The 57,363-nt window shown below is 66.2% G+C and carries 52 protein-coding genes (2 of these 52 running past the window's edge); 20 read left to right on the forward strand and 32 right to left on the reverse strand.

What is annotated here, in order from left to right:
- Both AB4Y63_RS12445 and AB4Y63_RS12450 read left to right on the forward strand, forming a co-directional pair.
- A protein-coding gene (locus AB4Y63_RS12445; RefSeq protein WP_441791362.1) for a dihydrolipoyl dehydrogenase family protein crosses the window boundary here: on the forward strand, positions 1-668 show its 3' portion. The gene continues 781 nt to the left of window position 1, outside the view; the window shows 668 of its 1,449 coding nt (coding positions 782-1,449); the start codon falls outside the window, past its left edge; the stop codon is at positions 666-668.
- 179 nt (positions 669-847) lie between these two features.
- The gene (locus AB4Y63_RS12450; RefSeq protein ID WP_441791363.1) at positions 848-1,207 is read left to right on the forward strand and encodes a Fe-S oxidoreductase; all 360 of its coding nucleotides are present in this window, start codon (positions 848-850) and stop codon (positions 1,205-1,207) included.
- A gap of 125 nt (positions 1,208-1,332) precedes the next feature.
- On the opposite strand, the gene AB4Y63_RS12455 is transcribed toward AB4Y63_RS12450, so the two are convergent.
- The 8 genes from AB4Y63_RS12455 to AB4Y63_RS12490 form a co-directional block, all read right to left on the reverse strand.
- Positions 1,333-2,292 carry a siderophore-interacting protein gene (locus AB4Y63_RS12455; protein WP_441791364.1) on the reverse strand — a complete coding sequence of 320 codons (960 nt, stop codon included), beginning with the start codon at positions 2,290-2,292 and terminating at the stop codon, positions 1,333-1,335.
- 54 nt (positions 2,293-2,346) lie between these two features.
- On the reverse strand, positions 2,347-4,443 hold the full coding sequence (locus tag AB4Y63_RS12460) for an iron ABC transporter permease (RefSeq protein WP_441791365.1): 2,097 nt from the start codon (positions 4,441-4,443) through the stop codon (positions 2,347-2,349).
- Position 4,444: 1 nt separating this feature from the next.
- Positions 4,445-5,431: an ABC transporter substrate-binding protein gene (locus tag AB4Y63_RS12465; RefSeq protein WP_441791366.1), complete on the reverse strand. Its 987-nt coding sequence runs from the start codon at positions 5,429-5,431 to the stop codon at positions 4,445-4,447.
- 115 nt (positions 5,432-5,546) lie between these two features.
- Positions 5,547-6,479, reverse strand: a complete 933-nt coding sequence (locus AB4Y63_RS12470; protein WP_441791367.1) for an ABC transporter ATP-binding protein — start codon at positions 6,477-6,479, stop codon at positions 5,547-5,549.
- Between the two features lie 226 nt (positions 6,480-6,705).
- Positions 6,706-8,172, reverse strand: a complete 1,467-nt coding sequence (locus AB4Y63_RS12475) for a catalase (protein WP_441791368.1) — start codon at positions 8,170-8,172, stop codon at positions 6,706-6,708.
- Positions 8,173-8,222: 50 nt separating this feature from the next.
- Entirely contained in the window at positions 8,223-8,759 is a 537-nt protein-coding gene (locus tag AB4Y63_RS12480) for a Fur family transcriptional regulator (protein WP_441791369.1), read from the reverse strand.
- Positions 8,760-8,849: 90 nt separating this feature from the next.
- On the reverse strand, positions 8,850-10,286 hold the full coding sequence (locus tag AB4Y63_RS12485) for an amidase (RefSeq protein ID WP_441791370.1): 1,437 nt from the start codon (positions 10,284-10,286) through the stop codon (positions 8,850-8,852).
- A 43-nt stretch (positions 10,287-10,329) separates the two neighbouring features.
- A complete protein-coding gene (locus AB4Y63_RS12490) occupies positions 10,330-10,719 on the reverse strand; it encodes a hypothetical protein (RefSeq protein WP_441791371.1) in 390 nt (129 codons plus the stop codon).
- Between the two features lie 69 nt (positions 10,720-10,788).
- Between AB4Y63_RS12490 and AB4Y63_RS12495 the strand changes: the two genes are divergently transcribed.
- Positions 10,789-11,613, forward strand: coding sequence for an SDR family NAD(P)-dependent oxidoreductase (locus AB4Y63_RS12495; protein WP_441791372.1), 825 nt, complete (start codon positions 10,789-10,791; stop codon positions 11,611-11,613).
- Positions 11,614-11,729: 116 nt separating this feature from the next.
- Here AB4Y63_RS12495 and AB4Y63_RS12500 read toward each other — a convergent pair whose 3' ends face one another.
- From AB4Y63_RS12500 to AB4Y63_RS12520, 5 genes are all read right to left on the reverse strand, one after another.
- A complete protein-coding gene (locus AB4Y63_RS12500; protein ID WP_441791373.1) occupies positions 11,730-12,308 on the reverse strand; it encodes a GNAT family N-acetyltransferase in 579 nt (192 codons plus the stop codon).
- A gap of 30 nt (positions 12,309-12,338) precedes the next feature.
- Entirely contained in the window at positions 12,339-13,061 is a 723-nt protein-coding gene (locus AB4Y63_RS12505; protein ID WP_441791457.1) for a uracil-DNA glycosylase, read from the reverse strand.
- A 14-nt stretch (positions 13,062-13,075) separates the two neighbouring features.
- A complete protein-coding gene (locus AB4Y63_RS12510; protein ID WP_441791374.1) occupies positions 13,076-13,795 on the reverse strand; it encodes a Type 1 glutamine amidotransferase-like domain-containing protein in 720 nt (239 codons plus the stop codon).
- 142 nt (positions 13,796-13,937) lie between these two features.
- Positions 13,938-14,753: a nuclease-related domain-containing protein gene (locus AB4Y63_RS12515; RefSeq protein ID WP_441791375.1), complete on the reverse strand. Its 816-nt coding sequence runs from the start codon at positions 14,751-14,753 to the stop codon at positions 13,938-13,940.
- Positions 14,754-14,845: 92 nt separating this feature from the next.
- The gene (locus AB4Y63_RS12520; protein WP_441791376.1) at positions 14,846-15,499 is read right to left on the reverse strand and encodes a hypothetical protein; all 654 of its coding nucleotides are present in this window, start codon (positions 15,497-15,499) and stop codon (positions 14,846-14,848) included.
- Positions 15,500-15,742: 243 nt separating this feature from the next.
- Here AB4Y63_RS12520 and AB4Y63_RS12525 point away from each other — a divergent pair, with 243 nt between their 5' ends.
- Positions 15,743-16,573, forward strand: a complete 831-nt coding sequence (locus AB4Y63_RS12525; RefSeq protein ID WP_441791377.1) for a MerR family transcriptional regulator — start codon at positions 15,743-15,745, stop codon at positions 16,571-16,573.
- A gap of 133 nt (positions 16,574-16,706) precedes the next feature.
- Positions 16,707-17,546: an EamA family transporter gene (locus tag AB4Y63_RS12530; protein WP_441791378.1), complete on the forward strand. Its 840-nt coding sequence runs from the start codon at positions 16,707-16,709 to the stop codon at positions 17,544-17,546.
- A 69-nt stretch (positions 17,547-17,615) separates the two neighbouring features.
- Here the strand turns inward: AB4Y63_RS12530 and AB4Y63_RS12535 are convergent, their stop codons facing one another.
- On the reverse strand, positions 17,616-19,940 hold the full coding sequence (locus AB4Y63_RS12535) for an arylsulfatase (RefSeq protein WP_441791379.1): 2,325 nt from the start codon (positions 19,938-19,940) through the stop codon (positions 17,616-17,618).
- 142 nt (positions 19,941-20,082) lie between these two features.
- The gene (locus tag AB4Y63_RS12540; RefSeq protein ID WP_441791380.1) at positions 20,083-20,595 is read right to left on the reverse strand and encodes a phosphoribosyltransferase; all 513 of its coding nucleotides are present in this window, start codon (positions 20,593-20,595) and stop codon (positions 20,083-20,085) included.
- An 86-nt stretch (positions 20,596-20,681) separates the two neighbouring features.
- Here AB4Y63_RS12540 and AB4Y63_RS12545 point away from each other — a divergent pair, with 86 nt between their 5' ends.
- Complete coding sequence (locus AB4Y63_RS12545) at positions 20,682-22,211, forward strand: MFS transporter (RefSeq protein ID WP_441791381.1); 1,530 nt, start codon at positions 20,682-20,684, stop codon at positions 22,209-22,211.
- Positions 22,212-22,213: 2 nt separating this feature from the next.
- Here AB4Y63_RS12545 and AB4Y63_RS12550 read toward each other — a convergent pair whose 3' ends face one another.
- On the reverse strand, positions 22,214-22,999 hold the full coding sequence (locus tag AB4Y63_RS12550; protein WP_441791382.1) for an SDR family oxidoreductase: 786 nt from the start codon (positions 22,997-22,999) through the stop codon (positions 22,214-22,216).
- A gap of 30 nt (positions 23,000-23,029) precedes the next feature.
- On the opposite strand from AB4Y63_RS12550, the gene AB4Y63_RS12555 reads away from it, so the two are divergent.
- The 7 genes from AB4Y63_RS12555 (at position 23,030) to AB4Y63_RS12585 (ending at position 31,187) form a co-directional block, all read left to right on the forward strand.
- Positions 23,030-24,148 (forward strand): acyltransferase family protein, encoded by a 1,119-nt coding sequence (locus AB4Y63_RS12555; RefSeq protein WP_441791383.1) that lies wholly within the window; start codon positions 23,030-23,032, stop codon positions 24,146-24,148.
- 108 nt (positions 24,149-24,256) lie between these two features.
- Entirely contained in the window at positions 24,257-25,588 is a 1,332-nt protein-coding gene (locus AB4Y63_RS12560; protein WP_441791384.1) for a bifunctional o-acetylhomoserine/o-acetylserine sulfhydrylase, read from the forward strand.
- Between the two features lie 86 nt (positions 25,589-25,674).
- On the forward strand, positions 25,675-26,880 hold the full coding sequence (gene metX / locus AB4Y63_RS12565) for a homoserine O-acetyltransferase MetX (RefSeq protein ID WP_441791385.1): 1,206 nt from the start codon (positions 25,675-25,677) through the stop codon (positions 26,878-26,880).
- A gap of 54 nt (positions 26,881-26,934) precedes the next feature.
- Positions 26,935-28,110: a sensor histidine kinase gene (locus AB4Y63_RS12570; protein WP_441791386.1), complete on the forward strand. Its 1,176-nt coding sequence runs from the start codon at positions 26,935-26,937 to the stop codon at positions 28,108-28,110.
- Entirely contained in the window at positions 28,107-29,375 is a 1,269-nt protein-coding gene (locus AB4Y63_RS12575) for a hypothetical protein (protein WP_441791387.1), read from the forward strand. The genes AB4Y63_RS12570 and AB4Y63_RS12575 overlap by 4 nt, the downstream gene beginning before the upstream one ends.
- Before the next feature lie 42 nt (positions 29,376-29,417).
- Positions 29,418-30,068, forward strand: coding sequence for a response regulator (locus AB4Y63_RS12580; protein WP_441791388.1), 651 nt, complete (start codon positions 29,418-29,420; stop codon positions 30,066-30,068).
- A gap of 150 nt (positions 30,069-30,218) precedes the next feature.
- On the forward strand, positions 30,219-31,187 hold the full coding sequence (locus AB4Y63_RS12585; protein WP_441791389.1) for an endonuclease/exonuclease/phosphatase family protein: 969 nt from the start codon (positions 30,219-30,221) through the stop codon (positions 31,185-31,187).
- A gap of 16 nt (positions 31,188-31,203) precedes the next feature.
- Here AB4Y63_RS12585 and AB4Y63_RS12590 read toward each other — a convergent pair whose 3' ends face one another.
- Positions 31,204-32,490 (reverse strand): MFS transporter, encoded by a 1,287-nt coding sequence (locus AB4Y63_RS12590; RefSeq protein WP_441791390.1) that lies wholly within the window; start codon positions 32,488-32,490, stop codon positions 31,204-31,206.
- Positions 32,491-32,570: 80 nt separating this feature from the next.
- Between AB4Y63_RS12590 and AB4Y63_RS12595 the strand changes: the two genes are divergently transcribed.
- The gene (locus AB4Y63_RS12595; protein ID WP_441791391.1) at positions 32,571-32,975 is read left to right on the forward strand and encodes a hypothetical protein; all 405 of its coding nucleotides are present in this window, start codon (positions 32,571-32,573) and stop codon (positions 32,973-32,975) included.
- A gap of 13 nt (positions 32,976-32,988) precedes the next feature.
- Here the strand turns inward: AB4Y63_RS12595 and AB4Y63_RS12600 are convergent, their stop codons facing one another.
- Both AB4Y63_RS12600 and AB4Y63_RS12605 read right to left on the reverse strand, forming a co-directional pair.
- A complete protein-coding gene (locus AB4Y63_RS12600; RefSeq protein WP_441791392.1) occupies positions 32,989-33,297 on the reverse strand; it encodes a thiamine-binding protein in 309 nt (102 codons plus the stop codon).
- Between the two features lie 3 nt (positions 33,298-33,300).
- A complete protein-coding gene (locus AB4Y63_RS12605) occupies positions 33,301-34,596 on the reverse strand; it encodes a glycosyltransferase 87 family protein (RefSeq protein ID WP_441791393.1) in 1,296 nt (431 codons plus the stop codon).
- A 176-nt stretch (positions 34,597-34,772) separates the two neighbouring features.
- Between AB4Y63_RS12605 and AB4Y63_RS12610 the strand changes: the two genes are divergently transcribed.
- The 3 genes from AB4Y63_RS12610 to AB4Y63_RS12620 are packed head-to-tail and all read left to right on the forward strand — an operon-like array spanning position 34,773 to position 37,294.
- Positions 34,773-35,630 (forward strand): ABC transporter substrate-binding protein, encoded by an 858-nt coding sequence (locus tag AB4Y63_RS12610; RefSeq protein ID WP_441791394.1) that lies wholly within the window; start codon positions 34,773-34,775, stop codon positions 35,628-35,630.
- 9 nt (positions 35,631-35,639) lie between these two features.
- Positions 35,640-36,530, forward strand: a complete 891-nt coding sequence (locus AB4Y63_RS12615) for an amino acid ABC transporter permease (protein WP_441791395.1) — start codon at positions 35,640-35,642, stop codon at positions 36,528-36,530.
- Positions 36,527-37,294 (forward strand): amino acid ABC transporter ATP-binding protein, encoded by a 768-nt coding sequence (locus tag AB4Y63_RS12620; RefSeq protein ID WP_441791396.1) that lies wholly within the window; start codon positions 36,527-36,529, stop codon positions 37,292-37,294. Before AB4Y63_RS12615 ends, AB4Y63_RS12620 begins: the two co-directional genes overlap by 4 nt.
- Here the strand turns inward: AB4Y63_RS12620 and AB4Y63_RS12625 are convergent.
- Positions 37,291-38,139 carry an ADP-dependent NAD(P)H-hydrate dehydratase gene (locus AB4Y63_RS12625; RefSeq protein ID WP_441791397.1) on the reverse strand — a complete coding sequence of 283 codons (849 nt, stop codon included), beginning with the start codon at positions 38,137-38,139 and terminating at the stop codon, positions 37,291-37,293. The two genes, AB4Y63_RS12620 and AB4Y63_RS12625, sit on opposite strands and share 4 nt — an antisense overlap.
- A gap of 39 nt (positions 38,140-38,178) precedes the next feature.
- Between AB4Y63_RS12625 and AB4Y63_RS12630 the strand changes: the two genes are divergently transcribed.
- A complete protein-coding gene (locus AB4Y63_RS12630) occupies positions 38,179-39,306 on the forward strand; it encodes an NADH:flavin oxidoreductase/NADH oxidase (RefSeq protein ID WP_441791398.1) in 1,128 nt (375 codons plus the stop codon).
- Between the two features lie 15 nt (positions 39,307-39,321).
- On the opposite strand, the gene AB4Y63_RS12635 is transcribed toward AB4Y63_RS12630, so the two are convergent.
- From AB4Y63_RS12635 to AB4Y63_RS12655, 5 genes are all read right to left on the reverse strand, one after another.
- Positions 39,322-39,702, reverse strand: a complete 381-nt coding sequence (locus tag AB4Y63_RS12635; protein ID WP_441791399.1) for a VOC family protein — start codon at positions 39,700-39,702, stop codon at positions 39,322-39,324.
- A gap of 146 nt (positions 39,703-39,848) precedes the next feature.
- Positions 39,849-40,226 (reverse strand): VOC family protein, encoded by a 378-nt coding sequence (locus tag AB4Y63_RS12640; protein ID WP_441791400.1) that lies wholly within the window; start codon positions 40,224-40,226, stop codon positions 39,849-39,851.
- Between the two features lie 125 nt (positions 40,227-40,351).
- On the reverse strand, positions 40,352-41,413 hold the full coding sequence (locus AB4Y63_RS12645) for a hemolysin family protein (protein WP_441791401.1): 1,062 nt from the start codon (positions 41,411-41,413) through the stop codon (positions 40,352-40,354).
- Positions 41,410-42,825, reverse strand: coding sequence for a hemolysin family protein (locus AB4Y63_RS12650; protein WP_441791458.1), 1,416 nt, complete (start codon positions 42,823-42,825; stop codon positions 41,410-41,412). The genes AB4Y63_RS12645 and AB4Y63_RS12650 overlap by 4 nt, the downstream gene beginning before the upstream one ends.
- Before the next feature lie 140 nt (positions 42,826-42,965).
- On the reverse strand, positions 42,966-44,405 hold the full coding sequence (locus AB4Y63_RS12655; protein WP_441791402.1) for a GuaB1 family IMP dehydrogenase-related protein: 1,440 nt from the start codon (positions 44,403-44,405) through the stop codon (positions 42,966-42,968).
- Positions 44,406-44,539: 134 nt separating this feature from the next.
- Here AB4Y63_RS12655 and AB4Y63_RS12660 point away from each other — a divergent pair, with 134 nt between their 5' ends.
- Positions 44,540-48,310, forward strand: a complete 3,771-nt coding sequence (locus AB4Y63_RS12660) for a multifunctional oxoglutarate decarboxylase/oxoglutarate dehydrogenase thiamine pyrophosphate-binding subunit/dihydrolipoyllysine-residue succinyltransferase subunit (protein ID WP_441791403.1) — start codon at positions 44,540-44,542, stop codon at positions 48,308-48,310.
- 161 nt (positions 48,311-48,471) lie between these two features.
- Positions 48,472-50,196 carry a cation:proton antiporter gene (locus tag AB4Y63_RS12665; protein ID WP_441791404.1) on the forward strand — a complete coding sequence of 575 codons (1,725 nt, stop codon included), beginning with the start codon at positions 48,472-48,474 and terminating at the stop codon, positions 50,194-50,196.
- A 30-nt stretch (positions 50,197-50,226) separates the two neighbouring features.
- Here AB4Y63_RS12665 and AB4Y63_RS12670 read toward each other — a convergent pair whose 3' ends face one another.
- From AB4Y63_RS12670 to AB4Y63_RS12700, 7 genes are all read right to left on the reverse strand, one after another.
- Positions 50,227-52,392 (reverse strand): MMPL family transporter, encoded by a 2,166-nt coding sequence (locus tag AB4Y63_RS12670; RefSeq protein ID WP_441791459.1) that lies wholly within the window; start codon positions 52,390-52,392, stop codon positions 50,227-50,229.
- A gap of 87 nt (positions 52,393-52,479) precedes the next feature.
- Complete coding sequence (gene pucL, locus AB4Y63_RS12675; RefSeq protein ID WP_441791405.1) at positions 52,480-53,379, reverse strand: factor-independent urate hydroxylase; 900 nt, start codon at positions 53,377-53,379, stop codon at positions 52,480-52,482.
- 2 nt (positions 53,380-53,381) lie between these two features.
- Positions 53,382-53,747 carry a hydroxyisourate hydrolase gene (uraH, locus tag AB4Y63_RS12680; RefSeq protein WP_441791406.1) on the reverse strand — a complete coding sequence of 122 codons (366 nt, stop codon included), beginning with the start codon at positions 53,745-53,747 and terminating at the stop codon, positions 53,382-53,384.
- Positions 53,744-54,241, reverse strand: a complete 498-nt coding sequence (gene uraD, locus AB4Y63_RS12685) for a 2-oxo-4-hydroxy-4-carboxy-5-ureidoimidazoline decarboxylase (protein WP_441791460.1) — start codon at positions 54,239-54,241, stop codon at positions 53,744-53,746. Before uraD ends, uraH begins: the two co-directional genes overlap by 4 nt.
- 73 nt (positions 54,242-54,314) lie before the next feature.
- Positions 54,315-55,715, reverse strand: coding sequence for an allantoinase AllB (gene allB, locus AB4Y63_RS12690; RefSeq protein WP_441791407.1), 1,401 nt, complete (start codon positions 55,713-55,715; stop codon positions 54,315-54,317).
- Positions 55,716-55,723: 8 nt separating this feature from the next.
- Positions 55,724-56,536: a bifunctional allantoicase/(S)-ureidoglycine aminohydrolase gene (locus tag AB4Y63_RS12695; protein WP_441791408.1), complete on the reverse strand. Its 813-nt coding sequence runs from the start codon at positions 56,534-56,536 to the stop codon at positions 55,724-55,726.
- 21 nt (positions 56,537-56,557) lie between these two features.
- On the reverse strand, positions 56,558-57,363 hold the 3' portion of the coding sequence (locus AB4Y63_RS12700) for a DUF6986 family protein (protein ID WP_441791409.1). The gene runs 466 nt beyond the window's last position; only the last 806 of its 1,272 coding nucleotides appear in the window; its start codon lies beyond the right edge, outside the window; its stop codon occupies positions 56,558-56,560.

Here is a 57,363-nt window from a genome sequence, read left to right on the forward strand (position 1 = left end):
CCAGTGAGGTGCTTGTCGCAACCGGGCGGGTTCCGCGCACCGGCGACCTCGGGCTTGAAAGCATCGGCCTGTCGCCCGGCGACTGGCTGCGCGTCGACGACACCCTGCTCGTTCAGGGCGGCTCCCCCGCGCTCGCGGGCGACTGGCTCTACGCGGTCGGCGACGTCACACACCGGGCTCTCCTCACCCACCAGGGCAAGTATCAGGCGCGTGCCGCCGGCGATGTGATCGCTGCGCGGGCGACCGGGCGACGGGTCGACGACGCGCCGTGGGGCGCCCACGTGGCGACGGCCGATCACTCGGCGGTTCCGCAAGTGACGTTCACCGACCCCGAGATCGCCTCGGTGGGGCTGACCGCAGCCGCCGCCGAGAAGGCGGGCCATCGCATCCGGGTGCTCGACTACGACCTCAGTTGGCTGGGCGGCGCGACGGTGCTCGCCGACGGCTATGTCGGGCACGCACGGGCCATCGTCGATGAGGATCGCCGCGTGCTGATCGGCGCGACGTTCGTCGGGCAAGATGTCGCCGAGTTGCTGCATGCCGCAACCATTGCGGTGGTCGGCGAGGTGCCGATCGAGCGGTTGTGGCACGCGGTGCCGAGCTATCCGACGCTGAGCGAAGTGTGGCTGCGATTGCTGGAGGAGTACGGCCGGCCGACGGGCGGCTAAGGCAGACGCCGGTGGGCGGATGTCTGCGGGCGGATGTCTGCGGGCGGATGCCTGCGTGACGGCCGCGAAGTCCGGTTTGCCGCGAATTCGGGTTTGCCGCGAAGTCCGGCTTGCCGCGTCGGGCATCCGAGCTGAGCATCCGCTGCCGAGCACTGGCCCCGACGGCCTACGCTGGGAGCGTGCGCCGCATCTTCTTCGACTCCCCCCTCAGCCGGGCCGGCTACCTCTACGCGACCGCGGTCGGAATCGTCTGGGGTTCGATTTGGAGCACCGGTCGAGTCGAACGACGCAGCGGCATGATCATTTTTCGCGGGATGCCGACCTGGTCGTTCGGCCGCGGCGGCTCGTGCGTCGGCGGCTGCTACCTCACCAATCAGAATGTGTCAGACGACATCCTGGAGCACGAAGCCGTGCACAAACGCCAGTGGCAGCGCTACGGAATGGTGTTTCCGCTGCTCTACCTGATCGCCGGGCGCGACCCGTTGAAGAACCGCTGGGAAATCGAGGCCGGTCTCGAAAAGGGTGGCTACCTGCGCTGAGGCGCCCGCGCCGTTGATCGAGCCTGTCGAGATCTCGTGACCGGGTCTCGAGACAGGGGCACCGGGTCTCGACAGGCTCGACCACCGGGACCGCCTCGACCGCCGAGATTGGGGGCGACCGAAAGCTAGTTCGCTTCGGAACGACCGGCGCGCCAGTACCCCATGAACGCCACCTGTCGACGGTCGATCCCGGTCTCGGAGACGAGGAACCGGCGCAGGGTCTTGATCACGCCGGCCTCACCGGCCAGCCAGGCGTAAAGCGTTGAGTGAGCCGCATTCGCGTCGGCCGCCACCGCGTCCGGAACCTCCCAGAGAATCTCGGTGTCCACGTCGACTTCGTTGAGGTCGGCATCTGCACCGCCACCGGCAGGTGCGCTGCTGATGAAGCCGGATGTCCACTCCCGCACCGCCGCATCGAGGGCCGCACCGTGAGCGCTGCCGGCGGCATCCCGAACGAGCCAGGTCACCTGCATTCCAGCAGGGGCGGCAACGTCGAGGGCGTCGCGGGCGTGCGGCACCTCGATGATGGCCGTGCCGCGCGCGTCGGCGGGAAGGGACCCGAGAATCGAGCAGATCGCCGGCGCCGCTGTCTCATCGCCGGCCAGCAGCAGGGTCGTGGCGTCGCCCGGATTCCATTCCACGCCGGAGCGCGGAAACTCGCCGCCCGCGTTCGGCCCGACGACGACGAGCCGCTCCCCCACGGCCGCCGCGCCGGCCCAGCGCGAGGCCGGTCCGCCGTCGCCGTGCATCACGAAGTCGATGTCGATCTCGCGCGCTGCCGGTCGAACCGCGCGCACCGTGTAGGTGCGAATCGGGTTGCGTTCGGCGTCGGGAAGCCGGCGCCACGCGTCGTACCAGGTGTCATCTTCAGGCAGTGGGGACATCCCGATTCCGGGTAGCGGGAGAATGACTTTGACACGCTGATCGAGCCCGATCGTGCCGAATTCATGCAGGTCGGCGCCGCTGAAGGTCACTCGCGTGAACGAGTCGGAGAGCCGCCGGATGCCGGCGACCGCGACGGAAAAGGGGCGGTAGCTGGGCTTCGGCGGGCGGGGGGCGAGCTCAGGAACCGTCGAAGTAAGCATGCCCTTAGTATGGCATGCCTAACCTAACTTCCCGAACTGGACGACCCGCCTGAGTCAGCCCGCCCGACGCGAACGCCAGAGCAGCCAGACGAAGTAGGGGGCTCCGACGAGCGCGGTGAGCAGCCCGGCCGGCAGCTGTGCCGGAGCGATCACCGTACGCCCGAGCGTATCCGCGACGCAGACCAGGATCGCCCCGAGCAGCGCGGAAACCGGCAGAACGAGCGCATGCCGCGCCCCGACGAGCGCCCGGGCCGCATGCGGGGCGACGAGACCGACGAAGCCGATCACCCCGACGGCTGCAACGGCGGCCGCCGTCAACATCACCGCGGTCGCGAGCAGGCCGAGCCGGGCCCGGCCGACCGCGACACCGAGAATGCGTGGGGTGTCATCGTCGTAGGCGAGCAGATCGAGCTCACGACGACCCGCGATCACAATGGGAATGGCCACGACAATCGCCACGAGCAGCGGCAGCAGCTGCGGCATTGTGCGGCCGTAGGTCGAACCGCTCAGCCAGGTGAGCGCTTTGGCCCCGCTGTACTGATCGGTGGCCACGATGAGCATGCTCACCACCGCGCCGGCCGCGGCGGCGACACCGATTCCGACGAGAATGAGCCGGTTCTGGCCGAACCCGTCCCGGGCGGCCAGGCCGAACACGATGGCGGCTGCGAGCAGCGCTCCGATCAGTCCCCCCGCTGTGACCGCCCAGAAGCTGGCGAGTGGCGCGATCGTGATCACAATCACCGCGCCGACGCCGGCGCCGCCGGTCACACCGAGAATTCCGGGATCGGCCAGCGGGTTGCGCGTCACCGATTGCACAATCGCCCCGGCCACCGCGAGGGCGGCACCGGCGAGAATGGCCGCGAGAACCCGGGGAACCCGCGTGTTCATCACGAAGGTGACCACCGGCCCGGCCTGCCCGGTCGCCCAGTTCACGAGGTCGCCGGCGAGCAGTTTGGCATCACCGAGCAGCAGGGATGCGATCGCCACGATGAGCAGGATCACGACCAGGGCGATGACTGCCGCTCCACGCATCCGTCGCCCACCAAATACTCCATGAGCGGTGTCGGCGCGCGCGCCCGCCGAGCCGGAGCCGGTGAGGCGGCCCGCGAGAACGACCAAGAAGAGGGCGCCGAAGAGGGTGGTCACGACGCCGGTCGGCACATCGACGCCGGCTTGCCCGCCGAAGATGAAGCGCAGCAGCACGTCGGAGCCGAGTACGACGATCACGCCCATCAGCGCCGAGGCGGGGATGAGCATCCGGTGCCGGGCGAGCCCCGGGATGCGCGTGGCCAGCAGCCGAACGATCGCCGGCGCGGCCAGTCCGACAAATCCGATGGGCCCGGCCACCGTCACGGCTGCGGCAGACAGCAGCACGGCCAAGACAATCGCGATCAGCTGGGTCTGGCGCACCTTCACGCCGAGCACGGATGCCGCGTCGTCACCCAGCCCGAGGAGGTCAAGTTTGCGCGAGAGCAGCAGCAGAGCCAGCACGGTGAGCAGCACGACCGGGCCGAGCTGGCTGACTCCGTCGAGACTGGTTTGGCCGAGGGAGCCGGCTCCCCACGCAAAGAGACCGGTGGTCTCCTCGGCGAAGAGCAGCAGCAGCACCGTGGTGAGCGCGGCGAGGGCCAGGGCGATGGCCGAGCCGGCGAGCACGAGCCGCACCGTTCCGCCTCCCCCGCCGGCCGACAGGCCGAGCACGAGGGCGGCGGCGGCAAGCCCGCCGAGGAAGGCGACCGCGCCACCGCCGAGAGCGGGCAGTGAGATCCCAAACGCCGAGACGGCGACGACGGCGAGATAGGCGCCGCCGTTGACCGCGAGGGTGTCGGGCGACGCGAGCACGTTGCGGGCAACCGTCTGCATCACCAGGCCGGCAACGCCGAGCGCGACGCCGACAAGCAGACCGGCGAGGAGCCGCGGCAAACGGGAGGCGACGAGCACGGCCGCCGACTGCTCGTCACCGGTGCCGGTGAGCACGTGCATCAGATCACCGAGACCGACCGCGGACGACCCCTGGGTGAGGTGAACAGCGGAGAGAACGAGGGCGAGCAGCACGCCGCCGACCAGGAACGCCGCGAGCCGGGCGCGCCCGGCACCGGCCGTCACCCCGGTGGGAGTGAGGGCCGGCGGGGCAGTCGTGGTCGCGGTCATGCTAGGCGGTGAGAGTCGAAACAACCGCGTCGATGTAGTCATTCATCGACGACGGGCCACCGAACATCCAGATGCCGTCGGGCAGGCGGTGAACGTTGCCGGCCTGCACGAACGGGAGCGAGTTCCACACCGCGTTGTCGGCGAGATCAACCTGGTAAGCGTCGCTGGCACCGTTGGCGATGTAGAGAAAGTTCACGTCGCCGAGAGCGGTGAGCCCCTCGACGTCGGTCGTGCCGAGGCCGTAGTCGGCGTCGCCTTCGCCGGTCCAGGCGTTGACGAGGCCGAGGCGCTCGGTCAGGTCGGCGAGCAGCGCGCCGTGGGCGAACGGGCGGATGGTGACCTGGCCGCCGCTCGCATAGGAGTCGGTCATCGCGAATTTGGTACCGGCGAGGCCGGCCGCCTTCAGCTCCTCGGCGCCGTCGGCGATCTTCGCCTCGAAGCCGGCGAGCAACGTCTCCGCCTCGTCTTCGGTTCCCGTGGCGGTGGCGATCGTGTTGAGGTTCTTCTCCATCTGCCCGATGCCGTTCGACGCGTCGGCTCCGCGCACGACGATCAGTGGGGCGATCTCTTCGATCTGCGCGATGGCGCTCTCGGAGAGGTCGGTGGTGGTCACCACGAGATCAGGAGCCAGGCCGGCGATCGCGTCGATGCTCGGCTCACCGCGCTGGCCGACATCCGTCACCGAGTCGTCGAGCGACTCGGACTTGACCCAGTCGCCATAGCCCTCGATATCTGCGACGCCGATCGGCATCACGCCGAGCGCAACGAGGTTCTCGACCGTGTTCCACTCCAGGGCGACGACCTTCGTCGCCGGCCCCTCGAGCGTGACCGATTCGCCACGGTCGTCGGTGATGGTGATGGCGGAGGCGCCGTGTGCGGCTGGCGAGCCGGCGTTCTCGGTGGTGCCGCAACCGGCCAAGAGAATGGCGGTTCCTGCAGCGGCGATCGACAGGAGGAGGTGGCGAGCTTTCACGGCATTTTTTCTCATTGGCGTCTTTCTCATGGGTTTCTTTCTGATGGCGCGCGGAAGAGCGCCCGCGCGGAGTGAGGGCGAAACGAGGGGAAGCTGGGTCGGAAGAGGAGTGTCGGGGCAGCAGGTGACGCTAGGCGTTGACCGCCACACTGTGAGCGCTGCTGCGTTGGTCGTGGCGGTGAACGCTGCGTTCGTCGTGGCCGTGGCCGTGGTCGTGGTCGTGGCTTTCGGCGCGGCGGCGATCATGGCGGCCGATCGGCCGTGAGCGAATCAGGCCGCTGTCGGCATCGACATCGACGTCGATCCGGATGCCGTAGGCCGAGCTGAGCACGTCGCCGACGAAGACCTCGCCCGGCGTTCCGGCCGCGACGATGCGGCCCGCGTCGAGCAGAATCACCCGGTCGGCGATCAGTGCCGCCTGGTCGAGGTCATGCAGCACGATGCCGATGGTCACGCCGTGGAGTTCGGCCAGGTCGCGAATCAAGTCGAGGAGCTCGACCTGGTAGCGCAGGTCGAGGTAGGTGGTCGGCTCATCGAGAAGCAGTACCGTCGTGTCCTGAGCCAGACAGCTGGCCAACCAGACGCGCTGCAGCTGCCCACCGGAGAGCTGCTCAACCTGCCGGTCGGCAAGGTCGCTGATGCCGGTGACGGTCATCGCGTGCTGCACCGCAGCCGCACCATCGGCATCTCCGCGCACCCAGCGGCCCCGGTGCGGGTGGCGTCCGAAATCGACGACCTCGCGCACGGTCAGTCCGGTCGGGGTGGCCCGGCTCTGCGAAAGCAGGGTGACCCGGCGGGCGAATTCGCGGCTGGTCAAAGTGAGGGCGTCGACGCCGTTGGCCGCGGTGAGAGTGGGCGCGGCATCCGGACTGCTGGAATCGTCGCTCAGAAAGACGGTGCCGGAGTCGGGCGTGTGAAGTCGGGCAAGGGCGCGCAGCAGGGTCGACTTTCCGCTGCCGTTGGCGCCGATCAGCGCGGTGATCTGCCCGGGGGCCAGGTCAATGTGGGCGCTGTGCACGACGGGTGCGCCGTGGTAGGAGAGGGTGAGGTCGTGACCGAGCATGACACTCACTATAACCAACATAGGCAAGCCTTACCTAACTCACCTCTACGAGGTTGCCGCCCCCGCGAGCTTGCAGTTGTCGGAGCCTGGGCGCGCCCGAGGCTCCGACAACTGCGGGCTCGCGGGGCGCACGTGCATGAAACGACGAACGCCCAACCTTCGAAAAGGTCGGGCGTTCGTTGTGGTTCAGAATCAGTGATTCAGAACCGATGCTGCAGGTGCAGAGCTACTCGCCGGCGTTGACCAGGTCGAGTGCCTCGAGGTTCGAGCGCAGTGCTGCGCCGAGCTCTGCGTCAACGCTGGACCAGTACCAGATGGCGCGCTCGCGCACCTCGGGACGGGTGACGCCGCTGACGGCATCCGTGATGGTCGCCAGGAAGCGACCCTTGGCGGCGTCGTCGAAGACCTCGCGGTAGAGCGTTCCGGCCTGGCCGAAGTCGCTGTCCTCCGAGCGGAGCACTGCAGCAGCGCGCAGCAGTTCGCCGTCGTTCTCCCAGCCACCGGTTCCGGCAGCTGCCGGGTCAGCGGCGGGTCCGCCGAGCGAGTTCGGCGCGTAGACCGGGGTGCTCGGCGAGTTGAAGCCGTGGCGGGCGGCGCCATCCTGTGAGTAGTTGTTCACCGGAGCGATCGGCGAGTTCACCGGGATCTGGTTGTAGTTGGCACCGAGGCGGTAGCGCTGTGCGTCGGGGTAGGAGAAGATGCGGGCCATCAGCATCTTGTCGGGGCTGGCGTCGATGCCGGGAACCAGGTTCGCGGGCGACAGTGCAACCTGCTCGATCTGCGCGAAGAAGTTCTCCGGGTTGCGGTCGAGGGTGTGCGTGCCGATCTTGATCAGCGGGTAGTCGGCGTGCGGCCAAACCTTGGTGAGGTCGAACGGGTTGAAACGGTAGGTCTTGCCCTCTTCGTACGGCATGACCTGAACGGAGACATCCCACGACGGGAAGTTGCCGGCTTCGATGGCCTCGTAGAGGTCGCGACGGTAGTAGTCGGCGTCGGCACCGGCGATGAGCTCGGCTTCGGTTCCGTCGATCTCGATGTTGCCCTGGTTCGACGTGAAGTGGTACTTCACCCAGAAGCGCTCGCCCGCAGCGTTGATCCACTGGTAGGTGTGCGAGCCGAAGCCGGGCATTTCACGCCAGGAGCGCGGCAGGCCGCGGTCGCCCATCAGGTACGTGACCTGGTGTGCGGATTCCGGCGACAGGGTCCAGAAGTCCCACTGCATGTCGGCGTCGCGGAGGCCGGAGCCCGGCAGGCGCTTCTGCGAGTGGATGAAGTCGGGGAACTTGATGCCATCGCGGATGAAGAACACCGGGGTGTTGTTTCCGACGATGTCGTAGTTGCCCTCTGTCGTGTAGAACTTGACCGAGAAGCCACGCACGTCGCGCCAGGTGTCGGGCGAACCCTGCTCGCCGGCAACGCTGGAGAAGCGCTGCATGGTCTGGGTGACGGTGCCCGGCTGGAACACTGCGGCGCGGGTGTACGCCGACACGTCGCCGGTGACCTCGAACGTACCGAATGCCCCGCCGCCCTTGGCGTGCACGATGCGCTCCGGGATGCGCTCACGGTTGAACTGCGCGAGCTTCTCGACCAGGTAGCGGTCGTGCAGCGCGGTGACGCCATCGGTGCCGACGGTCAGCGAGTGGTCGTCGCTGGCAACGGGCGCGCCCGTCTGGGTGGTGGTGGGTTCAGTCATTCTGATCCTTATCTCGAAGGGATGGTGATGGGCAGATGAGGCAAAGAAAACTAGTGGGCGTCCGGAGCGGATGCTGTGGGTGCGGGCGCGGATGTTGTCGGCGCGGCCGCGGATGACGCGGGTGCGGCGAGTGCGGCCTCCGCGGCGCCGGTCTGGCACGCAGCGCAGAGGCCCCAGAACGTGACCTCCGCCGTGTGGATGGCGAAACCGCCCGTGTCGGACGGCGTCAGGCACGGCGCTCCCCCGACCACGCAATCGACATCCTGCACCGCGGAACAGTGCGTGCAGACCAGGTGATGGTGGTTGTCACCGATGCGGCACTCGTAGAGGGCAGCCGAGCCGGCCGGTTCGATGCGGCGCACGAGGCCGGCGGCGGTGAAGGCGGTGAGCACTCCGTAGACCGCCTGCAGCGAGGTGCCGGGCAGCTCGGTCACGACCGCGGCGAAGATGGTGTCGGCACTCGTGTGCGGAGCCGCACTCAAGGCAGCCAGCACCGAGCGACGAGTCGCCGTGACTTTGAGCGAAGCCGCGCGGATGCGCTCGCTCAGTTCGTCTGCCCCCGAGGCATCCGTCACGGTGTGTGTCATGACCTCAATCTACCAAGTTGTCTTGAGTTATTCAAAACAACGGGCAAACGGTAATTCGGCACAGTTCGAGGGAAGAGAGATGACGCGCTGTCACGCCCGCGCGACGGCCGGCACCCGGTGCTGCCAGCGCAGGCGCCGCTCCAGTTGCGCGCCGAGCGCGAGCAGGGTCGCCTCGCCCCCCGGACGCCCGATCAGCTGCACCCCCATCGGCAGCCCGTCGGCCGTCTCGGCGACCGGCAGCACGATGGCGGGCAGCCCGCTCACGTTGACCATCGAGGTGAAGGGCGTGTACTGCACCTGCTGAGCGAAGTTCGCCTCGCCGTCGTGGGCGTCGTACCAGCCGATCGGCCGCGGGGCCAACGCCAGAGCGGGAGTCAGTACCGCGTCGAACCGCGACAGCTGTCGGATGAATGACCGTTCGTAGGCCGACAACGCGGCAAGAGCTTCGGCCAGATCGCGCGCCGAGAGCGCCCGCCCCCGGTGCATCAGCCAGCGGGTGAGCGGTTCGAGTAGCTGTTCCTGCTCGTCGCTCTCTGCCGGGATGCTGGCAGCTCCGGCCTGCCAAATCGTGCGGAACGCCGGGGCGTAGCTGTCATCGGGCGCGAGCGCCGTCTGCTCCAGGCCGTGTCCAAGTGCCGCCAATTCGGAGACGGCCAGGTCGAGGGCCGCCCGTGCTTCCGGCGCGATCTCAATGGAATAGGCGTTGTCCCACGCCGACGTCGTCATCACACCGAGCTGAAACCGGCCCTCGCCGCGCACGGCGGCTGCCAGCAGGGGGCCTCCGTCGTCACCCGGCGAACGCAACGTGAAGTGGTGGTCGGGCCGGCCGCCGAGCGGCGCGATCATCGCATCGAGCAACAGCGCGGCATCCGCCACGGTGCGCGCGAGCGGGCCGGCCACGGGAAGCCCGGCCAGCTTGTCGACACCGGATGCGGCGGGCACGCGTCCGCGCGATGGCTTGAGCCCGACCAGCCCACATGCCGCTGCGGGAATACGTACGGAACCGCCGCCGTCCGACCCCGGCGCGAAGGGCAGCATCCGGGCAGCCACGGCGACGGCGGCCCCGCCACTGGAGCCACCGGAACCGAGGGTTGAGTCCCAGGGATTCCGTGCCGGCGGGCCGGCCAGGGTCTCGGTGTACGACGGCATGCCGAACTCGGGTGTCGCGGTCTTGCCGAGGCTCACCGCGCCGGCGTCATCGAGCGCCTGCACGAGGTCGTCCGACTCCGTCGGCACGAAGTCGGCCATCAGTCGCGAACCGTATCGGGCGGGAACCCCCGCCCGTTGCTGCAGATCTTTATCGCCAAACGGCAACCCCCACAGGGACGCCGTGCGGGGCACGTGTGTCGCGACGTCCGCGGCTCTGACCCGCGCCGCCTCATCCGTCACTGTGACGAACGCGCCGAGCGCCGGATTCAGCGTGTTGATTCGGGCGAGGTAATGCTCGGTCAGCTCGACGACGCCGATCTCACCTTTCTGCAGCCCCTGCCACTGCTCAAGCGCGGTTAGATCGTGAAGCTCAGTCATGCGTCGAGCCTACGGCGTGACACGTTCGGGCCGAGGCGCTCGGCTATTCCGCGTCGGAGTCTTCGCTCAGTTCCGCGTCGATCTCGGTCAGCAGCCGGCCGAACGCTGCCGGAGCCCCGGCGACGACCGACCGGCCGGTGAGCGCTCCGGCCCAATGCGCGATCTGTGCGACGTTCAAGATCTCGTGTTCGACACGTGTGCCGTTCCCGTCTTCTTCAGGCAGCACGCGGTACTCGCCGCGATACCACCAGTCGCCCTGCACGACGATGAAACGCTCGGCCGGGTCGGCGAGAAAGTGCCCGCCGTTCTCGTCGCCGGCCGCCAGCTTCTCAAGCAGCAAGTCGAAGACGGCGTCGGGTTCAGCCTCGAGGTGCCCCGCGAAAGAACGCAGCACCGTGTGTTTGGCCGGCAGGTCGAGTGGCGCATTCGTCATGCCTCAATGTTAGGCCGGGCGATGAAGGCCACTCTGTCGCCCGGAAGCGGGGACGACTAGCCTCAGAGCATGGCGCGCGCACATTTCAACCCCATGGGAACCACCGCGCTGGTCACCGGCGCCTCGAGCGGTCTCGGCATCGGCTACGCGCACGCGATGGCCGAGCGTGGCGCCGACCTCGTGCTCGTGGCTCGCCGACAAGACCGGCTGGAAGCGTTGGCCGTCGATCTGGCCGAGAAATACGGTGCCACGTCGACGGTGATCCCGCTCGACCTGTCGCTGCCGGAGTCAGTCCCCCAGCTCGTCGACGACCTCCGCGAGCGCTCGATCACCATCGGCAGCCTGATCAACTCCGCCGGCTTCGGCACCTACGGCAACTTCGTCGATGCGGATGCCGGGCGCGAGATGGACGAAATCGCCGTCAACGTTGTCGCATTGACGGCTCTCACTCACGCGTTCTTGCCCGATCTGCTGACCACTGCCACGACGCATCCCCATGGCGCAGCCCTGGTGAACGTGGCGAGCACGGCCGCCTTCCAACCGGTGCCGCGGATGGCCGTCTATGGGGCGACGAAGGCCTACGTCGTGAGTTTCACGCAGGCAATCTGGTACGAAACCCGGCGCACCGGCCTCAAGGTGACCACCGTCTGCCCCGGCCCGGTCGACACCGAGTTCTTCGATGTGGCGCAGAATCACGACGCGGCATTCGGCAAGTTCCTCACCGTCGATGAAGTGATGGCCACCACCTTCACCGCGCTCGACCGCGCCACCACACCGCTGCACTCAATCAGCGGCGCACAGAACGCGGTGTTCGCTCGGATGGCGACCCTCGCACCGCGTCGCGCCGTCGTGACTGTCACCGGGCGGATGTCGGCGCCGGGTCGCACCGGATAGGCCTGGTCACTTTTCGAGAATCGCCGTTACAGCCGATAGCCGCCGTTGCAGCGGCGATCGTCGGCGCGAACGGCGACACTCGGCGCAGCGGATCGGCAGCCGACCGGTTCGACGCCCTACTTCAGGCTCTTCTGCAGCAACACGGTGCCGAGCCAGCGCTCGAACTTGAAGCCAACCTTGCCCATCCGCCCGATCTCTTCGAAGCCGAAGCTCTCGTGCAGCTTGATCGACGCGTCGGCACCCTGATCGGCGACCACCGCGATGACCTCGCGCAGACCCGCCGCCTTCGAACGGTCGAGCAGCTCGGCGAGCAGCACGCGGCCGAGACCCTTGCCGGTCGACGCCGGGCCGAGGTAGATCGAGTTCTCGACCGTGAATCGGTATGCCTTTTTCTGCTTCCACGGGGTAACGAGCGCATAACCGAGAATTTGCCCGCTCGGTGAGACTGCGGCGATGAACGGCATCCCGAGCCGCGAGAGGTAATAGAACTTGTCGCGCCACTCGGCCAGAGTCATGGGGTCTTCATCGAAGGTGACAGTGCTGTTCGCCACGTAATAGTTGTAAATTTCCCGAATGTACGGCAGATCGGGAGCCTCGACAAGGCGCAGCGTGTAGGCGAACGGCGCCTCGGGCGTGGGCTCAGGTTGCAGGTGCCGGGGCAGTCGGCGACGTGGCTGATATTCCTCTTCAAGCACCGTGCAACACCCTCTCGTTCTTCATCAAGGCTAACCGAGACTCCAGTCGACGCCGACCGCGCCTTGCTCGGCGAGCAGTGCGTTCGTGCGGCTGAACGGTCGGGAACCGAAGAATCCGCGGCGTGCCGACAACGGACTGGGATGCGCCGATTCGATCAATGGCGTCGTTCCGAAGAGCGGGCCAAGTGCCTGAGCATCCTTGCCCCAGAGGATGGCGACGAGCGGGCGTTCCCGATCGACGAGCGCGCGCACGGCCTGGTCGGTGACGGCTTCCCAGCCGCGCTTGCGGTGCGAACCGGCCTCGCCGGCGCCCACGGTCAGCACGCGGTTGAGCAGCAGCACGCCCTGGTCGGCCCAGGCACTGAGATCGCCGTGCGCGGGCGGAGTCAGGCCGAGGTCGTCCTGCAGCTCCCGGTAAATGTTCGACAGGCTTCGCGGCAACGGGCGCACCGCCGGGTCGACGGCGAACGACAGGCCGATCGGATGTCCCGGCGTCGGATAGGGATCTTGGCCGACGATCACGACGCGCACCGCATCGAGCGGTCGGGTGAAGACGCGCAACACGTTCTGCGGTGCCGGCAACACCTCTCGGCCGGCCTCCCGTTCGGCTTGAACGAAGCTCTGCACGGCGTTCAGTTCGAAGGAGACGGGTTCAAGTGCCGCCGCCCAGTCGGCGTCGAGCGCGGGCGGCTCAAGAGCCGCCGGATCGCCTGCAGCCGGATCGGTCTCACGGCCGAAGTCCGAATCGAACAGCATCATGCCGGTTGCTACGCGCCGAAGGTGCTCACGAGCACGCCGCCGTCGGCCTGGCTGACGCGCCAGACGCTGCCCGCTCCGACGACACCGAGGGCGCCTTCACCGACGACCAGCGCCGTGTTCTCGTCGATGGCGAGCCCGCCGTCGACGAGTCCTGCTTCGGTGGCGGCGATCAGCCGGGACAGGTTGCCCCACTGCGCCGCGTGCACCTCAACCGTGACGTCGAGCAGGCCGATTCCCTGCGCGAAGGTCACCTCGTCGAGGCCTTCCGAACCGTCTTCGTTGCTGACCTCGACTCCGCCGATGCGCCAGCCGCCGATGAGGGCACGCTCGGCGGCAATCGCGGCTCCGGCCGAGAAGCCGAGGTACGGGATGCCGGCAGAAACCTGGCGACGGATCTCGCCCGCGATCGGGGTGATAGCCGTGAGGTAGGCGGGGGTGAGTCCTCCGCCGATGACGATGCCATCGACATCCGCAACGTGGATCAGCTCGGCGAGCTGATCGTGTGCCAGCGCCGCGACCTTGGCCTCGATCGGACCGCCGGCGGCGAGTGCGGCGCCCAGCTGTGCAGCGTGCTCTGAGGCGTCGCCGTCGCGCACGGCGATCAGCGCGATCTTGGGCTCGGTGCGACCTGCCGCCACGCCGCGTGCCGTCGCCTCGGCGACGAACTGTTCGAATACTGCTTCAAAATTCTCGGGGGCCCAGCCGCCGCCTACCAGGTGCACACTCATGCTTCAAGAGTAGGCGGTGCAAGCTGTCAGCCCGTCCGGGCCTGTCGTCGCCGTTGCGTTGTAAAGGCAAATCCCGTGAAGCTGTCGTCCATTTCGCTCGCAGGCGTCAGCGCCTCATTCTTCGACAATTGAATCCGAACTCTCAGGCAGGCGGGAAGGATGACGCGAGCGCGCGTTGAACGAGCCGCGCAGTGAAATCGTCAACTGACCCCGGCCTCAAGACGTACTCGGCTGCCTTCCTCGGCCAGAGGACATGGACGTCGGCGATCGTGAAGGCGCCTCCGAAAAGAGGCCAGTCGGCCTCTATGAAACACAGGACTCCACGCACAGGGATTCCCTCAAGGCCGGCGTCTTCGAGCGCAGATCTGACGAGGTGGACCTGATTGCGTACACCGCCGACCAGATTCGTGCGGTCGCGTGATCCGACCATCAGCTTTTCGACCCGAGGGCGGATCAATCCTCCTTCGCCCCGCAGAGTTGGACGATCTCGATACTTCTTTGCGTCGATAACGAAGATTCCAGAGGGGCAGACAACAATGTGATCGATGTTCGCTCTCGTGAGCGGGATGCGACGGTCGTGCAAAACATGAATGCCACCCCCAGCGAGCCTGTCGAGACGCGCGCCCAGAATTTCTTCCCCTCGCGCTCCGGTGTCCCACGCCCTGGTACTTTGCGGGTCATTGCTCACCGCGAGGATGAAATTTCCGAGAAATGGATGTGCGTCACGGACTTTCGCTTCGCGCCGGTGTTTGCGTCGCTCGTGTTCCCGCCTCGCAGAGGCGCCAGCGTTGCCCGTGAAGACTTCGAACGGCTCTGCCTGCAATTCCGCACTTCCAATCACCGAGCGGTCCAATGGCTCAGCTTCGATCGAGCTGGCGAACTCCAAAGCGACAGAGGGAGAATCCGCAGCGCACCGCAGGCAGACCACAGTCTTGGTCTCTCGCTCGTATACCGCCATCGACCCAGCCGGGAGTTCAACCGCGCATGTTCGGCAACGTCCTGAGTACCGAAGTCGCATCTTCTTTGGCGTCAACGCCGCGTCATCGCTCATCAGGGCGATTGCTGGGGTTGCGGAGTGTCGCCAATGAGTCCGCCGGCGGCCCGAGCGATCGACGCATCGCTCAGGAAGCGGGGAATCATGCAATCCAGGTCGATGAGCGCGAGCTCGATCCATCGTGTTGTTTCGTGATCCACCCATTCGATGCGAAGACAATCATGAAGCCGGGTCATGCCATGAGCAGGGCCGATCGTCACCGACGTGATCGACGAACGCGGGATCCGACTGGCTCGACGCGGAGTTCGACCGTCCCAGGCCCACGTCTCCAACGAGGTGTCGCGGATCGACACTCCGGCCTGCCAGATGCTGCGGTTGAGCGAAGGGCTCCGGCGGAAACCAGCGATCGTCGCGGGAGCGGGCGAGGTTCGGGCCAGTTGGCCCAGGACGACTGTCGCACTCGGGTCCTGTCGGAGAATGGCGGTCCGCATCTCACCAAGAATGCGCCGCTGGTAGAGAACCAGGGTCGCGACGATTGCTGCCGCGCCGATTGTCGATATGACAAACCCTCTGCCACCAAAAGGACCCACCGCCACCAGCGCAGCGCCGACGGTGACCAACATGATCAGGATCACGACGAGCGAGAATTGATGTCTGCGCTGGCGGCTGCGCCTGCTCTCGACCGTCTCGCCTGGGTCGCTGACCGTCATGCGTACTCCATCGTCGTATCGCGCATGATCCAGTGAGCGTTCACCCACCGGTCCCGCTCCACCTTCGAGAAAACCGAGAAGCGCCTGCACCGTGAGCCCACCAAACATATCGGTTGACGTGACGGCTGCTGTCTCGACACCCCGACTTCAGACACGCGCAGGGCTAGCGGCCCCTGATTCGTAGAAGGATTCACAATGGCGGTTGACTCTCACACAGTGTGAGGCGGAATCGTCGGAGACATCATGTTCAGCATCGGAGAATTCGCGTCGATCGGCAGGGTGTCCGTGCGGATGCTCAGACACTACGACGAGATCGGCCTGCTCACCCCGGCCCACGTAGACCCCTTCACCGGGTACCGCTGGTACGAAGGTGCACAGTTCGCGGTCCTTGGCTCCATCGTGGCGTTCAAAGACCTCGGATTCCGGCTCGATGAGGTAGCTCAGATTGTGCGTGGCGATTGCGACAACGATGCCCTGCACACGATGCTCACCAACCAGCGCTCGGAGCTCGGCCGGCAGCTCGACCTCGACGCAGCACGCCTGCGCCGACTCGACGCGCGAATCCGTCACATCGAAGGAGAACCATCAATGTCAACGATCACCACCGCACTCAAATCACTGCCCGCACAGCATGTCGCACAAGCGAGCGCCCTCGCTCCGGGCTTCGGGTCGGAGAACATCGGCCCGGTCATCGGACCGCTCTTCGACCGCCTACGCCGCGACCTCACCGCTGCGGGAGTCGGGCTGAGCCCGAATCCCATCGCGAGATACGAGGCTCTTGAGTCTGGTGACGGCGAAGGCGCGCGCGCCAATGCTGCCTACCCGGTGGGCCAGAGCGTCGTTGCGGATGCCGGCTTCAGCATCGTCGACTTGCCGGCGGTCGAACTCGCCGCCACGACAGTTCACTACGGTTCGATGGCGACCATCGGAGACTCCTGGGATGCCCTCCACGCCTGGATCGACGACAACGGCTACCAGCTCGCGGGGGTCTGTCGCGAGGTGTACATCGTGGCGGGACCGGACTCCCAGGAGAACTGGGTGACTGAGCTGCAGCAGCCGGTCGTCCTTTCCTGACGCTGACGCTGACCTGGCCAGGCATCCTGACCGCGGATCCTGGCCAGGCATCGTGACAAAACCGCTCCTCCGAGAATGTCTCCCGATCTGAAACGCCGGTGGTATTTTCCACTTCAATGACAAGTTCGCCGACATGATCCCCCTCGCGTTGGCCTTGAGCGCAGCGCTCACCTACGGTGTCTCCGATTTCACCGCAGGCCTGGCCGCGCGCCGAGCTCATTTTCTGTGGGTAACGCTCGCGTCCATCGTCGTCGCGCTGATCATGGTGGCCGCGACGCTGCCGTGGACAAGCCCGACTCTCCCCAATCCCGACGCCGTCGAGTGGGGCGCCCTCAGCGGGCTGGGCACCGCGATCGGCAGCCTCGCCCTCTATCGCGGCTTCAGTCGAGGCGAGATGTCGGTGGCCGGCCCGATCTCGGCAGTTGGGGCGGCTGTACTTCCGGCCCTGGTTGGAGTCGCCATCGGCGATCGCCTTCCCCCACTCGCGATCGCCGGCGTTATCGTCGCGCTTCCGGCGATCTGGCTGGTCTCGAGAGCCTCGTCACACGACGGGGCTCCATTCCGAGCTGGAGCGCTCGACGGATGCATCGCCGGGCTCGGCTTCGGCGTGCTCTTCATCGGGTTGAACCGAGCCGGCAACCAGGATGGCCTCTGGCCGGTGGCCGCCGGACAAGCCGCAGCATTGCTCGTGATCGGAATCACGATCGCGTTCACGCAGCCGACCCGTCCAACAAGGTCAGCGAAGATCGGCTGGCTGGTTCTGGCAACCGGCGCCCTCGGCGTCGCCGGAACCGTCTCCTACTTCTACGCCAGCCAGCTCGGGATCCTCACCCTTGCCGCTGTTGTCACCTCGTTGTATCCCGCAATCACCGTTCTTCTCGCATTCCTACTGCTCCACGAACGACCGAACCGAACCCAGCTCATTGGGCTGGCACTCTGCGGGGTTGCAGTGGTGGGCATCGCCGCTTCCTGACGGCAGACAACACAGCGGGCCGGAGCGAAATCGCGCCGGCCCGCCGTCAATGCTGACGAGTGCAGTGGCTTAGTCGCGTGCCATCGCCGCTTCGAGCATCCGCTCCATGTCGAGGAAAGCGTCGTCACCGACGTGCACCTGCGCCTTGACGATGGTGCCGCCCCGGTAGTCGAAGCCGTGGTCGTATTCCTTGCTGACCGGGTCACCGCTATCCCGTCCGATGGCCAATCCCTCGCCACAGAGCGAGAAGTGACCGGTCATCGTGGTCAACGGGCCTTCGGCGACCACTTTCTTGTCGAGGTAGAGCTTCGCGGTACCGATCGAGACGCCGTACTCCCCCACCGATTCCTTCGCGAACTCCAGGCCGGCGATATGCTTGCCGACGCCCACCTCGACATCCGAGATGAACTGCGTCTCCGGCGGAATGCCCAAGAAGTTGTAGGCGTAGTACAGCTTGCGGTTCTTGACGAACAGCGAATGCCCGCCGAACCGCGAACCCTGGGCGAAGAGAACGCCCTCGGCGTCGGCCTCCGTCGCCTCGAACTCGACGGCGATCGTGTACGAGACGCCGTGCACGTTGGCCGCCATCCGCTCAGGCACATCGGATGCGCCGGCATAGTAGGTGTAGGTGCCGCCGGGCGGAACAACCGTCGGGATCTCCATCGCGAGGATCTCCTTGGCCGTCAGGTCGTTGAGCGGCAGCACGTTGTACTTACCGGCTTCCTCGAACCAGAGTGCGACGAGTTCGGCGACCTTGTCGGGATATTGATCGGCCAGGTCGACGGCCTCCGAACGGTCTTCGTCGGTGTGGAACAGCTGCCACACATCCTTCTCGAAATGTCCGATGCCCGACGTGGGTCCGTGCAGGGCGACCACCTTCCAGCCCTCATGCCAGAGGGCACGGGTGCCGAGCATCTCGTAGTACTGCACCTGCTTGGTCGTGGGAGCCTCGGGCGAGTCAAAGGTGTACGCCATCGAAACGCCGGGCAACGGCGTCTGGGTGTAGCCGTTGACGACCTCCGGAAACTCGACCCCGAGCGCTTCAAGCAGAGTCGGCACGATGTCGGTGACGTGGTGGTACTGCGTGCGTACCTCGCCGCGCGCCTTGATCCCCTTCGGCCAACTGATCACCAGCGGGTCGGCGACACCACCCTGGTAGCTGTAGCGCTTGAACATGCGGAACGGTGTCGAGAACGCCATCGCCCAACCCGTCGGGTAGTGGTTGTAGGTGTCTGGACTACCGAGCTTGTCGAGCATCGTCAGGTTCTGCGCGATGTCGTCGGGGATCCCGTTGAAGAACTTGCCCTCGTTCACCGAGCCGTCGGGGCTTCCCTCACCGGATGCGCCGTTGTCGGCGGCGAACATCACGATGGTGTTGTCGAGCTGGCCCGACTCTTCGAGATAGTCGATGATGCGGCCGGTTTCGTAGTCGGTGTACGACGAGAATCCGGCGTAGACCTCGGCCATCCGCGCAAACAGTGCTTTCTCATCGGCGGAGAGGGTTTCCCACGGCCGCACCGAGTCGGCCGGCGCGAAGGTACCGTCGGGCATCGGGTTGATTTCGGTGATATCGGTGCCCTCCGGCAGGATGCCGCGCTCGATCATGCGCGGCAGCACCCACTCCCGGTAGGCCTCATAGCCGTCGTCGAACTGCCCTTTGTACTTGTCGATCCACTCCTGCGGTGCGTGGTGCGGAGCGTGGTTGGCCCCGGGGCAGAAGAACATGTACCAGGGCTTTTCCGGCGCGGTCTGCTGCGAGTCGCGGATGAACTCGATCGCCTTGTCGGCGAGGTCCTTCGAGAGGTGATAGCCGTCATCCGGCAGATACGGCTGGTCGACGTTGTGGTTGTCTTCGGTCAGGTCGGGATACCACTGGTTCGTTTCGCCGCCGAGGAAGCCGTAGAAGCGATCGAAGCCACGCGCGAGCGGCCAGTTGCGCTTGGAGGCGCCGGCGTGCCATTCGTCGATCGGCACGTTGTGGTTCTTGCCCACCCAGAACGTGTTCCAGCCCTTTTCACGCAGTACCTCTGCAAGAAAAGCATTCTCCATCGGGATGTGCGAGTTGGCGCCGGGATAGCCGGTCGCGCCCTCCGAGATCGAGGCGAAACCGTTCTGGTGGTGCGTGCGGCCGGTCAGAAAGCTCGACCGCGTCGGTGAGCAGAGCGCCGTCGTGTGCCACTGGGTGTAGGTCAGTCCGGTTGCGGCGAGCTTGTCCATCGTCGGCATCGAAATGCGGCCGCCATAGGGCGACCAGGCCGCCATTCCGGTGTCATCGAACAGAATGATCAGAACATTCGGCGACCCGTCAGGTGCCCGCTCTGCCGTGTATGGCGTCCAGTCCGGAACCGAGTCCCTGATATCCAGATTGATAACGCCGCCGAACTTCTTCGCCATTGTGCTCTCCTCCATCAGTGATTAAGTGCAGATCACGAGGCAAAAGAAGACTCATCGACCCCGGATTCGGCACCATGCTATGCCCGGGCGGAAGAGAGCGGCATCACCCTTTGTAGACGAGTGTGGCGTGAATCCGAGGTGGTCAGACCACCTGCACCGGAGGCAAAGCCGACCAGGGGAAAACGATCCAGCCATCGGTGGTGCGCCAGGTGAAATGGGGCACGTGCACGGTGCGCGGCTTGGTATAGAGAGTTGCCGTGCGCACCTCCATCGCAGTCTCACCGAGCAGCCCGACGACCATCGCCATCGTGTGGCCGGAGTCCGAGACGTCATCGACCAGCAGCACCCGTTTCCCGGCGAGCGCCGGAGCGTCGAGCATCGGCGCAGAGAGCACCGGCTTCGGCAACCGTTCGTCGACGCCGGTGTAGAACTCGACGTTGATGCTGCCGCAGTTCTTGGTGCCGAGCGCGTACGACATCGCGCCGGCGAGCAACAGTCCGCCGCGCGCAATGGCGATCACGACGTCCGGCTTGTATCCGCTCCTCAACACCGCTTCGGCGAGTTCACGGGAGGCGTCGGCGAAATCCGTCCATTGCAGGATCTCTTTAATCGTGCTCGCGTCTGTTGTTGCCGCATCTCCTGCATCAAATGTCATCCCTTATGGTAAATCGGCCCTGTCCAAAATCGAAACGAGAGGTCCGGCGTTCCCCGCTCAGAGGACCGTGCCGCTAACATCCGGGAATGATGTCTTTCTCACGGGGCGCCCGGGCGATGCGGGGTTCGGCCGTTGGTGTGACCGCGAGCCTGGTGGGCTTTCTCTTTCTCGTGGAGATCACCAGTGGAATTCTGCAGGGCTACTACGTTCCGCTGATTCCGGATCTGGTGCAGAATCTCGGCATTCACGACGCCGACTTCAACTGGTTCGAGGCATCCCAGCTTCTACTGTCGGCCATCGTCGTGCCGTTCCTCGCCAAGCTCGGCGACATGTACGGCCACAAACGCATCCTTCTCGCATCGACGGTGCTCACCGCCGGGGCGACCTGGTGGCTTGCGTTCGCCGGGGACTTCTGGAGTTTTCTCTTCGCCTGGGCGCTGCAGGGCTTCTATGTGGTCTGGCTGCCGCTCGAGGTGGCACTGATCTTCGACCGCGGCCGCCGCACCAACACGGGAGCGTCGCAGACCCGGCGTGCGGCAGGCTTGCTCGTCGTCGCCCTGGAGGCCGGGGCCATCATCGGTGCGCTCAGCGCCGGGCGGATCTTCGCCGCACTCGACGAAGACATGACCCTCACCCTGTTTCTTCCGGCGATCGCCGTGACCCTCGTCTTCTTCGCCATTCTGTTCGGCGTCCCGGAGTCCGAACCGGTCGGCGGCCGTTCCCTCGACGCCCGCGGCTTCCTGATGCTCACCATCGGGCTGCTGCTGATCACGTCGGGACTCACTTTCCTGCGTCTGAACGGGCCCGGCACCTGGTGGGTCTGGGCGCTCATCCTGATCGGCGTCGCGAGCTTCATTCCGTTCGGCAAGTTCGAGCTCAAGCAGAAAGACCCGGCGATCGACCTGCGAGTGCTGCGTCAGCCCAATATGTGGCCGGTGCAGCTGACGGCCGGCCTGATCGGCATCAGCCTGCTCGGGGCGCAGGCGCCGCTGGCCACCTACGCAGGAACCGACCGGGCCAACGGTTATGGCCTGGGGCTCGACGCCTCAGACATCTCGACCCTGATCGGCGCCTACCTGATCTCGATGATCGTCGGTGCGCTTCTCTTCCCTCTCGTCTCCAAATGGACGACCCCGCGCATCGCATTGATCATCGCCACCTTCTTGATGGCGCTCGGCTACCTCATGTTCTTGCCGTTCCACCTGGAAACCTGGCAGGTGTTCATGAACATGGCGATCGCCGGCATCGGCTCCGGCGCCCTGGTCGGCGCGCTTCCGGCCGCCGCCGCGGCTGCGGCGCCCCGCGGTCAAACCGGGATCGCGGCGGGTCTCACCAACACCACGAAGACCCTCGGCGGGTCGTTCGCCTCCGCCACCTTCGGTGTCGTGCTGTTGATGGGCGCGGCGACCGCCGTCACCTCGACGGCCGCGAGCCTCTTCGGCTACATGCTGGTCTGGACGATCTGTGGTCTCGGCGCACTCGTCGCCGGGGTGCTGCTGTTCTTCGTGCCGAAGTTGTCATTCGCGGATGTCGCGCCCGACGAGGACCTGCTCGCCGAGCGCTCGGCGGTCGAACCGGTCGAGCGATGTACTGAGCCTGTCGAAGTGATCCCGTAGCGCTAGGCCTCCGGCCGCACCACCAGTGACCCCCGCGCCAGTCGCGATGGCGCTGCCTGCGCCACCGGCTTGATCGTGATCAGGTCCAGATTCACATGCGGAGCACGCTCGACAGCGTCGACGATCGTGTCGGCAACATCCTCAGCGGACAGCGGGTTCGGCACGTTCTCATACGGCGCCGCGGCCTTCACCGCGTCGCCACCGAATCGCACCAGCCCGAACTCCTCGGTCTTGACCATGCCCGGAGCGACCTCGATCACCCGGATCGGTTCGCCGTTCAACTCGAGCCGCAGCACCTCCATCAGCGCATGCGCGGCGAACTTCGCCGCGTTGTATCCGCCGCCACCAAGATAGGCCACATGGCCGGCGATCGAGGTGACGGTGAGAATGGTCGCCGAGCCGCCCTCCGCGGCGATTGTGCGCCGCAGCAGCGGCAGCACCGCGCTAGTCACCCGTTTGACCGCCAGCACGTTGATCTCGAACATCCAGGCCCAGTCGTCAATCGCTGAGTCTTCGACGGTGTCGAGTCCCATCGCTCCGCCGGCGTTGTTCACCAGGGCATGCACCGGGCCGGATGCCGCGAGAAAGTCCCGCAGCGCATCGACGTCGCTCTGCACGGTGAGGTCCGCCGGGAAGACCGTGGCCCCGGTCTCCGCGGCGAGCGCCGCCAGCCGATCGGCCCGGCGGGCCACGCCCACGACATCCCAGCCTCGAAGCCGAAACAGGCGCACCGTTGCCGCACCGATTCCCGAACTTGCACCCGTCACCACAACTCTGCGTGTACCCATGCCTCCCATTCTGCCGGGAGAATAGAGACAATGATCGCCCCACTCCCCGGCACAGCGCCGACACAGCGACGACGCGTTCCTCTCTGGGACAACGCGCGATGGATCGCGATCACCCTGATGGTGATCGGTCACGCCATTTTGAAACTGATCAGCGATTCGGATCTCTCCTACGCGGTCTACCTCTTCATCTACGCCTTCCATGTGCCGGTCTTCGTCGGGGTCAGCGGCTACTTCGCCAAGTCGGGTCCGCCCGGCACCCGCCAGCTTCACCGGCTGCTCACCGACATCGTGTTCCCGTACCTGATCTTCGAAACGATCTGGACGGTTCTGCGGTGGATGCTCGGGGGCAAGTTCTGGCTCGACTACTCCACGGCGTCCTGGACGCTCTGGTTCCTGATCGCCCTGACGATTTGGCGCATCACGCTGCCCTACCTGGTGCTTCTGCGCTATCCGCTGTTGATCAGCGTCATCATCTCGGTCGGAGCCGGCTACATTCCGGCGATCGACAGCACCTTCGCGTTGTCGCGCACCCTCGGGCTCCTCCCCTTCTTCGTGTTCGGTTGGCAGCTGCGGCAATGGCAGATCACCGGCCGCTGGCTGACCCTGCGTTCCGCCATCGTCTGGCGGTGGCGGGCCGGAGCGCTCGCTCTCTTCGGAACCCTGCTGATCGTGATCTTCGCCAACATCGAAACGCTGCGAGCGCTGAAGATCCGCCGTTTCTTGCTCTACGACGGGGCCTACCCGACTTTCGGCTACGACCAGATCTGGGCCGGCGGCATCCGTCTGGGGTTGATCGCACTGGCCTGCGCACTGATGGTGGCATTCCTCGTGCTAATGCCGCGGCGGCAAACCTGGTTCACCGGCCTCGGCGCCGCGACCATGTACATCTATTTGCTTCACTCGTTCTTGCTCTACCCGGTGCGGGAGAGCGGGGTGCTGGCCGGCCCGCAACCGCTCTGGGTGCTGCCGGCAGTGATCGTTGCGAGCATCGGAATATCCATTCTGTTGTCCCAGAAATTCGTGAAACGCGTGTTCCATCCGCTGGTCGAACCGCAGGCGCGCTGGCTGTTTCGCACCGAGGCGGCGACACCCACTGGAACCATCGTTTTGCCGCCGGATGAGTCGGTACCGCCTCGTCCACCGTCCTGAAAATGACCTTGTGTGTCGAAGTGTTTGCGAGCCGCGCGCGCTCTGCCTAGGCTCGCAGCAGAGCGAGGATGGACCGCGCTCCTCGACAGCGAAGCAGGAGATTTTCCCATGAGCGACAACTCGGCATCCTGGAAGTTTGAAACCAAGCAGGTTCACTCCGGAGCACAGCCTGACCCGGTCACCAACGCGCGGGCCACACCGATCTACCAGACCACGTCCTACGTGTTCAACAGCGCTGAGCACGCTCAGAACCTGTTCGCGCTGGCGGAGTTCGGCAACATCTACACGCGCATCCAGAACCCGACCCAGGCGGTCGTCGAAGAGCGTGTCGCAGCGCTCGAAGGCGGAACCGCCGCGTTGCTGCTCGCCTCCGGCCAGTCTGCCTCGACCTTCGCGGTGCTCAACATCGCCCAGGCCGGCGACCACATCGTCTCGTCGAGCTCGATCTACGGCGGAACCTACAACCTGTTCAAGTACACGCTGGCCAAGCTCGGCATCGAGACCACGTTCGTCGAGAACCAGGACGACGCCGAAGAGTGGCGCCGCGCGGTCCGTCCGAACACCAAGTTGTTCTTTGCGGAGACCATCGGCAACCCGAAGATCAACGTGCTCGACATTGCACTCGTTTCGAATGTCGCCCACGACTCCGGCATCCCGCTGATCGTTGACAACACGATCGCGACTCCGTACCTGATCCGCCCGTTCGAGCACGGCGCCGACATCATCATTCACTCCGCCACCAAGTTCCTCGGTGGCCACGGCACCGTCATCGGCGGCATCATCGTCGACGGCGGCAAGTTCGCCTGGTCGAAGAACGTCGAGAAGTTCCCGGGCCTGACCGAGCCCGACCCGTCGTACCACGGTGCCAGCTACACGGCCGCGGTCGGCGACGGCATCGCCTACATCATCAAGGCGCGCGTGCAGCTGCTGCGCGACCTCGGCGCATCCATCGCCCCGGCCAGCGCCTGGCAGCTGATTCAGGGCATCGAAACCCTGAGCCTGCGCATCGAGCGCCACGTGCAGAATGCACAGGAGGTAGCCGAGTGGCTCGACAACCACCCCGACATCGCCTCGGTCAACTACGCCGGCCTGCCGTCGAGCCCCTGGTACTCCAACGCAAACAAGTACGCCCCAAAGGGTGTCGGCGCCGTGCTCTCGTTCGAGCTCAAGGGCGGCGTGGATGCCGGCCGTGCGTTGGTCGACAACGTCGAGCTGTTCAGCCACCTGGCCAACATCGGTGACGTGCGCTCGCTCATCATCCACCCAGCCTCGACCACCCACGCTCAGCTCACACCGGAGCAGCAGCTCACCGCTGGTGTGACCCCGGGCCTCGTGCGTCTCTCGGTGGGCATCGAGAACATCGATGACCTCAAGGCCGACCTCGAGCTCGGCCTGGCTGCGGCTCGTGCCGTCGTCGCCGCGTCGCGCGCCAACGCCTAGCAAGCAGTTCACCTGGTCTGATCGCCACGCCCCCGCCGACGTAACAATCGGCGGGGGCGTCGCGTTGCCAGGCAGAATGGGTGCGTATGGAATGGCAATCTTCAGCAGACACGGTCCCGTCGAGCTTCATCACCGAAGCTCAGGCGCGCTCGCTCCTCGGCAAGCCGCCGGCGACCGGTGCCTGGCGAGACGGCGACCCGGTCGGTAACCGTCAGTTCCAGAATCTCGGGCCGTTCACCTTCGAGGCCGGGGGCAGCCTGCCCAACGTGCGGCTCGCCTACGAAACCTGGGGAACGCTCTCACCCGCCGGCGACAACGCGGTGCTGATCCTGCACGCCCTCACCGGAGACAGCCATCTGATCGGCTCGGCCGGTCGCGGGCACGCCACCGGCGGCTGGTGGGGTGGAGTCGTCGGTCCCGGCCTCGCCGTCGACACCGATCGCTGGTTTGTGATCGCGCCGAACATGCTCGGCGGTTGCCAGGGCAGCACCGGCCCCTCGACGCTTGCACCCGACGGCGTCGAATGGGGCATACGGTTTCCCTTCGTCACGATCAGAGACCAGGTCGCCGCGCAGATCGCTCTCGCCGATCGGCTCGGGATAGACCGATGGGCGGCCGTGATCGGTGGTTCGATGGGCGGGATGCATGCTCTCGAATGGGCGATCGCGCAACCGGAACGCGTGGAACGGCTGGCCGTGCTCGCTGCTCCCCCGGTCACCACGGCCGATCAGATCGGGTTGAACTCGGTACAGATTGAGGCGATCCGCACCGATCCGCTGTTTCGCGCTGGCGACTACTACGACGCCGACGATGGCGACGGCCCCACCCGCGGGCTCGCCCTGGCCCGGCGGATGGCCCTGCTGAACTACCGCAGCCCCTCCGAGCTGAACTCCCGGTTCGAGCGCGGCTGGCAGAGCGAAATCAGCCCGCTCGGCAGCAACGGGCGCTACGCGGTGGAGTCCTACCTCGACTTCCACGGCAACAAGTTCACCCGCCGGTTCGACGCGAACAGTTACATCACCCTCGTCGAGGCGATGAATTCCCACGACGTGGGGCGTGGCAGAGGAAGCGTTGCCGCGGCGCTGGCCCAGGTCACCGCGCAGAGCCTGGTGCTCGGAATCGACAGCGACAGATTGTTCCCGTTGTCGGGTCAACAGGAGATCGCGGCGCAGCTTCGAAACAACATCGACGGCACGGATGCGGTATTGCTGGAGTCTGACTACGGTCACGACGGTTTTCTGATCGAATCAGACTTCGTCGGCGATCAACTGCGGCGGCTCCTGCCCAGTTAGCCGGAATCCCGATATGGTGCAAGAGTCCCACTTCACAGAAACGAAGCAAGCACCATGCAACGCATTGTCAAGGAGCGCGACCGGCTTCTGCGAAAGACAGCCCGGCTGATCGGTCTGTCCTGCACGGCTTCAGCGGTACTCTGCTTGATCGTTCCCGGCGGAGTCACCCCGGCCACGCTCGCCGTATGCCTGCCACTTGCCGTCTTTTTGGCCCTCAGCCAGTACTTTCTCGGTCGCAGCGGCTCGCTCGGATGGGTTCTCGGAATCGTCGCCTCCGGCATCGGCATCATCCTCGCCATCGGTTTCGGGGTCGGCGCCGCGAATTCTGACGGACTCAACGTCGTCGAAGAGTCGGTCGTGGGTGTGATCGGCGCGGGGGCGGTCAGCTGTGTGGCCCTGGTGCTTGCTCAGAGCTGGCGCCGCGCGCTGTTGCTCGCCGTCGCTTTTGCGCTCACCCTCAGTGCCGTCGCGCTCGTCACCGTCGCCTCCGGCGGATCCGCGCTCCCGCTCGCTCTTGCCATCTGCGCCTGGCTCGCCAACGGCCTCGGCGGCTGGTGGATGGGGCAGAGCATCCCGAAGGTCATGCAGCGCATCGCCGCGATCGGACGAGCTCACCGCGTCGAACGCCACGCGAGCGAGCTCGAAGCCCAGCGTCGCCACGACGCCCGCCTCTTGCACGACACGGTGCTCGCGACCCTCACTCTGCTGGCACACTCCGGTGTCGGGGTGCGCCCGGAGGCCCTCCGTGCGCAAGCCGGCGATGACGCCCAACTGTTGCGCCAGCTGCGCCTCGGCGGCATGCCGGCCCCGCAGCGGTCCGGCGTCTATACCTTGGAACCGGCGACTGAGTCGACGCTCGGCACCACGCTTGAGTCGGTGAAGCAGCGTTTCGGACGCCTCGGCCTCGATGTCGACTGGCACGGCAGCGGCCAGGTACTTCTGCCGAGCGACGTGCTCGACTCGTTTCTTCTTGCCCTGGCCGAATGTCTCGAGAATGTGCGCCGCCATTYCGGTGTCGCCCGCGCCGACGTGACAATCACCGACGACGACACGACGGTGCGGGCGATGGTCACGGATGCCGGTATCGGCTTCGATCTCACTGCCGTTGACACGGCTCGGCTCGGCTTCGCCGAATCAGTCGTTGCCCGGCTCCGCGATGTGGGCGGCAACGCCCGCCTCTTCTCCTCGCCCAATTCGGGCACAACTGTCGTTCTTGAGGTTCCGAAATGACGAGATCGACCTCGAATGCGACGCACCTCCGGTCATTCACGCCGGCCGTGCACACCGTTCAACCGGTCGCCGAACACCGGCGTGCGGGGCGGCATCAGACCCGCATCGCGCGCGAGGCCCGACTCGAACAGAATGGACTCGGCGGACGCCACCTCGGCGTCGGGCTTGTCTTCAGCGGCGGGTTCATCACGCTGTTTCTGGTCTGGCGATTCGCCGTTCAGTGGTCGTCGTACCCCAACCCTCTCCCGACCCTCGCCGCCTGGATCCTGTTGGCCAGTGCGTCGATTCTCGCCTTGGCCAGCGCCCGAGTTCTCGCCCCGCAGATGCCGCGCTGGGCGTTTATCTCTGTGCTCGGCTGCGGAGCCATCGTCGTCGCCCTCGACCTGGCCGGAACGACGGGGTTGCGAGGCGAAGGCGTCTTCCCGACCGCCGCCGCCGCCGTCGGCCTGCTCCTCAGCACCCTGATCACCGTGCAGAGCGAGCGCAGCCTCCTGATCGCGACTTCCGCGCTGGCTGTCACTCTTGTCACCGCGGCCTTCATCGAACCCCGATCCGACCCGCTCACGCTGGCCCCTGACATCCTCATTTTGAGCTTGGCTTTGCTGGCGCCGGCGATCGGAATCGAGATCGTCCGCGCATTCCGCCGGATGGTTCAGCTCGAGCTCGACCTCGTACTGGTGCAGAGCACGGTTTCTCAGCCGCGTTTCGCAGTGGGGATGCTGGCCTCCGAACGCCTCGCGGCGCTCGACCTCGCAGCAGAGACGCTCCTCGACGACGTCGCAGAGGGCCGCTCGCCGCTGCCGCTGCCCGCCGCCACGGCAAGCACCGCCGCATCCCTCGCGACTCAATTGAGGTTGCATCTGATCGAAGGGCGCACGGAAACCTGGCTCTATCACGCCGTGACCGAGTCGGAGTTTCTCGGCCCGTCGGTGACGGTTGACGATCCCGACGGTCTCGCCGGCCTGCTCTCGCCCTCGCAACGCGATGCGCTCCTCCTCGCGATCTGGCTCCTGATCAGCGATGAGGCCCGTCCGACGGCAACGGTTTCACTCACATTCGGGCCGATTTCTCCGTCAAATCGTGGAATTCTGCATCAAAATGTTCGATTTCCGATCAAATTGCTCACTAAGGGTGTGCCACGACAAAAGGTTGACCCCGAGACATGGCATGCTATCCGTGTAGTCGGCACGCATCTTGACTCTGTTCGAGACGGCAGTCTTCGAGTGGACATCGAGTGCAGTGTTGATAATCCCGCGGATGCTTAATTCAGCCATGACCCGCCGGGCGAGGCAGTAGGGGAATCAGAAATGAATGCGAACAGCCCGATCCGTTTGGCCATCGTGGATGACCACCGGATGCTGCTCGGTGCGCTGACCGAATGGATCAGAAGCGCGGCCGACGACATCAGTATGGTCGCTGCGGTGACAACCTGGCCTGAGCTGCTCACCCATCCCGAGTTCCCGGTCGACGTCGTCTTGCTCGACCTCGACCTCAAAGACAACATTCCGGTCTCACTCAAGATCTCCACGCTGAAGACCACCGGCGTCAAGACCGTGCTCATGAGCACGTACTCTGAGCCGGCTCTCGTGCGCGAGGCTCTCGCCGCGGGTGCGCTCGGCTATCTCGTCAAGAGCGAGGAAGCGAGCATGATCGTTGAGGCGATCCGTGCCGCCTACAACGGCGAGTCCTTCATCTCCGCCGAACTCGACCTTGCCCTCACCGGCGGCAATGAGGGCTCGCCGCGGCTGAGCGCTCAGGAGCGCCGCGTGATGGCACTGTACGGCGCGGGCGAGCCGGTCAAGGCCGTGGCACACCAGCTCGGCATTTCAGAAGAGACCGCGAAGTCCTACCTCAAGCGCATTCGCGAGAAGTACCGCCTGGCCGGTCACGATGTCGGTACCAAGGTGGCACTGCGCAAGCGCGCCATCCGTGACGGCATCCTGCTGCAGAACGACTAGCCGCTTCGTCGCTCGTCGCACGGGCTCGTCGCACCGGCTCGACCCGCTGCACCACCGGGCGATCCTGCTGCGCAAAACACGCTGCACGCACACCTGCCTCACGCTCCGCACACACCTGCCTCACAGAGGCCGACGCCTAGCATTGCAACCATGCCCGACCGCGTCGCATCACCCCCCGCTACCGAGCGCATGCGGGCCGCCGCGCGCTCACGGCGAGCATGGGCACGTGCGATTGCAGTGGTCGCCATCCTCTTCGCGGGGCTCCTCGCCATCCACCCGCTGATTGTCGGCCCGTTCGGTACGGCAATCGCGACAGCTCTTCCCTGGCTCGGCCTGATCATTCCCGTGCTGTTCATCGCCGCGCTCCTGACCGGCCGACGCCGGGCCTGGCTCGTCAGCATGGTCCCGCTCCTGGTCTGGCTGTTTCTCATCGTGCCCCTGGTCGTTCCCCTCAGCGCCGCGTCAGCCTCCGAAGCCGATGCGTCAACACTCACCGTCGCGAGCCAGAACGTGAAAGCGGGGTCGGGGACCGCCGCCGAATCCGCGCAGACTCTGGTCGACGAGGGCGCCGACGTGATTTCTCTCGTCGAACTTGACGGCGCGGCACGCGACGCCGCGAGTGACGCTCTGGAAGCCACACATCCCTACTCCTACGCGGTGGGAACGGTTGGCCTCTGGAGCGTCTATCCGATCGTCAACGAACAGCCACTCGATCTGGGGCTCGGGTGGAAACGCGCTCTCGCGGCCGATATCGACACACCGGATGGCCTCATCAGCGTCTACGTGATTCACGCGGCGTCACTGCGCGTCGGTTTTCAAAGCGACCGCGATGCCATGCTCGCGGCATTGGCCGACATCGTTGCGCGTGACGAAAACGACCGGGTGCTCGTGGTCGGCGACTTCAACGCAGCGGTCACCGATCCGTCGCTGACTGCGCTGCGGCGCGTCGTCTCGGAGCCCAACCAGACCTCGCTGTCGCTCGGCCCGACCTGGCCTGCCGCCAACCCGCTGGTGCGCATCGATCACATTTTCGAGTCGGGACTCACCCCGGTGCACAACGAGGTGGTTCCGGCCGGTGACAGTGACCACCTGGCCGTGGTCACGCGGTTCCTGCTCTGATCCAGACTCCGCGCGGCTACTCCCGGACGCCGGCGCCCACCACGGCGACCGACTGCGTGCCATAGGGCACCGTCAGCCCCTTCATCCGCCGCGACCGGTCGATCCCGAACGTGGCCGCAGCGAGCAGGATTCCGACGGTGCTGAGGCCGGCGCCGATCCAGATCGGCGAGAGATAGCCGAATCCGGCGGCGATGGCGACCCCGCCGAGATAGGCGCCGAGGGCGTTGCCGATGTTCAACGCTGAGTGGTTGAGTGCCGCGGCGATCGACTGGCTGTCGTGGGCGACATCCATCAGCCTGCTCTGAATCGCGGGCGACAAGGCGGATGCCGACGCCCCGACCAGGAACACGCCGAGGAGCAGCCCGACCAAGAACTGTGCGCTGAGCGCCAGCCCGACGAGGGCAACGATCATCAGCAGGAAGAAGCCGTAGATCGTGCGCCGCACGCTCTTGTCGGCAAGCACTCCGCCGACAAAGTTGCCGGCGACCATGCCGAGCCCGACGACCATCAGCACGAGCGGAACCGTGCTGGCCGGCATCCCGGTGATCTCGGTGACCAACGGGGCCACATAGGTGTACACCGCGAACAGCCCGCCGAAACCGATCGCGCCGATGCCGAGCGCGAACCAGACCTGCAGCCGACCGAATGCACGCAATTCGCTGCGCATCGTGGCCTCCGGGTTGCCGGGCTGCAGCGGAACGAAGAGCGCGACGGCGAGGAAGGTGAGTGCGAAGATCACGGCGACCGCCAAATACGCGATGCGCCAGCCCGACTGCTGGCCGAGCCAGGTGATCAGCGGCACACCGATCACGTTGGCGATGGTCAAACCACCCAGCACGAATGCCACACCGCGGGCGCGTTTACCCGGACCCATGAGGTCGGCGGCCACGAGCGACGCGATCCCGAAGTAGGCGCCATGCGGCAGCGCCGCGACGAAACGGGCGATCAGAACCAGGCCGAAGGTCGGCAGCAATGCCGACGCGATAGTTCCGAGCGTGAATGCGGTCAGGAGCACGAGCAGCAACTGCTTGCGTGGCCATCGTGCCGCCGAAGCAGCGATCGTCGGCGCACCGACGACGACGCCGAGCGCATACGCGCTGATCAACCAACCGGCCTGAGCGTTCGCCTCGTCCGGCGAGGTTGCGGCCAGCCCGGGCAGAAGGTCGGCTGCGAGGTTCGGCAGCAGTCCCATGGCCACGAACTCGGTCGCGCCGATTCCGAAGCCACCGAGGGCGAGCGCCACGAGGGCAAGACGAATACGGGCCGGCGACAACAACGTCGGCCCGTCAGAAGAGGGGTGCATCGTTCCACCCTACGGCCTGGTCCGACACTCCCTCGCTGAAGGTCGGGGCAGATGCGCGGCGTTCAGCGCATACTGTGCTCATGACGCGATATGCGATTGACGCCCCCACCGCCATCCGTCTGGTGCGCGAAGGCATCACGGTGTCCGGCGAGCACCAGCTCGTTGCGCCGAGTCGGCTGCGTTCCGACGCGCTCTCGATCCTCTACCGGGCCGTTCGCCGGGGCGAGCTCAGCCACCATGACGCTCAGATCATTCTCGACGGCGTTACGACGCTCCGCATCCGCCTGCTCGGTGACCGCGTCTCTCGCGCCGTCGCCTGGCGGCTCGCCACCGAGCTCGACGGGGACGACACGGCGCCCGCCGAATACGTTGCTATCGCCCAGCTCCAGGCGGATGCCTTCATCACCGAAGACGCCGACCTCGCCCGCGCGGTGGCCGGCGTGGTCACGCTTGCGCGATTCGAGGATCTCGCGCAGCGCGACTAGCGCGACGGGCAGGTCACTCGGCCGCGTCGATCGCCTTCTCGAGACGCTCGACCTTGCCGGTGAGCTCCCCGGTGTGACCGGGACGGATGTCGGCCTTCAGCACCAGGGACACCCGCGGCCCGAACGCGCCGACGGCTTCCGTCGCAGCCTTGATCACCGCGAACACTTCGTCCCACTCGCCTTCCAGCGTCGTGAACATCGAATCAGTGTGGTTCGGAAGACCCGACTCCCGCACAATCTTCACTGCGGCGGCAACAGCGTCGTGCACCGAGGCATTCTCGTTGCCGGCACCGGAGGGGGCGACCGAAAAAGCGACAAGCATTGTTTACTCCTTCACGAGTTCTGGAAAAAAGTCTGCGCCCGGCAGCTGGGTGTCACCCGAGCTATCACGCCGGACGTGCGCGGTCGCGAGCGCCCAGAGCGCCCAACCGAACAGAACGAACTCGAGCACGTTGCGCAGTGTCAACACCAGCACCATGGGCACCGTCGGCACCAGCAGCCCGTCGTAGAAATAGGGGTAGATGAGCTGAGTGAGCGCGGCCAGTACCAAGCCCAGAACCGCGGGGGTCGACCAGCGCGCACCATTCACCACGAGCCCGAGAATGATCGGTGCGGCAACCCAGCTGATGAACTGCGGCGAGCCGACCTTGTTGATCGTGATCATCGCCAACACGAGGGCCAGCACCAACGGCGGCAGAAGCGTGTCGATCGGCGCCCCACGCCGCTGGGCGCGCACACCGAGAACGAGCACTACTGCAGTGCCGAGCACCAGCAACGGGGTCATCAGCTGGGAGGCGATCTCGGTGCCCGGGCCGACCACCTGGAAGGTGAGAATGTCGAAGTCGTAGTAAACGGTGGAGCCCGGCACCCCGAGCGCGGCCAGCCACATCCAGATGGTGCCGACCGGCGACTCGATCTGAATGCCACGCCCCGTCTGCTGGCTGACGAAGCTGAAGACATTGAGACCGCTGCCGAGGATGAGCGCGATCACGACGATCACCGCGCTCGTCACCACGGCGATGAGCGTGATGCGCCAGCGCCGGGGAGACACCACGACCAGCGCGGCGAGCGCCGCAGCCGGCCAGACCTTCACCCAGGTGGCGATCGTGAGCAACACGACACCCCAGAACGGCCGGGTGCGCAACCAGAGCAGGGCGATGATAACGAGTGGAACCGTGACGGAGTCGATCCGGGCCAGAGCAATCGGCCCGAGCAGCAGCAGAAAGGCGAGCCACCACCAGGCAACCCCGGCGATTCGACGACTCGGCGCCTGGCGAATCCCGACCAGAACGGCGAACGCCACGGCGTCGAGCACCGTGACCAGGCCAAGCCAGACCAACGCATAGGAGGCCGGGCCGAACGCCAGCGCGAGCAGCATCGGCACCAGGGCGACGATCGGATAGACGAATGGGGTGTCGATCCCGACGATCGCGGTTCCCGACACGCTGAGTTCGGCCCAGGGCCGGTAGACGCCCTCGATGTCTCCGAGCGGCCAGCCCACCGCGTTCACGCACAGCCAGATCAGCCAGCCGTGCACGAGTACAAAACCCGTCCAGAGCAGCGACCGGCGCATTGGCCACGCCACGGATGCCGCGACGGGCGAGGACTCGAGTTGCTGCACGTTTCACTTTCCCACATCGTGAGGCCCGGAGTGCGTTGCCGACGCCGAAGCCGCATCCGGTGCGGGCCGGTCAACCGGAGCTCTCGCTCCCCTTTCGTCATAATTCGTCGCCTACGAGCGACGAAACCGCGGCTTTGCCATGCTGAATGAAACACCATCTTCCCGAGGAGAACCCCATGCCCCGTCGTCGCACCTTCACCCGCGGCCTCGCCGTCGTTGCAGCCACTGCTGCCGTGTTTGCGCTCAGCGCCTGCGGTGCTGACGCCGGCGCCGGTTCGACGACCGGCAGCGGCGCCGGGCAGGGGTACATCACCGAGGGCAAGCTGACCATCGCCACCGGCGAACCGGCCTACTTCCCCTGGGTCATCGACGACGCCCCCGAGAGCGGTGACGGCTTTGAGTCCGCGGTCGCCTACGCGGTCGCCGACAAGCTCGGCTTCGACGCCGCCGATGTCGTCTGGGTGCGCAGCACCTTCGACCAGGCCATCGCACCGGGTCCGAAGGACTTCGACTTCAATCTGCAGCAGTTCTCGATCACCCCGGAGCGCGCCAAAGCAGTCGACTTCTCCCCCGCCTACTACGAGACCACCCAGGCCGTCATCACGGTCGACTCCTCCGCCGCGGCCAAAGCCGGGTCGCTCGCCGATCTGAAGGGCCTGCTGATCGGCGCCCAGGCCGGAACGACGAGCTTCGTCGAAGCCGAGGAATTCATTGCCCCCACCGCCGGCGTGCAGGTGTTCAACACGAACGATGACGCCAAACTGGCGCTGCAGAACGGCAGCATCGACGCGCTCGTCGTCGACCTTCCGACCGCCTTCTACCTCACCGGCGTCGAACTCGACGGCGGCCACATCGTCGGCCAGCTGCCGAGCAGCAGCGAGAAGGGCGACCAGTACGGCCTCGTCCTGGCCAAGGGCAGCTCGCTCACCCCCGCGGTGACCACTGCCATCGACGAATTGCGCGCCGACGGCACGCTCGACGCACTCGCCGCGAAGTGGTTGGCGGGCAACGCCAACGCTCCCGTGCTCAAGTAGTTTGACGGCGTGACCACCACACTCGGCCGCAGCCGTACCAACGAACCGCTGCCCACCGCGCCGCTTCCCAGCGCCGTTGAGCTGGGCCGACGCGCCTACCGCCAGCGTCAAACCGGGCGCTCAGTTCTGATCAGCGTTGTGAGCACTCTCGTGTTCGCGGCGCTGATCTGGCTGTTCGTCGTCAACACCCCGGGCTGGGACGCCGTGCGGCAGAGTTTCTTCGACCCTGCCGTCGCGGTGAAGGCCTGGCCGCGGGTGTTCCAGGGCCTCGTGCTCAACATCCAGGTGTTGATCTTCGCGGCTCTCGGAGTGCTGGTGTTCAGCCTGATCCTCGCTACCCTGCGCACGCTGCGCGGCCCCGTCTTCTTTCCGCTACGTGCCCTTGCCACCGGTTACACCGATCTGTTTCGCGGCGTGCCGCTGCTCATCGTGCTCTACCTGGTCGGCTTCGGACTGCCGGGACTCGACATCTTCCCCCGGTTTCCGGCAGCGGTCTGGGGAACGATCGCCCTCATCCTCACCTACTCGGCGTACGTCGCCGAGGTCTGGCGGGCGGGAATCGAGGCGGTGCACCCGTCACAGGTGCTCGCCGCGCGCTCGCTCGGCCTCAGCCATGGCCAGGCTCTGCGCAAAGTGGTGCTGCCGCAGGCCCTCCGCAAGGTGACCCCCGCATTGATGAACGACTTCGTCGCCATGCAGAAAGACGTCGGTCTCATCTCGGTGCTCGGTGCCGTCGATGCGGTGCGCGCCGCGCAGATCGAATCCGCGGCCAGTTTCAATTTCACCCCCTACGTGCTCGCCGGGCTGCTCTTCGTGCTGCTCGCCCTGCCGATGATCCGACTGACCGACTGGGTCACGGCACGGATGCGCCGCCGCGAGCAGATCGGAACCCTCGTATGAGCGCGCTCGGCACGGCATCCCCGGCCTCGACCATCCCCGTGTTGCGCCTCGACGGCATCCGCAAGTCGTTTGGCGACAACACCGTGCTCGACGGCATCACGCTCGACGTGCACCGGCACGAGGTGCTCGCGCTCATCGGCTCGAGTGGGTCGGGCAAGTCGACGCTGCTGCGTGTGATCAATCTGCTGGAGCAGGTCGACGACGGCCAAATCTGGCTGAACGAGCAGGACATCAGTGACCCGCGCACCCCGGCCGATGCGGTGCGCGCGCGCATCGGCGTGGTCTTTCAGCATTACAACCTGTTCCCCCACCTCTCGGTGCTCGACAACGTGACGCTCGCCAGCCGCTCCGTGCACAAGCAGTCCCGCGCGGTCGCCGAGAAGCGTGGCCTGGAGCTGCTCGACCAGATCGGTCTGGCTGACAAGGCGCGCGACTTTCCCGACCGGCTCTCCGGCGGCCAGCAGCAACGCACCGCCATCGTGCGCGCCATTGCCACCGATCCGGAACTCCTGCTTCTCGACGAGGTCACCAGCGCGCTCGACCCCGAACTCGTCGGCGAGGTACTCGATCTCGTGCGGCAGCTCAAGCAGACCGGTACGACCATCGTGATGGCCACCCATGAGATGAGCTTTGCCCGGGATGTCGCCGACCGGGTTGCGTTCTTGCATCACGGGCGGGTGCTGGAAATCGGTGCTCCCACTGCAGTGTTCGAGAACCCGCAGGAGGAACGCACCCGCGAATTCCTGGCGCGTATCCCCCGCTAGCCCGCAGCCCCCAGCAACCGAGCGATCGTCGCCGGAAGCACCTCCGCCACATCCAGCGCGGCGATCGGCCCCCCGGCCGAAGCCCGGATCGCCGCCCGTGAATGCAGCAGCGACGCCGTCGCGGCCAACTTCGCCAGTGCATTCGGGTCGTCACGCGCCTGCTCGGCGTGCGTGGCCAGCAGCGCGCCGAGGATGCCGCCGAGCACGTCGCCGGTTCCGGCCGTCGCCAGCCACGGCGTGCTTCCCGCCAGGCGCAGATTCAGCCCGGCCGGAGAGGCGATGTGCGTCACGTTCCCTTTCACGAGCACCGTTACCTGCAGGGCCGCCGCCGCACGAATCGCCCACTCCCCCGGTGCCCGCTGAATCTGCTCGACCGTCGCGACGACTCCGTGCCGGCCCAGCAGCGCCCGGAGTTCCCGAAAATGCGGGGTGACGACAAGCGGTCCGCCGCCCTCGACCAGATCGAGACAGCCCGCGTCGACCACACTGGGCAGCCCCTCGGCGAGCGCCGCGCGAACTGCCTTCGTCGTCTCGTCGGACCGGGTCCCGGCATCCATTCCAGAGCCCAGCAACCAGGCCTGCACTCGGCCGGCAGCGGTCACGACCTCCGGACGGCGGGCAAGCACCAGGTGGGCGGCCCGCTCCGGCCCCCGGTAGCGCACCATGCCGACCCCGGTGCGCACCGCGGCCTCGACGCCGAGCACCGCGGCCCCCGGGTATTCGGCCGAGCCCGTGAGCATCCCGAGAACACCCCGCGAGTACTTGTCGTCGGATGCCTGGGGCACCGCAATCCAGTCACGCGCACGTTCTGCGTTCCAGTCCAGCCAGTCCCCGGCATTCGTCATGCACTCACGATAGGTTGTTTCGTCTACGAAAGGTCGCCCATGACTCCGACAGTCGGTCTCTTCACGCCATTGACCGTGCGCGGGCTCACCTTCCGCAACCGGGTCTGGGTGGCGCCGATGTGCCAGTACTCGATCGAGAAGTCCGACGGCGTTCCCCGCGATTGGCACCTCGTGCATCTCGGCGCTCTGGCGACCGGGGGCGCGGGCCTCGTCATCGCCGAGGCAAGCGGGATCAGCCCGGAGGGCCGCATCTCCCCCGCCGACACCGGCATCTGGAACGACGAACAGGCCGCGGCCTGGCAGCGAATCGTGACGTTCATTCATTCTCAGGGCGCGCACGCCGGCATCCAGCTTGCTCACGCCGGGCGCAAGGCCTCAACCTGGCCGGCTTGGGGTCACGACGTGCACGGCACTGTTCCCGCGGCCGAAGGTGGCTGGCCGACGGTGTCGGCCTCGGCCATCCCCTTTCCGGGCTACGAGGCGCCGATCGCACTCGACCTCGCCGGCATCGAGAAGGTCGTCGCCGATTTCGCCGCCGCGGCCGTGCGAGCGGTTGCCGCCGGCTTCGACCTCGTCGAGATCCATGCCGCCCACGGCTACCTGCTACACCAGTTCCTCTCCCCGCTCAGCAACCGGCGCGACGACGCATACGGCGGTTCACTCTCGAATCGGGCACGGCTGCTGCTCGAGGTGATCGGTGCGATCCGGGATGCCGTCGGCGCGCGTGTGCCGATCTTCGTGCGGTTCTCGGCGACCGACTATGCGCCAGGCGGCTGGAACGAGCATGACACCGTCGAGGTCGTCCGCTGGGCGGCCGAGCGCGGGGCCGATTTCTTCGATATCTCCTCCGGCGGAAACGTGACCGGGGTGACGATCCCGTTGGGGCCCGGCTATCAGGTTCCGTTGGCCGAGTTCGTGAAAACGCGCACCGAGCTTCCGGTGAGCGCCGTCGGCCTTATCACGACGCCGGCCCAGGCCGACGCGATCGTCGCGTCTGGGCAGGCTGACGCCGTTCTCCTCGGCCGGGAGCTGCTCCGAGATCCGCACTTTCCGCTGCGCGCGGCGCACGAACTCGGAGTCAGCCTCGGCTACTGGCCATCGCAGTATCTGCGTGCCCAGTGGCGTGACGAGCGGCCTGGGGCACGGCGTCGCAACACGACGGCGTGACCACACGCATCCGTCTTAGGTGACGCGTTCCGTGACGGCCAGGATGTTTCCCTCGCTGTCGAGGAACCACGCGGTGCGGAGCCCGTCGGTCGTCGCAATGCCGTTCTCGGTCTTCAGACCCGGAAAATCGTACTCGGCGAAGACGACTCCGCGCCCTCTCAAGTCAGCGACTTCTGCGTCAAGATCGTCGGCTTCCCACGCCATCTGGGTGTTCTTCGCCGATCCGGCGTTGTCGGTCTCGTACAGCAGGAAGGCGGTGTCGCCTCCCGTGCGATAGATCAATCCGCCGCTCTCCTCTTCGTCGGGTTCCATCCCCAGAGTGTCCCGGTAGAACGCCCGCGCCCGTTCCAAATCCTTCGCCGGAAGCACGGCCATTGCCTTCATTTTCTTCAACATGAGTGTGCCCTTCCATTTTCCCCGCGGTCAGCGTACGCCTGGGCCGCTGGCCTCGCGACACCCCTGGCGCGCTCGACTAAGACGTCAGTCTCGATGTGGGAGCGCCGCAGCATCCGCGTGCTCACGGGTGTGCCCTGATCAGGTGATTACGCGTGTTCCCCGAGCGCGTGAATGTTTCCCTCGCTGTCGGTGAACCACGCGGAGCGTTCGCCGTCCAGCTCGGCAATGCCGTTCTCAGTCTTCAGGCCCGGAAAATCGTACTCGGCGAAGACGACGCCACGCCCTCGAAGCTCGCCCATTTCCTTCTCGAGATTGTCGGTGGTCCACGAAATCGAGGTGTTTTTCGCCGAGCCGGCATTGTCGGTTTCGTAGAGGAAGAAGGCGCTGCCCTGCGCCGTGCGATAGGTCAGTCCCGCCTCATTTTCTTCCGTTGGTTCCAGCCCGAGAACGTCCCGGTAGAAGTCCCGCGCGCGCTTCAGATCCTTGGCTGGAAGCACAGCCATCACTTCGCATGAATTCAGCATGAGTGTCTCCTTTTGCTTGCCCCGCGGCCAGCGTACGCCTGGGCCAGCGGGCAGGCGAGGCCCCCGGGGCCCGCCTGAGACCCGTCGGGGCGAGACCCTCAAGGCATGCTCAGTGAACCCGCCGCTCAGTCGCGACGCGTCGCATCCTGAACCTCACCGACGAGTTCCTCGATGATGTCCTCCAGGAAGAGCACACCCGTCGTCTCCCCCTCGGCCGTGAACGACCGGGCCAAATGGGCGCCGGATGCCCGCATCGTCGCCAGGGCGTCTTCGAGATCGGTGTTCTCGAAGATCGACACGAGCTGCCGGATGCGCTTGCCAGGGATCGGCGCGAAATAGCCACCGGGTTCGCCGTCTTCGTCGGTCTCGGAGTCGAGGTCGAGCACGTCCTTCAAATGCACATACCCGGTCGGTTCCCCGGCGGGGTTCACCACGACGTAGCGGGAGAAGCCGTGCTTGGCCACTGCGCGCTCGACGTCGGCGGGCGTTGCTTCCGCCGGCAAGCTGATCAGCTTGTCGAGGCGCACCGCGACATCCTTCACCTTGAGCGTGGTGAATTCGAACGCGGCGCTCAATGCGCCGGTTCCGTCGCTGAGCACGCCTTCGCGCGTCGACTGGCTGACGATGGTCGCCACCTCGTCGAGCGTGTACGTGCTCGTCGCCTCATCCTTCGGTTCCACACCGAATAGACGCAGCACGGCGTTGGCGCTGGCGTTCAGCATGATGATCACCGGCTTGAAGATGCGTCCGATGAACACCAATGGCGGTGCAAGCAACAGCACCGCGCGGTCGGGCACCGAGAACGACAGGTTCTTCGGCACCATCTCTCCGAACACGACGTGCAGGTAGGTCACGATCAGCAGAGTGATCGTGAATCCGATCGTCCCGATCGCCTCCTCGCTCAACCCGGTCAGGCCGAGGGGAATCTCCAGCAGGTGGTGGATCGCCGGTTCCGAGACGTTCAGGATGAGGAGCGAGCAGACGGTGATGCCGAGCTGCGTTGTCGCGAGCATCAACGTGGCGTTTTCCATCGCCCAGAGCGCGGTCTTCGCGCTCCGTTTGCCGGCTTCAGCCATCGGTTCGATCTGCGAGCGGCGCGCCGAGATCACGGCGAACTCGGCGCCGACGAAGAAGGCGTTGCCGAGAAGCAGCACGACCAGCCATGCGATTCCAGCCCAGTCGTTCATCGGTTCCCCTCCTTCTTCTGCGTATCGTTCTTCGTCGCGTTGTTCTTCGTCGCGTTGTTCTTCGTCGCGTTGTTCTTGATCGCGTTGTTCTTGATCGCGTTGTTCTCGTCAGGTTCCGGTTCGGGAGCAGGGGTGAACCGCAGTCGGTCGATGCGCCGCCCGTCGAGGCGTTCGACGCGGAGGGTTCCGGCGTCGATTGTGACGACATCGCCCACGACCGGAAGCCGGCCGAGCTCACTCATCACGAATCCGGCGACGGTCTCATAGGGACCGTCGTCGGGAACCGAGAGTCCGGCGCGTTCCAGCACCTCGTCGGGGCGGAGCAGGCCGGGGAACGTCAGGGAGTCCTGCGAGCGCACCACGCCGGCGCGGGTGCGGTCGTGTTCGTCGGCGACCTCGCCGACCAGTTCCTCGACGAGGTCTTCGAGGGTGGCGACTCCGGCAGTTCCGCCGTACTCGTCGACGACGACGGCCATCTGGTAGCCGCGTCCCTTGAGCTCTCCGAGCAGGCTGTCGAGTTTCATGGTCTCCGGCACGCGAATCGCCTCAGACTGCAGGGCGGACACCGGGACATCCGCTCGGCGATGCCGGGGCACGGCCACCGCCTGCTTGATGTGCACGATGCCGACCACGTCGTCGACGCTTTCGTCGATGACCGGAAAGCGGGAGTACCCGGTCTGCCGGGTCAGGTCGATCACGGCCTGCGCCGAGGCGGTGCGATTGATGCTTGCGACGCGAGGGCGCGGGGTCATCACATCGGATGCCGTGTGCCCGGAGAACAGCAGGGTGCGGTGCAGCAGCGTCGCCGTGTCTTTCTCCAGCAGACCCGCGCTGGCCGAGCGGCGCACGAGCGACGACAGCTCCTCAGCCGTGCGGGCACCGGAGAGCTCTTCCTTCGGTTCGATGCCCATCGAGCGCAGGATGCCGTTCGCACTGCCGTTCAGCACGAAGACGACGGGTTTGAACACCGTCGTGAACGCCGTCTGAAACGGCACCACAAGTTTCGCGGTCTGGATCGGCAGAGCCAGGGCGAAGTTCTTCGGCACGAGTTCACCGATGATCATCGAGACGAGAGTCGCGATGACCACGGCAAGTACCGTCGCGGTCACCGGAATGACAACTTCCGGGAGGCCGACGGCGGTCAGCGGCGGTGTGAGCAGGGAGCTCAGAGCCGGCTCCATCGTGTAACCGGCGAGCAGGGTCGTCAGGGTGATGCCGAGCTGTGCGCTCGACAGATGCGTCGAGGTGATCTTGAGCGCGGCGATGGTCATCGACAGCCGGCTCTCACCGCGCGCTTGACGTGCCTCGAGATCGGAACGATCGAGATTGACCAGCGCGAACTCGCTGGCGACAAAAAGGCCCGTGCCCACGGTCAGGATGAGTCCGATGCCGAGCAGAATCCACTCAAACAATGCGCTCACCGCCGCAGCTCACGGGCGAAGGTCTATGACTGGGGGAACTGGCAGAGGGAGGGTCATCCATTGTTCGGCAAGTATATCGACCGGTTCCGCGCAGAACCTGCACGCTTACCGGAGGTCGTGTCCCGTGGCCCCTACCAAGAAACCGGCAGCGCTTTCCCCTCTTCGTACCCCGCTGCCGATTGGATGCCGACCAGCGCTCGCTCGTGAAACTCGGTGAGCGTGCTCGCCCCGGCATAGGTGAAGGAGCTGCGCACCCCCGAGGTGATCATGTCGAGCAGATCTTCGACCGACGGCCGCAGCGGGTCGAGGTAGATCTTCGAACTGGAAATCCCCTCCGCGAACAACGTCTTGCGGGCGAGTTCGTAGGCGTCGAGCCGCTCGAACCTGTCATGCACCGCCTTCGTCGAGGCCATCCCCCAGCTCTCCTTATAGAGGGCGCCGCGGGAATCGGCGTTGAGCGTGCCGGGAGCCTCGATCGTCCCGGCGAACCATGAGCCGATCATGACCGAGGATGCCCCGGCCGCCAGGGCGAGGGCAACATCACGCGGGTAGCGCACCCCGCCATCGGCCCAGACATGCGCCCCGGCGTCGCGCGCCGCCGCCGCCGTCTCCAGAACCGCCGAAAACTGTGGGCGTCCAACGGCCGTCATCATGCGTGTCGTGCACATGGCACCGGGGCCGACACCCACTTTCAGGATGTTCGCACCTGCGTTGACCAAATCCGCCACCGCGTCGGCGGTCACCACGTTTCCGGCCACAATTGGCAGGCCGAGATCGAGGTCGGCGACAATGCTGAGTGCCCTGAGCATCCCTTGCTGATGCCCGTGGGCGGTGTCCAGCACGAGCACGTCGACTCCGGCAGCGGCCAACGCCTTCGCCTTCGACGCCACATCTCCGTTGATCCCGACGGCCGCCGCCACCTTGAGCCGGCCCGCGGAGTCGACGGCGCTTTCGTACAGCGTCGCCCGCAGGGCGCTCTTCCGGCTCAGGGTTCCGATCACCGCTCCGTGATGCATCACCGGCATGAAGTCCAGGTCGGCCTCGGTCATCAGGTCGAACGCGCGGCGGGGTCCGTCGACATCGTCGGCGTCGATGGAAGCCAGGGTGCCGTGCAGCAAGTCGCCCAGTCTCGCGTCGGGCAGCGCGGTCGCCAAACGCGACGCGACGATGCAGCCGAGATACTCGCCGGCCGCGTCCCGGATGACCAGGCCCTGGCCGTCAACGGGCGGAACCTGGCGCAGCGCCGCCTCGACAGTGTCGTCCGGCCCGAAATGAAACGGGGTGTCGAACTGCGGCGACTGGTCCTTGACCCAGCGGATCGCCGAATCCAAATCCTGCAGGTGCATATCCTGCGGCAACACGCCGAGGCCCCCGCGACGGGCCAAAGCCGCAGCAAGACGCGGCCCGGTGACCGAGTTCATGTTCGCCGACACGATCGGAAGCGTGGTGCCGGTGCCGTCCCCCGGAGCGAGAGAGACGTCAAGGCGGCTGGTCACGGCCGACTGGCTCGGCACAAGAAACACGTCTGAATAGGTCAGATCATGACTCGGTGCTGCTTCGTAGAACCTCATGCAATTGAGGCTAGCCCTCCGCGTCGGTGACCGCAGCAGCTTGGGATTGGATTAGGCTTGACTGGCATACTGAACCGGCGATTTTCTGTCGCCTGGGGCATCCAGAATCAACGGAGAGAGTGGGCGATCGGGCTGTGCCAAGCCAGTTGACCGGTGGAGGATCCGACGAAACTACGTCGGGCGAATTCGGAGCGAATGAGTGGCTCGTTGACGAGCTATACGAGAGGTATCTCGTTGACAAGAACTCGGTAGACCAATCCTGGTGGCCGGTGCTCGAGAGCTACCACCAGACCGCGAAAAACAAGGTTGCCGGCGCACCGGATGGTGCACACGCAGCGTCTGCCGTCGCAGCGCCCAGTGCGGCAGCTCCTGCTTCCGCACCGACTGCAGCGCCCGTCACTGCACCGATCTCGGTGATCGGCAGCCAGCCTGCCGCGCGCACCACGTCTGTCGCACCGAAGCCGGAGCCGGTTCCGGCCGACGCTCCGATCACGAGCCCGCAGAAGATTGTGCCGGCCGCGACCGACGCCCCCGAGCTCAAAGACGTCGTCACACCGCTCCGCGGTGCGTCGAAGTCTCTCGCCACGAACATGGCTGTCAGCCTCACCGTGCCGACCGCGACGAGCGTGCGCACCATCCCCGCGAAGCTTCTGATCGACAATCGCATTGTCATCAACAACCACATGAAGCGTGCCCGTGGTGGCAAGGTGTCGTTCACTCACCTCATCGGCTGGGCATTGATCCGCGCCCTCAAGATGTTCCCGAGCCAGAACGTCTACTACGACGAAGTCGACGGAAAGCCCTCAGTGATCGCCCCGGCTCACGTCGGCATGGGTCTCGCCATTGACATCCCGAAGCCTGACGGCAGCCGCGCCCTGATGGTGCCGGCGATCAAGCGCGCCGACACGATGACCTTCGGCGAGTACCTCACCGCCTACGAAGACCTCGTCGCCCGCGCCCGCAAGAACAAGCTGACCGCCGAAGACTTCTCCGGCGCCACCATGTCGCTGACCAACCCCGGCGGCATCGGTACCGTTCACTCGGTCCCGCGTTTGATGAAGGGCCAGGGCTGCATCATCGGCGCCGGCGCCCTCGATTACCCGGCCGAGTTCCAGGGGGCCAGCCTCAAGACGCTGACCAGCCTGGCCATCTCGAAGACCATCACGCTCACAAGCACCTACGACCACCGTGTCATCCAGGGTGCAGGGTCCGGCGAGTTCTTGAAGATCGTTCACGAACTTCTGATCGGTCAGCACAACTTCTACGAAGACATCTTCGCGGCCATGCGCATCCCGTATGACCCGATCCACTGGGCGCCCGACATCAGCGTCGACCTCGCCAGCGCGGTCGACAAAACCGCTCGCGTGCAGGAACTCATCAACGCCTACCGCGTGCGCGGTCACCTGATGGCCGACATCGACCCGCTCGAATACGTTCAGCGCTCACACCCCGACCTCGACATCGCGAGCCACGGTCTCACCTTTTGGGATCTCGACCGCGAGTTCGTCACCGGCAACTTCGGTGACCGTCGACGGATGCCGCTGCGCGAGATCCTCGGCGTGCTGCGCGACTCGTACTGCCGCACGACGGGCATCGAGTACATGCACATCCAAGACCCGATCCAGCGCAAGTGGGTGCAGGAAAAGGTCGAGAAGGCCTACGAGAAGCCCACGCACGACGAGCAGATGCGCATTCTCGGCAAGCTCAACGAGGCTGAGGCATTCGAGACGTTCTTGCAGACCAAGTACGTCGGGCAGAAGCGGTTCAGCCTCGAAGGCGGCGAATCGACCATCGCACTGCTCGACGCGATCCTGCAGGGCGCCGCAGAGCAGCGCCTCGACGAGGTTGCCATCGGCATGGCGCACCGCGGCCGTCTCAACGTGCTGACGAACATCGCCGGCAAGACCTACGGTCACATCTTCCGTGAGTTCGAAGGCACACAAGACCCGCGCACGGTTCAGGGTTCCGGTGACGTCAAGTACCACCTCGGCACCGAAGGAACCTTCCGCGGCGCCAACGGCGAAGAGATCCCGGTCTACCTCGCCGCCAACCCCTCGCACCTCGAAGCCGCCGACGGCGTGCTCGAAGGCATCGTGCGGGCCAAGCAAGACCGCAAGCCGATCGGCACCTTCTCGACGTTGCCCATCCTCATCCACGGCGACGCGGCAATGGCCGGCCAGGGCATCGTCGTCGAGACCTTGCAGATGTCGCAGCTCCGCGGCTACCGCACGGGTGGCACCGTGCACATCGTGGTCAACAACCAGGTCGGGTTCACCACCCCTCCCGGCGAAGGCCGCAGCTCGATCTACGCCACGGACGTCGCCAAGACCATCCAGGCGCCGATCTTCCACGTCAACGGGGATGACCCTGAAGCTGTGGTGCGCGTTGCCGAGTTGGCATTCGCCTACCGCCAGGAGTTCAAGCGCGACGTCGTGATCGACCTCGTCTGCTACCGCCGCCGCGGTCACAACGAGGGCGACGACCCCTCGATGACGCAGCCGCTGATGTACAACCTGATCGAGGCCAAGCGGTCGGTGCGCAAGCTCTACACCGAGGCTCTCGTCGGTCGTGGCGATATCACCGTCGAAGAATACGAAGCCGCGCACCGGGACTTCCAGGACCGCCTCGAGCGGGCCTTCATGGAGACCCACGCCGCACAGTCTGAGTCGATCCCGGTGATCACCGGTTCGTCGGCCAACAGCCTCGGCCTCCCGGTCAGCCAGGACCAGGACGACGCTGCGGGCGAGCCGGAGACCACCGGCGTTCCCGAGAACGTCGTCGCCCTGATCGGCGATGCGTTCAACAACAAGCCGGCCGGTTTCACCGTGCACAACAAGCTGCAGCAGCTGCTTGCCAAGCGTCTCGAAATGAGCCGCAACGGCAAGATCGACTGGGCGTTCGGCGAGCTTCTCGCTCTCGGCTCCCTGCTCGTCGAAGGCACCCCGGTGCGTTTCGCCGGCCAGGATGCCCGCCGCGGCACGTTCGTGCAGCGTCACGCCGTGCTGCACGACCGGGTCAACGGCCAGGAATGGCTGCCGCTGGCCAATCTCTCCGACAACCAGGCACGGTTCTGGATCTACGACTCGCTGCTCAGCGAGTACGCCGCCATGGGCTTCGAGTACGGCTACTCGGTCGAACGCGCCGACGCCCTCGTGCTCTGGGAAGCCCAGTTCGGCGACTTCGCCAACGGTGCGCAGACCATCATCGACGAGTTCATCTCCTCGGCCGAGCAGAAGTGGGGTCAGCGCTCGAGCGTCGTGCTGCTGTTGCCGCACGGCTACGAAGGCCAGGGCCCCGACCATTCGTCGGCTCGCATCGAACGATTCCTGCAGCTCTGCGCCGAGAACAACATGACTGTTGCTCGTCCGTCGACTCCGGCGTCGTACTTCCACCTGCTGCGTCGTCAGGCGTACATGCGTCCCCGCCGCCCGTTGGTCGTCTTCACCCCGAAGGCGATGTTGCGCCTCCGCGGCGCAACGAGCGACATCCCGGCGTTCACCAGTGGCAAATTCGAACCGGTCATCGATGATGCGCGCATCACCGACAAGAGCGCGGTCAAGCGGGTTCTGTTCATGGCCGGCAAGCTCTACTACGACCTGCTCAACGAGTTGGAGAAGAACCCCAACCCCGAGATCGCACTTGTGCGTATGGAGCAGTTCTACCCGCTTCCCGCGGTCGAGCTGAAGGCCGTTGCCGAACAGTACCCCAACGCCGAGCTCGCCTGGGTGCAGGATGAACCGGAGAACCAGGGTGCCTGGCCGTTCTTCTACCTCGAGACGAACAAGCTGGGCCCGCGCGCGGTTCGCCTGTTCTCGCGGGCGCCCTCTGCATCGCCGGCCGCCGGTTCAGCCAAGCGTCACGCCGCTGAGCAGTCGGAACTGATCAGGAGCGCGCTGACTCTCTAGTCGCGCAGCACGCACAGAGGCCCGGTCGATTTCGACCGGGCCTCTGTGCGTTGATCGAGGAGCTGCCGACGCAGGAGGCCGCATCTCGAGATCTCGCGAGCCAATCTCTGAACCTGAGTCGCACATGTCGGCTCGCCTCCCCCGGCCTCTAGAGTTGAGCCGTGTCTTATGCTCTCCTTGGCCTGCTCAGCCTGGTCGTCATCGTGCTGGTGTCGACGTTCGCTCGCAAGCTCGGGGTCGCAGCCCCACTCATTCTTGTCGTCGTCGGGATCGTCTGCAGCTTTCTTCCCGGGCTGCCGCCCGTCGACTTTCCGCCCGAGCTGATTCTCACCCTCGTGCTGCCGCCCATCCTCTACTCTGCGGCGGTCACGGTTCCCCTGGTCGACTTCCGCCGCAATCTCAAGGCGATCACCGGCCTGTCGGTGCTGCTCGTCATCGTCTCGGCGGTGTTGTCCGGCCTGCTGTTCTGGTGGTTGTTCCCCGAGCTCAGCCTGCCCGCCGCGATCGCACTCGGCGCGGTCATCAGTCCGACGGATGCCGTCGCCGCGACATCCATCGGCAAGCGTCTCGGCCTCCCGCCACGCCTCGTCACGGTGCTCGAAGGCGAGGGACTCGTCAATGATGCGTCGGCACTGGTGTTGCTGCGCTCGGCCGTGGCCGCAACTGCCGGGGCGGTGTCTCTCTGGCAGGTCGTCGGCGACTTCGCGTTCGCCGTCGCGGCGGCCATCCTCGTCGGCCTCGCGGTGGGCTATCTGACGGTCTGGTTCAGGTCGAAACTCGACAACCCGATCCTCAACACCACGATCTCGTTCGCGGTGCCGTTTCTCGCCTACGCGCCCGCCGAGGCGATCAATGCCTCCGGCGTGCTCGCGGTGGTGGTCGCCGGTCTCGTCACCGGGCATCGGAGCGCCAAATACTTCAGCGCCCAAGACCGCATCACCGAGCGGATCAACTGGCGCACCGTGCAATTCGTGCTGGAAAACGGCGTCTTTCTGCTGATGGGCCTCGAGCTGAAATCGCTCATCGAACAAGTTCTCGACGACGACCTCGGCGTCGACGATGCGGTATTCATCGGGCTCCTTGCCACGGTGCTCCTCATCGTCGTGCGCATTCTCTTCGTCATTCCGCTGATCGCCCTCCTGCGGCGCGATCAACGCAAAGCCGAGCACACCGAAGCACGCTTGAAAGGCATGAGACAGACCCTCGAGCAGTGGGAAGTCTCCGACGAACGGTCGAAACGCGGGCTTCGGAGGTTGCGCCGTTTCCTGACCCGCCGACAGGCCGACGTCGAGTTTCTTCGAACAGAAGGCCTCGGCTGGAAGGGTGGTGCCGTGCTCGCGTGGTCGGGGATGCGTGGAGTGGTCACTCTGGCGGCCGCGCAGTCGCTCCCGCAGAGCTTCCCGTACCGCCCCCAACTCATCCTGGTCGCCTTCACCGTCGCGGTCGTCACCCTACTCGTGCAGGGCAGCACGCTGCCGCTGCTGATCCGGCGGCTGGGCATCGTGGGCACCAGCGTCGACGCCGACCGGGTCGAGCTGGCCGGTCTCCTCAGCGAGATCGGTGAACTGGGAGCGTCGACGCTGGACAGCCCCGATCTGCGCCAGGACAACGGCGAACGGTTCGATCCAGCGGTCATTGAGTTGGTGCGACAAGACAGCCGGCTCGCCAGCGAAGCCGTGACCGAACTTGCCGCAACAGACAGCGTCGGCCCCCACGAGCAGCGGCGGGCACTGCGGCTGAAAGTGCTGCGGGCCGAACGTGCCGCATTGCTCGACGCCCGCTCGACGGGTACGTATAGTTCACGGATCACCGAGCACGCCGCGCACATGCTCGACCTCGAGGAGTCGCGGCTCTCCCAGCTCGACAACGGGACCGACGACCACTGACGGGCCCTGCACTGATCGCGCTCCGCAGCGCTACCGCCGCGCGAGCTTCGAGGGCCACCAGATTTTCGGGCCGATGTCGTACGTCAACGCCGGTACCAACAGCGACCTCACCACGAAGGTGTCGAGCAGCACGCCGAACGCCACGATGAAGGCGATCTGCGCGAGGAACAGGATCGGCAGCACCCCCAATGCGGCAAAGGTGGCGGCCAGCACGATTCCGGCCGAGGTGATCACACCGCCGGTCGCGACAAGGCCGCGCAGAATTCCCGACCGGGTGCCGTGAACGATCGATTCCTCCCGCACCCGGGTCATCAAGAAGATGTTGTAGTCGATGCCCAGCGCCACCAAGAAGACGAAGCCGAACATCGGCACCGACGGGTCGGCACCCGGAAATTGGAACAGCCCGTCGAACACCCAGGCCGCGACGCCCAACGCCGCTCCGAACGACAGAACAACGGTGCCGATCAGCAGGATCGGCGCCAGAATCGAGCGCAGCAACAGCATCAGGATGAGCAGGATCACGCCGAGGATGATCGGGATGATCAGATCGCGGTCGTGAATCGCCGTGTCGTTGGTGTCGATCGCAATTGCCGTCGTTCCACCGACCAGCACACTGCTGTCGGCATCCGTCAGCGCCGCGCGCATCGAGCGCACCGTCTGTTCGGCGGCCGGCGAGTCGCCCGCATCCTCCAGCGTTGCCTGCAGCATTGCCCGGCCGTCGATCACCGTCGGTGCGCCGGGGGGTGTGCCGGGCGGGCCGAACGCCTGCACCCCGTCGGGCGTCACCGGCAGCGTTCCCGACACTGAATCGGCGGAGATCACCGACAGGGAGGCGACACCCGCTGTGCCCAGCACGACATCCGCGACGTCCCGCAACGATTCCTCCGGAGCGATGATGATGGCCGGCTCCCCCGAGCCTCCCGGAAAGTGTTCGCCGAGAACCGCTTGCCCGTCGCGCGCCTCAGACTGTCCCAAGACGAACGCGCTCTGCGGGACCCCGTCGGCCCGGAGCTGGAACACGCCTAGGCAGGCGATCGCCAACAGAACCGTGCAGGAGATCCACACCAAGCGGGCCCGCTTGTCGATCAGACGCGCGACGCGGGGCCAGACCCCTGTCGCGTCCGGCCCGGAGACGGCCGGATGCGGGCTGCCGAGTTTCGGACGCACCGGCCAGAACGCGGTTCGTCCGGCCCAGAGCAGCAGAGCGGGAAGCAGGGTCAGGGCCGCCAACACCGCGAACGCGATGCCGATGGCCGCAACGGGGCCGAGCGATTTGTTCGAGTTGAGGTCGCTCAAAAGCAGGCAGAGCAGCGCGACGATGACCGTGCCGCCCGAGGCGAGAATGGGCTCGACCGCGCCGCGGAGCGCCACCCAGGTCGCTTCCCATTTGTGTGCGTTGTCGCGCAGGGCTTCCCGGAATCTCGACACATAGAGCAGCGAGTAGTCGGTTGCCGCACCGATCACCAGAATGAACAGAATGCCTTGGGTCTGACCGGTCAGCACCAGCAGCTCGGCCCGGGCGAGCGCCACCACCACGAGCACCGCCGCGCAGAGCGCCGCCATGCTCGTGCCGAGAACGATCAACGGCAGCAGCGGCGACCGGTAGACGATGATCAGAATGACGAACACGGCGATCAGCGCGGTGATCAGCAGGATGCCGTCGATGCCGGCGAAGGCCCCGGTCAGGTCGGCGGTCAACCCGGCCGGCCCGGTCACGTACACGTTCACGCCGTCGATCGCGTTGTCGGCGAGCGAGGTGCGCATCGCGTCAACTGTCGTCGCCGGTTTCACGCCGGTGTCGAGTGCCGCGATCACTTCGACCGCCTGGCCGTCGTCCGAGACGATGGCCGGTGAGACCCCGTCGCTCACGACTCCGGGGAGCTCCGTGATGCGAGCGATCTCGGCGTCGATCGCCGCCAGATCGGCAGTGCTGAGCCCGTCGTCGCGCTGAAAGACGATCACCGCCGGAATCGTCTCTGTTCCGCGGAACTCGCTCTGCAGCGCCTGCACCTGGGTGGCGTCGGCGCTGGCCGGGAGCTGCTGCACCAACTCGTTCTTCGACACCGCGCTGATCTGCCCGAAGGAGGCGCCACCGGCTCCGAACAACGCGAACCAGATCAGAATCAGCACGACGGGGATCACCGCGCGCAACCAGAGCGGGACACCGGAACGGGTTGCTGGATCAGACGAATTCATCACCCTGTCGAGGTTAGTCCGGTGTCGCGCCCGCACGGGTGGGGCACGCGCCTGACTTCGTGCACCGCAATGTCCGACCAGCTGCCGCTAACAGAATCCGGCGATGCCGTCCCAGGCGTTGCCCGGGTCGGATGCCCCCTCGCGTGTGACCGCGGCCTCAATCAGTCCGTATGGGCGGTCGGCCGCGAAGAAGACCTCGTTCGGATTGTCCAGTCCGAATGGCGCAAGATCCACCACGAAGTGGTGCTTGTTGGGCATGGAGAAGCGGATCTCCGCGATTTCGGGGTGTACCTCGAGCACCCGCGCACCCATGTCGAACATGGTCTGCTGCAAGGCCGTCGAGTAGTTCTCGGTGAACGCCTCGAGCAGGTGCGCCCGCACGCTCGCGTAGACGGCATTGAAGTCGATGTCGTGATCGTCATACCGCCACCGGGTCGCGACCTGGGTGGCGAGGATGCGATCGGCCGTCTCTTTCAGCGTTGTGTATTCGTCCCGGGGAAACCCCTCGAATCCCGACTGCGTCGTTTTCAGCACGGTGAGGTCCTTGAATCCGGCCAGCACGGTGGTCTGCTCGCCGTCAATGACGACGACGGCGGTACGGATCTCCCGGCCCGTGCGCACGAAGGAGTGATCGTGCGGCTCGCCATGCGCCTGGATGCGTTCCCACGCGTAGCTCTCCGCCTCCCAGCGCCCGCCGGAGACCCAGGAGAAGCTGTCTGTGAAGTGGCGCCCGAGGCGCAGCAGGAAGGCCTCCGGTGAGCCGATGCCCTCGCGGGCGAACGCGTAGACCGTGTTCTTCTGTGTGTCGGTGGCGACGACGTGGGCGTTGTCGCCGCGCAGGTGAGCCGCCACGAAATCGCCGCGCAAGTGCGAGCTCACGTTGAGGTCTTCGATCTCATGCCGCTCGGTGTCCCGAGTGACCTTGACGACGCGCACCTCGGCCTTGCCGTACTGGTTCACTCCCAGCACGATGTTGTCACGGTTCATGGTCAGCTCCCCCTGTAACTCGAGTATGCGAAGGGCGCGAGAAGGAGAGGCACGTGGCAATGCTCGTCCCCTTCCGCGACGGTGAACGTCAGGACGACCTCGGGAAAGAAGGTGTCTGTGCCGAGTGCGGCAAAATAGGCCCCGGTGTCGAAACGCAGGCGATAGCGGCCCGCCGCAACGGAGTCCGGCCCGAGGTCGGTGACCCGGCCATCGGCATCGGTGACGCCGGCGGCGATCTGCCGCCACAAGCCGTCGACGTGTTCATCGATGTGTCCATCGACAAAACCGAGGAGCTGCACGGCGACACCGGATGCCGGACGCCCCCGAGTGGTGTCCAGCACGTGGGTGGTGATCTGCGACACGCTCATGCGGCCACCGCTCCATCCAGTCGCAGCAGGGCGATCTCCCGTAGCTGCTCGGCGACGATCCGGTCCTCTTCCGACGCATCGTTACCGAGTCGCTGGCGGAGCACCGCGAGAATTTCGGCCGCGGAGCGCCCCGCGGCACAGATCAGGAAGACCCTTCCGAATTTGCGCTCGTAGGCGAGGTTTCCGGCTGCGAGCGCCGCCATGACCGCTGCGTCGGAGGCGTCGACTCCCGCCTGCTCCGAGCGTGACATCGCTGCCTCGCGGCCGTCGCCGCTCGCGTGCTCCCCGATCTTGGGGTGCTGGGCGAGGGCCTCCTCGACCTCCTCGTTCGTGAACGGGGATGCCGCGCGGCGGGCGGCCCCCATCAGGGCATCCTTCGAGGCGAACGGGCGAGCATCGGCGATCTGCTCACACCACCGTCGGACATCCACACACGGACGAAGCACCGCGACAGCACTCGGGCGGCTGGCCTCATTGAACTCCGTGAGCAGCATTGTCGGTTCAGCCCTCTCGTATCGCAGGTCCGAGGTCGCGTTGTACTCACGATGGGTCACAATGCCGTCGGCGTCAAGCATGAGGCGAGCGGATGCCGCGGCGGAGCAGTCGTCCGCGCGGCGGCTCACCCGCACTCGACAGCTCGGCGATCGGCACCCCCGCGAGGTAGGTGCGGCGCACCACTCCCCGCAGGTTCCGGCCGTCGTATGGGGTGATGGGATTCTTGTGTTTCAGCGCCTTCGCATCCACCACGAAGGTCTCGTCGGCGGCGAACACCGCGAGATCGGCGGCGAACCCAACCGCGATCTGGCCCTTGGCCTCGAGCCCGGCGTGACGCGCGGGACCAGCCGCCATCCAGTCGATCACGCGGGTGAGCGGGATGCCGCGCCGGGCGGCCTCCGTCCAGACGAGCGAGAGCCCGAGCTGGAGGGAGGCGATGCCGCCCCACGCCAGGCCGAAGTCGCCGCCTCCGGCGAACTTGCGTTCGGCCGTGCTGGGCGAGTGGTCGGAGACGATGAAATCGATGATGCCGTGCGTGAGTCCCTGCCAGAGGGCGTCACGGTTGGCCGCCTCGCGAATGGGAGGGCAGCACTTGAACGCGGTCGCTCCGTCAGGGATGTCTTCGGCGCAGAGCGTGAGGTAGTGGGGACAGGTTTCGACGGTCAGACGCACGCCTTGCGCTTTGGCCTCCGCCAGCTGCGGAAGAGAGTCAGCGGAGCTGAGGTGCAGAATGTGCGCGCGGGCTCCCGTGCGGCGCGAACGTTCGATCACCTCGGCGATGGCTGTGTCCTCGGCCTCCCGCGGCCGCGAGGCGAGGAAGTTCGCATAGTCCCGCCCGCCTCCGGTGCGGGCGCCGTCGATGACGTGGGCATCCTCCGCGTGCACGAGCAGCACCGAGTCGAGGGAGGCGATCACGCGCATGGCCTCTTCCATCTCGTCGGCCGTGACCGGCGCGAACTCGTCGACGCCGGAGTCCAGCAGAAAGCACTTGAAGCCGAACACGCCCGCGCGGTGCAGCGGCGCGAGCTCTCGGATATTGCCGGGAACAACCCCGCCCCAGAACCCCACGTCGACGAAGCACTGGCCGGCAGCGGCCGCGCGCTTGAGAGCAAGTGCGCCGACGGATGTTGTGGGCGGAATGCTGTTGAGCGGCATGTCGATGATGGTGGTCACTCCGCCCGCGGCGGCGGCCCTCGTGGCGGAGGCGAAGCCCTCCCACTCGGTGCGCCCGGGTTCGTTGACGTGCACATGGGTGTCGACGAGACCGGGGATGAGCGTCTCGTCGTCGGCGAGCTGCACAGAGGCGGCTCCGGCCAGCCCGCTACCTGCGCCGCCGCCGGGCAACTGGGCGACGGCGGCGATGACACCGTCGCGCACGCCGACCTCGGCCGCGACGATTCCCTCGGGTGTCAGCACCCGCCGCGCACGGATGACGAGGTCGAAAGCCGCGTGGGGCGCAGCTCGACTCAGCACATCTCGACTCAACACAGCCGGATCTGACGGTTGACGTCCTTGTACAGCAGGTAGCGAAACGGGCCGGGGCCACCCGCATAACAGGCCTGCGGACAGAACGCCCGCAGCCACATGAAGTCCCCGGCCTCAACCTCCACCCAGTCGTCGTTCAGCCGGTAGACCGCCTTGCCCTCCAGCACGAAGAGCCCGTGCTCCATGACGTGAGTCTCGGCGAAGGGGATGGCGCCGCCCGGCTGGAACGTGACGATGTTCACGTGCATGTCGTGCGCGAGATCGTCGGGATCGACGAACCGTGATGTGGCCCACGCGCCGTCGGTGCCCGGCATCTCGCGTGGAACCACATCCTGGTCGCGCGCGACGAACGAGCTGGCCGTGTGACCCTCAAGTGGCTCATACGCCTTGCGAATCCAGTGAAAACTCGCGGACTCGGCGCCCTCGTTGGCGAGCGACCAGTTCGCCCCCGCCGCGAGGTATGCGTAGCCCCCGGGGTCGAGCCGGTGGGTCTCGCCCTCGAGGGTGAGCGTCATCCGCCCGGCGGTGAGGAAGATCACTCCCTCGACGCCGGCCTCGGGCTCGGGCTTCGCGGCGCCGCCGCCCGGCTGCACCTCCACGATGAGTTGCGCGAAGGTCGTCGAGAAGCCTGCGATGGGGCGGGCGAGAATCCAGGATCGCGTCTTCGTCCACCCCGGCAGCGCGCTCGTCACGATGTCGCGCAGCACACCCTTCGGGATGACGGTGTAGGCCGTCGTGACGATGGCGCGGTCGGTGAGGAGCTGAGTCTGGGCGGGGAGGCCGCCCGCTGGGGTGTAGTAGCTGCTCATGAGTTCTCCTGGGGTCGCAGTTCAGGGTGCGGCGGGCCGCGGGTGCGCGAGAGCGGCGAGCTGCCCCTCGTCGATTCCGATGACCGAGTGCACCTCGTCGGCCGAGACCGCGCCGCAGTGCACGCCGCGCAGCACGAAGCCGGCGAGCGCGCGGGCCGTGGCCGGCTCATCCAGGAACGCGCTCTGCGTGCGTTCGAGGTAGGCGCGCAAGCGCACAGCCGACGCGTCGAAACGTTCGCGATAGAAGGCGTAGCTCGCGGCGAAGCGCGTGGGCAGCTGGTGGGGGTGCAGATCCCAGCCCTGGTAGTAACCGTGTTCCAGTGAGCGCCGTACCAGCCGGGCATGCAACTGCCACGCCTCGACGGTGCGGTCGCCGATGGGCAGGATGTTGCTCGACCCATCCGAGAGACGGATGCCGGTTCCGGCCACCGCGAGCTGCATCACCGCCTTGGCGTGGTCGGCAACCGGGTGGTCCAGTGACTGGTAGGGCGCGGCGATCTGCAGTGCGGCACTGTAGTCGTAGGTGCCGTAGTGCAACGCGCTGATGCGGCCCGGAACGGCGTGGGCGAGTCTGGCGACCGGTGAGGTGCCGTCCGGCCCGAGGATGAGCTGCGGCGTCTCGACCTGCACCTCGAAGCGCAGCCGCCCCGCCGGCAGCGCGTGCACGCGTTCCAGCGCGGCTGCGGCATCCGCCATCGCCTGCACCTGCGCCACCGTCGTCACCTTCGGCAGCGTCAAGACGAGGCCGGCCGGCAGCTCTCCGGCCTCGGCCAGCGTCGTCACGAAGAGGTCGAGGGTGCGCAGCCCGCGCGCCCGGGTGGGAGCCT

It is taken from the genome of Leifsonia sp. YAF41 (assembly GCF_052113185.1).
Classification (GTDB): Bacteria; Actinomycetota; Actinomycetes; order Actinomycetales; family Microbacteriaceae; genus Cryobacterium.

Coding starts and splice junctions, on each gene's coding strand:
- AB4Y63_RS12455 (WP_441791364.1), bottom strand. CDS start 2,292: ATGCTTACTTCGACGGTTCCTGAGCTCGCCCCCCGCCCGCCGAAGCCC.
- AB4Y63_RS12460 (WP_441791365.1), bottom strand. CDS start 4,443: ATGACCGCGACCACGACTGCCCCGCCGGCCCTCACTCCCACCGGGGTG.
- AB4Y63_RS12465 (WP_441791366.1), bottom strand. CDS start 5,431: ATGAGAAAAAATGCCGTGAAAGCTCGCCACCTCCTCCTGTCGATCGCC.
- AB4Y63_RS12470 (WP_441791367.1), bottom strand. CDS start 6,479: ATGCTCGGTCACGACCTCACCCTCTCCTACCACGGCGCACCCGTCGTG.
- AB4Y63_RS12475 (WP_441791368.1), bottom strand. CDS start 8,172: ATGACTGAACCCACCACCACCCAGACGGGCGCGCCCGTTGCCAGCGAC.
- AB4Y63_RS12480 (WP_441791369.1), bottom strand. CDS start 8,759: ATGACACACACCGTGACGGATGCCTCGGGGGCAGACGAACTGAGCGAG.
- AB4Y63_RS12485 (WP_441791370.1), bottom strand. CDS start 10,286: ATGACTGAGCTTCACGATCTAACCGCGCTTGAGCAGTGGCAGGGGCTG.
- AB4Y63_RS12490 (WP_441791371.1), bottom strand. CDS start 10,719: ATGACGAATGCGCCACTCGACCTGCCGGCCAAACACACGGTGCTGCGT.
- AB4Y63_RS12495 (WP_441791372.1), top strand. CDS start 10,789: ATGGCGCGCGCACATTTCAACCCCATGGGAACCACCGCGCTGGTCACC.
- AB4Y63_RS12510 (WP_441791374.1), bottom strand. CDS start 13,795: ATGAGTGTGCACCTGGTAGGCGGCGGCTGGGCCCCCGAGAATTTTGAA.
- AB4Y63_RS12515 (WP_441791375.1), bottom strand. CDS start 14,753: ATGGCGGTATACGAGCGAGAGACCAAGACTGTGGTCTGCCTGCGGTGC.
- AB4Y63_RS12520 (WP_441791376.1), bottom strand. CDS start 15,499: ATGACGGTCAGCGACCCAGGCGAGACGGTCGAGAGCAGGCGCAGCCGC.
- AB4Y63_RS12525 (WP_441791377.1), top strand. CDS start 15,743: ATGTTCAGCATCGGAGAATTCGCGTCGATCGGCAGGGTGTCCGTGCGG.
- AB4Y63_RS12530 (WP_441791378.1), top strand. CDS start 16,707: ATGATCCCCCTCGCGTTGGCCTTGAGCGCAGCGCTCACCTACGGTGTC.
- AB4Y63_RS12535 (WP_441791379.1), bottom strand. CDS start 19,940: ATGGCGAAGAAGTTCGGCGGCGTTATCAATCTGGATATCAGGGACTCG.
- AB4Y63_RS12540 (WP_441791380.1), bottom strand. CDS start 20,595: ATGACATTTGATGCAGGAGATGCGGCAACAACAGACGCGAGCACGATT.
- AB4Y63_RS12545 (WP_441791381.1), top strand. CDS start 20,682: ATGATGTCTTTCTCACGGGGCGCCCGGGCGATGCGGGGTTCGGCCGTT.
- AB4Y63_RS12550 (WP_441791382.1), bottom strand. CDS start 22,999: ATGGGTACACGCAGAGTTGTGGTGACGGGTGCAAGTTCGGGAATCGGT.
- AB4Y63_RS12555 (WP_441791383.1), top strand. CDS start 23,030: ATGATCGCCCCACTCCCCGGCACAGCGCCGACACAGCGACGACGCGTT.
- AB4Y63_RS12560 (WP_441791384.1), top strand. CDS start 24,257: ATGAGCGACAACTCGGCATCCTGGAAGTTTGAAACCAAGCAGGTTCAC.
- metX (WP_441791385.1), top strand. CDS start 25,675: ATGGAATGGCAATCTTCAGCAGACACGGTCCCGTCGAGCTTCATCACC.
- AB4Y63_RS12575 (WP_441791387.1), top strand. CDS start 28,107: ATGACGAGATCGACCTCGAATGCGACGCACCTCCGGTCATTCACGCCG.
- AB4Y63_RS12580 (WP_441791388.1), top strand. CDS start 29,418: ATGAATGCGAACAGCCCGATCCGTTTGGCCATCGTGGATGACCACCGG.
- AB4Y63_RS12585 (WP_441791389.1), top strand. CDS start 30,219: ATGCCCGACCGCGTCGCATCACCCCCCGCTACCGAGCGCATGCGGGCC.
- AB4Y63_RS12590 (WP_441791390.1), bottom strand. CDS start 32,490: ATGCACCCCTCTTCTGACGGGCCGACGTTGTTGTCGCCGGCCCGTATT.
- AB4Y63_RS12595 (WP_441791391.1), top strand. CDS start 32,571: ATGACGCGATATGCGATTGACGCCCCCACCGCCATCCGTCTGGTGCGC.
- AB4Y63_RS12600 (WP_441791392.1), bottom strand. CDS start 33,297: ATGCTTGTCGCTTTTTCGGTCGCCCCCTCCGGTGCCGGCAACGAGAAT.
- AB4Y63_RS12610 (WP_441791394.1), top strand. CDS start 34,773: ATGCCCCGTCGTCGCACCTTCACCCGCGGCCTCGCCGTCGTTGCAGCC.
- AB4Y63_RS12620 (WP_441791396.1), top strand. CDS start 36,527: ATGAGCGCGCTCGGCACGGCATCCCCGGCCTCGACCATCCCCGTGTTG.
- AB4Y63_RS12625 (WP_441791397.1), bottom strand. CDS start 38,139: ATGACGAATGCCGGGGACTGGCTGGACTGGAACGCAGAACGTGCGCGT.
- AB4Y63_RS12630 (WP_441791398.1), top strand. CDS start 38,179: ATGACTCCGACAGTCGGTCTCTTCACGCCATTGACCGTGCGCGGGCTC.
- AB4Y63_RS12635 (WP_441791399.1), bottom strand. CDS start 39,702: ATGTTGAAGAAAATGAAGGCAATGGCCGTGCTTCCGGCGAAGGATTTG.
- AB4Y63_RS12640 (WP_441791400.1), bottom strand. CDS start 40,226: ATGCTGAATTCATGCGAAGTGATGGCTGTGCTTCCAGCCAAGGATCTG.
- AB4Y63_RS12645 (WP_441791401.1), bottom strand. CDS start 41,413: ATGAACGACTGGGCTGGAATCGCATGGCTGGTCGTGCTGCTTCTCGGC.
- AB4Y63_RS12655 (WP_441791402.1), bottom strand. CDS start 44,405: ATGAGGTTCTACGAAGCAGCACCGAGTCATGATCTGACCTATTCAGAC.
- AB4Y63_RS12670 (WP_441791459.1), bottom strand. CDS start 52,392: ATGAATTCGTCTGATCCAGCAACCCGTTCCGGTGTCCCGCTCTGGTTG.
- pucL (WP_441791405.1), bottom strand. CDS start 53,379: ATGAACCGTGACAACATCGTGCTGGGAGTGAACCAGTACGGCAAGGCC.
- uraH (WP_441791406.1), bottom strand. CDS start 53,747: ATGAGCGTGTCGCAGATCACCACCCACGTGCTGGACACCACTCGGGGG.
- uraD (WP_441791460.1), bottom strand. CDS start 54,241: ATGCTGCTCACGGAGTTCAATGAGGCCAGCCGCCCGAGTGCTGTCGCG.
- AB4Y63_RS12695 (WP_441791408.1), bottom strand. CDS start 56,536: ATGAGCAGCTACTACACCCCAGCGGGCGGCCTCCCCGCCCAGACTCAG.